The sequence below is a fragment of the Haloarcula sp. Atlit-120R genome (assembly GCF_003665885.1).
GTDB lineage: Archaea > Halobacteriota > Halobacteria > Halobacteriales > Haloarculaceae > Haloarcula > Haloarcula taiwanensis.
Genome location: NZ_QPLN01000001.1, coordinates 556,597 through 612,545, shown reverse-complemented (window position 1 = coordinate 612,545; position 55,949 = coordinate 556,597). Strand labels below are relative to the sequence as shown.

Genomic DNA, 55,949 nt, shown 5'->3' with positions numbered 1-55,949 from the left:
ATTGCCTTCTACGAACAGTTCGGCTTCGAGGAGTCTTGGCAGTTCACGACGCCGGACGGCGAGACGACGAACTACTACGTGGCCGACGACAGCGGCGTCGAACTACAGCTCTCGGAGACGGACGGCGAGACGAGCTTCGAGATGGGAGACGGCTGGGACCACCTCGCGCTCGGCGTCGACGACGTCGACGCGACGGTCGAGCGCATTGACCACCACGGAGTCGTCAAGGAGCCGGGGCCACAGCCGGAAGCCGGCGCGTACACGGCCTTCGTGGCCGACCCCGACGGCCATCACGTCGAACTCATCGAACCGCTAGAAGACTGAACCGCGCCCGCGGCGTTTCGAATGGCGAAACGGAACGGCCCCGTCAGTTCCCGACGGCGGTCGCCCGCTCGACCACGTCGGCTCCGTACATCTCCTCTAGTTCTTCGTGTTGGTCCGGCCGGTGCTCGTAGACATCTTGAAACAGCGTGATGGGCGTCTGGGCGGCCTGATAGGTCGCTTCGTCCCACATCCGGTCCTTGCTGACCTCGACTTCGACGCCGTCGATGACCAGTGTCGCGGCCTGTGTCATCGCGATGGCCCCCTTGCCGGCTTCCTTTGCGGCCTCGAACTCCTCCATAGAGTCGACGATGTCGTTCATGCTGGGGATGTATGCGGTCCGGTCGAGCAGTTCCTCGGTGAGTTCATCCTCGTCCAGTTCCAGCCACTCACCGCCTGCCCGAAGGACGTAGCCGCCGTCGCCGTCCGGCTCCAGCGAGAGGTCGTCGCCGTCGTACACCTGCCTGCCGTCCTCATGTTCGAGTTCGACCTCCTGACCGCCGGCTTCGAGCAGCCAGCTGCCGGTCTTGGGCGGGAGCGGGGCCGTGTTCGCCTCCACGACTTGACCCGGCGTCAGCGACCAGATGCCGGTCATCCCCTTCGCGCGGTTGTCCTTCATTCGCTCGCGGTAGCCTTCGACGTCGCGGATGTCGTCGTAGGGACCGTCGACGGCGATGAGGCCCGCGGCACTGGCACCCCGGGAGGTGTTGTGGCGCAGTTCCGGCCACGGCGGCAGTTCGCCGGTGGGCGTCATCGCGCGCATGTCCTTCGTGTAGTCGACCTCGCCGTCGACCAGCAGGAACATGCGTTCGAGGTTGTTCGAGGGCTTGCCCATCTCGTCCCGTAGGTCGCCCATCGCCAACTCGGCCTCGCCGCTCTCGACGATGACCGACATCGAGAGACTCCCCTCTTCGAGCCCGTGCTCGTTCTCGATGATGGTGAAGAACTCGTCGGCCTTTTTCCAGTCGTCGATATCGCCGACCTCCGGAATGACGAAGCCGTCGATGTGCTCGACGGCACCGTTTTCGGGGTCTGTTATCTCCAGCATCTGCTGGAAGCCCTGATAGCGGGTCGTCGGCGACTCGCGGTGCCAGACGACACGCGGGTGTATCTCGCCGGGGAAGTCGGCTCCCTGTTCGGAGACCACGTCGATGATGTTCTGGACGCCCTCCTCGCGCATGTTCGGGGCCGTCGCGTCCTCGTTGTCCGGGACCCAGACGTCCGGGGCCTGCAGGCCACGGAGCTGGCCCGCGCTTCGGAGCATCTTGGCTGAATCGCTCTCGCCGTCCACCGCTGTCGGCGAGGTAAAGAACGTTCTGACGAACTCGCGCTCGTAGTGTCGGGTCACACTCATAACTCGTCTCAAAGAACCAAACGGACCGTGTTAAATCTACCGTCCGTTGTCGACCGAGACATCAACGAGCGCAGTTATTCCACCGTCTTCCGCCGTATTCGGATTTACGAAATATGTCTCTCTGGTAACTATTGGTGCGCTGTCTGCCCGGACGACACAACAGTCGGCGGCACACACTGATCTGTCGGTATCTCGTGGCCGTTCGGTCTCCACGTCGCGGAGTCCTGGCAACTTCGGCCGCTGGAATCGCGCCATCGCGCCCGACTTTTCGTTTCGTCTTTTCGAATCACTCTGCCGGTCGAAACACGCGGTGAGCCTCTCTCGCCAGATATGTCGCCCCGGAAGCTAGCGCAGAGCGGTTGTCACAGCCGATACGGCAATTTTATTCGAGCGGCCCAAGAACTGGTGACTAATGACACGGGCAAAAACGGACTCGGTCCGGGCGACGCAGACCTCGCTTGCGGTACTTTCGGCTATCAAAGACCTCGGTGGGAGTGCCACGCTAGCCGAACTCGCCGACTCGCTGGAGTCGGCCAAGAGCACGATATACAAGCACCTGCTGACGCTGGAAGACGAGGGTCTGGTGGTGGAACGGGACGGCGAGTACCGCATCGGGCTCCGGTGGCTGGAGTTTGGCGGCATCGCACAGCGTTACGACGGCATCTACGAGGTGGCAAAGCCCGAAGTCAGACGGATGGCCGTCGAGACCGGCGAACTGGCGAACCTGATGATAGAAGAGCAGGGCTACGGCATCTACATCCACACGACCAGCGGCGACCAGGCGGTCGCGCTCGATACGCGCCTCGGGAAGCGCATCCACCTGCATAAGACCGCTATCGGCAAAGCGCTTCTGTCGAGTTTCGACGACGACCGCGTCGCGGAAATCATCGACACCCGCGGGCTGCCCGCAGAGACGGACAACACCATCACCGACCGCGAGACGCTGTTCGCCGAACTCGAAACCATCCGCGAAACCGGCGTCGCCGACGACACCGAGGAACGGGTCGACGGCACCGGCTGTGTCGGGGTCCCAATCGACACCGGCGACCGCCGGGAAGCCGCCATCAGCATCACCGCCCCAATCAACCGACTGCAGTCCCCGGGCCGCAAAGCCCAGCTCGTCGACACGGTGAAACAGGCCGCCAACGTCATCGAGGTCAACCTGGCCCACGGGTAACGGCCGTTCGTTCTGCCGCCGGCTGTCTCGATGGCGACCGGCGCAATCTAATAACAGTACAGTTGTTATTCACTGGTCAGGTCCGGACAGCCGCGGTGGCGCTCGAAGCCGGGACAGTCAGGCGACCGCCCGTCGTTCGTCGAATAAGTATCTCTTTTGCGGCAATTTCTATGCGTACTTGGCCTATACCATTCTATAACTCGGTGATATGGTTGTATTCATTCTTAAATAGAATTTATTAGGTTCAAAACACCCTATCTACTTCTATATACATAGTAAAGCGCAGGATATGGAGTCATTCGTCCAGAGAACCTCTATCGGAATGGGGAATATGCCCGTCGAACGGCCGGGGTGCGCGCCGACTGTTACCGCTTGAGCAGACTCACCGCGAGAACGACGAAGTACGTCGCCAGTCCCCAGCACGCCGCGGCGACGACGACCGGACCCAGCAGCACCGCGAGGCCGGCGGCACACACCAGGAGCGCGACCGCCGACGCCGTCCGCACGCCGCGGCGCTCCCACAGCGACGCGGCGGGTGTGTCCAGAAGAAACAGCGCCTCGACGCCCAGTGCACCGGCCACGCCGACCACGACGGCGACCCCGGACTGGAGCGTCTCGACCGCGGCGGTCCAGCGCAGATACGCGAGGAGCACGAGCCCACAGAGCAGGGCGAACGCGGCGTCGCGTCGGTACTCGGGCACAGGGGCGGTACAGGCCCCACTCGGAAAGCGCTGCTGCCGGGGAACTTCTCGGCGACCCCAACTACAAAGACACTGACAATCGCAGTGCACCTATGCACCATCCTGGACCGCCGCGGTTCGTGTCGACGGGCGACGAGGTCGAACTCGCGCCCCGGGACCCGGACCCGACGGCGGACTACAGTTGGCACGTCGCGCGTGCGCCGGTACAGTCCACTGCCACCCTCGGCGACGACCCGGTCGAACACTTCGTCCCCGACACGCCGGGCAGGTACACCGTCCGCCTCACCGCGCCGGACGGCAAGCACGACCTCACCGTCCGCGCGTTTCCGGGGGGGCTCGAATCCAGCGGGTCACACACTTCGGGGCGCTCCGGTCGTTCCGGTGGGGAACGCGGGGGCGTCTCCAGCGGGCAAAGCGGCTCCGGCGGCGACGACGAGTACACGCTGGCAGATGACAGTAGCGACGGCGGCGGTGGCGGCGGCCGCCCGCGCCTGACCCTGCGGCCGGCCATCGAGGGTGACGAGGCCGTCGTCCGCGCGGACCGAAGCCCCCACCCGGAGGGGAGCGAGGCGGCCGCCGACCTCGCCGTCGAGTATCTGTTCGACGACCGCGACGACATCGACGCCGACGCGGTGACCCGGGACGGGACAGCCCTCCGGATCCCGCTGGACGCGCTCCCGGAGCGTGCCCGCATCCACGCCGTCGCGGTCGGGGACCACGGCTACAGCGTGCCCGACGCCGTCGAATTTACGCGCACCGCTGACGGCGTCGAGACGGTGGCCAGCGGGGCCGGCGTCGCCGCCACGCGCCCGTACGACGCGCCCGAGTGGGCCGAGGACGCGGTCATCTACGAGATTTACGTCCGCACGTTCGCCGGGGACAGCGACGACTCGCCGTTCGATGCCATCGTCGACCGACTGGACTACCTCGACTCCCTGGGCGTCGACGTGCTCTGGCTCACGCCGGTCCTGCAGAACGACCACGCGCCCCACGGCTACAACATCACGGACTTCTTCGCTATCGCGTCGGACCTCGGCACCCGCGCGGACTACGAGCGGTTCGTCGAGGCGGCCCATGACCGCGGGTTCAAGATACTGTTCGACCTCGTCTGTAACCACTCGGCGCGGACTCACCCCTACTTCGAGGCCGCCCGCGACGACCCAGACAGCGAGTACCGCGACTGGTACGAGTGGCGCACCGACACCGAACCGGAGACGTACTTCGAGTGGGAACACATCGCGAACTTCAACTTCGATCACCTGCCGGTCCGCCGGCACCTGCTCGATGCGGTCGCCCAGTGGGCCGACCTGGTCGACGGGTTCCGCTGTGACATGGCCTGGGCCGTCCCGAACAGCTTCTGGCGCGAGATCCACGACTACTGCAAGGACCGCGACAGCGAGTTCCTGCTACTGGACGAGACAATCCCGTACATCCCCGACTTCCAGGCCGGGCTGTTCGATATGCACTTCGACTCGACGACATACGCCGCGCTCCGGCAAGTCGGGGGCGGCGGCGACGCCGAGGCCGTCCTCGGTGCCATCGAGGGGCGGGCGGAGATCGGCTTCCCGGAGCACGCGTCGTTCATGCTGTACGCTGAGAACCACGACGAGACGCGCTACGTCGTCGACTACGGGCGCGACGCCGCCGAGGCCGCCGCGGGCGCGCTGTTCACGCTTCCGGGCGCGCCGCTACTCTACGCCGGTCAGGAGTTCGGCCAGCGCGGCCGTCGCGACGACCTCGCGTGGGACCACGCCGACGAGGCGCTCCAGTCGTTCGTCAGCGACCTTGCGGCAGCCAGACACGACCAGCCAGCACTGTCGGCCGACGCGGACCTGCTCCGCATCCCGTACGAGGTCCGAGACGGGCCGTCTGACCGTGTCGTCGCGTACGCACGGGCGACTGCCGAGGACGCAGCCGTTGTGGTACTCAACTTCAGCAGCGAGCCGACGACGGTTGAGCTGCCGGCCGTGACCGCCGACACCGACCTTGTGTCCGGGGAGCACCGCGGCGGTGCTGGTGACGGGAACGCGACCGTTACAGTCGATAGCGTGGGTGTGTTCCCGGCCGCCGGGAGCGACCTGCGCCAGTAATTCGCGCGGTCGGGTCCGTTCAACGATAGCGGCTCCGCCCTCCCGGGATATGCGGTCGTGGCCTCGAAGTATCACTAATTTGTCCGAACCACAGGAGTTTATAGAGATTGGTCTGCTTTGATGTGTATGCGGCTTTCGACAGCGCTCAACGAATACAAGCGGACTCGTCACGAGCGCTTTCCAGAGGAGCGCAGGACTGTTTCAGGCTCTTTCTCGGGGCACGGTGATCGACTCGTACACGTCGGCGAAGACGGAACACTGCAGGACTACTCCGATTCGCTCTCCGGGCTCTCCGGCATCGATCGCTCCCGACTCGGGGTTATGCTTGGAGACGAAACACGGTGGTTCAGCGACCTAGAGACCATCAGACAGCACTACTACCGCGAGACGCGGCTCGTCGAGACCGAGTACGACGCGGGGTCGTTCACCGTCCACCAGTACGACCTGACGCTTGGACGGGCACACGTCACACACGTCGCGATGCGCGGGGCGGTTCCACAGAACGCCAAGCTCGTGGCGTTCGTCACACTGGCCCCCGAAAACAGCGACAGCGGCGTCGGCTCGCTGATTCACGAAGACGCCGGGCCCGACAACTCGCGGGTACTGGAAGTGTACCACCGGCGGGAGCACGATTACCTTGCTTCGTCGACCGGGCTAGACGCCGTCGCCGGACAGCGACCGGAACGGCTCGCAGAGATACTTTCGGATAGCCCGGTCGAGTTCCCGCGGTCGGAGCCGGTCGAACGGCGCGACCAGACCCGGCTCACCGGCGATTTCCTCGTGACCGCGCCGCTTGACCGGTCCGGGCGCAGCAAGGACACGACGCTCGTCAGTCAACTCTCGAACCACGACGAGGTCGACCGGGAAACGGCGCTTCTGGACCTCGCCGACTGCGTGACAGCGCACACGACCTCCGACGACCTCCGGCAGGCCGGGCGGGAGCGAACACGCATCGACGTGTCCGAATCAATGACACGCTCAGACTCGATACGCATGGACCTGCGGGTGCTCGACCTGCTGTCCTCGCCGACCGGCGGTCGCATCGCCGCCCCGGAGTTCGACCCCTTCTACTCGAACTCCGGCGGCTACGGCTACGTCTGGTTCCGCGACGACGCCTCCGTCTCCCGGCATCTGCTCGAAGCCGGGTCCCGACTCGAAATAGACACTGTCGAGATGTTGCTTGAGAGCGCTGAGTTCCTCTGTAACAGCCAGCTCCCTGACGGCCGGTGGCCCCACCGCGTCTGGGCCGACACGGGGGATATCGCCCCGGGCTGGGCCAACGCTCGGGTCGAACACAACGCCGAATCGCCGGAGTATCAGGCCGACCAGACCGCGACCGTCACCGCCTTCCTCGCGACGTTGCTGCGAACGCATCGCAGCAAGATGGACGCCGAGTTGACAGCGACAGTTCGAGGGACTATCGAGGCGGCCGTTGACACGCTCATCGAAGACATCGCGGCCAACGGCCTCCCCGAGCCGTGTCAGAACGTCTGGGAGGACTCCATCGGCCAGTTCACACATACTACTGCGACGTTCATCGAGGCCTTCGCCGCGGTGGGCCGCGCTCCGATGCCCGAGTCGGTTTGCGAGCGGAGCTTGGCGGCAGCCGACAGGCTGCTGGATGGGCTCGATACGCTCTGGGACAGTGATCTGGGCGTGTACGTGATCGGGCTGACAAACGGGACCCCGGACCACCGTATCGACGCTGCGGGACTCCACCTCGCGGACGCGCTGCAGGAGTACGACAACGTCGAGTCGACGACGCTCTCCGACCAGCACCTCACCCGTCTGGCGGACCACGTGAGCACGACGCTCGACACGCTCTTCCGGAACCCCACCGAGAGCCGGGTCGCGGGACTGGCCCGCTACGAGGGTGACCGCTGGCGGACCGGCCATCAGGACAGCGAGAAGATCTGGACGGTTACGACGGCGATGGGGGCACTCGCTGCCGCTCGCGTGGGCGATATGCTGAACGACCGCGACGAGCGTGGCGACGCGTACCTCGACCGCGCGAGCGACCTGTACGAGCTACTCGAAGAGGACGGGCCGCTCACGACCGACGCCGGCTACCTCGCCGAGCAGGCCTTCGACGACGGCGACCTCGACAGCGCGACGCCGCTTGGCTGGTCGCATGCGTTGCGGCTTCACGCGACTGCACGCCTGGGTGAACTGAACGCACTCCCGACGACCTCAGCCGGAACTGAGGGGCCGAGCGAGCGACCGACCTGGACGACCGGGGAGAAGTACGGCGTCGGCACCGTCGCCGACCACGACGAGCAGGACCCCTCGCGCGTCTGGTTCACGCTCACCGAGGGCGCGCTGACGGAGGCCCGCTACCCGCAGGTCGACCTCATGAATCTGCGGACGCTCGATTTCCTGGTTCGGTGTACGGACGAGACGGACTACGCCGTCCGGACCCACCGGGAGAACCGCCGGACCGACGACAGCGTCAGGCGGCGCGTCGAGCCCGTCGACGACGAGGCGCTCCTCTATCGCCACGTCTTCACCGAGACCGGTGACGGCCGGGGCCACGAGTGGACGCTGACCGTCGACTACGCGACTGACCCCGAGCACGACGCCATCGTCGCCGACGTGTCCTTCAGCGCCGAGGACGGCAAATCATACGACGTGTTCTCGGTCGCGGACATCGCGCTCACCAGCACGGTCACCGAGGACCGCGCTATCAGATACGGCCAGCCCGGGAGCTACCACCTCGTCGGCCGGAACCCCCGCGCATACACCGACCAGACGGACAACGACCTGCTCGTCGACGAGAACGGCGACGCCTACTCCATCGCCGTGGCGATGGCTGCGGCCGGACGCTTCGACTGGGCCACCGTCGGTGCGGCCGGCAGCGACCGTCTCGACGGGCTGTACTCGGACGGCGACCTCCCGGACCCGGTCGAGTCGATCGACGGGACGAACCTCGTCCTCATCGGTCGGCTGGATTCGGGAACGAGAGTCAGCGACACGGTCGCGCTCGGCTTCGCGCGACAGGCTGACACCGCTGCCGCGCTGGGCGAAGCCGACGGCGCGCTCGACCGCGGCTACGAGACGGTCCGTGCCGAGTATGCCGACAGCTGGGCCGATTTCCTCTCGGACAAGCAACTCCCGGACTCGGTTGCTGACGACGAAGCGCTGGCGAACCAGTACAGAACCGCGCTGATGACGCTGCTGGCCGTCGAGGACAAGACCTACCACGGGGCCTCTATCGCCTCGCCGTCCGTGCCGTGGGGCGAGGCCGTCCACGCCGAGGAGCCCAAGGGCTACGGCTACAACTTCGTCTGGTCGCGGGACCTCTATCAGGTGTTCAGCGTCTTCGACGCCATCGGGTCGCTGGACATCGCCACCGACCAACTGGAGTACATCTACGAGTACCAGCAGGACGAGGCTGGCTTCATCCCGCAGAACACCTACGTCAACGGGACGACCCGCTGGGGCGGCGAGCAGATGGACAACATCTCGTTCCCGCAGGTGATGGCCTATCGGCTCGCCGAGAGCGGCGTCGACTTCGAGGACGTTGAGTACAGCTACGAGAACGTCCGGCGGTCGGCTGAGTACGTCGTCCGCCACGGCCCCGAGACCGCACAGGAGCGCTGGGAGGAGGAGGCCGGCTTCTCGCCGTCCTCGATTGCGGCCGAAATCGCGGGGCTTGCGTGTGCGGCGAAGCTCGCGCTCGACACCGGCCACGAGGCCGACGCGCTCGTCTGGCTGGCGCTGGCCGACCAGTGGGCGAACAACGTCGAGGCCTGGACCGCGACCGAGACCGGGACCGAGCGCCACACCAACACGCCCTACTACACGCGAATAACGCTCGATGGCAACCCCGAGATGGGGCACCTCCGCACGCTCGCCAACGACGGTCCGACGCTGGACGAACGCAACATCATCGACGGTGGCTTCCTCGAACTCGTCCGGCTGGGTATCAAGCCCGACGACGACGAGACCATCCGGAACTCGCTCGTCGAGGTCGACGACACCATCAGCGTCGACACGGAGCACGCACCCGGGTTCTACCGGTACAACGGCGACGGCTACGGCGAGCGTGGTCGGGACGACCAGGGCGCACCGTGGACGGTCGAACACAAGGGGAAGGGCCGCCTCTGGCCGCTGCTCACCGGCGAGCGCGCCGAGTACGAACTCCACCGCGACGACCCGGACATCCCGCCCGAGAACTGTCTTCGGATGATGCAGGACGTGGCGAACTCGGGCCGGATGATCGCCGAGCAGATATGGGACCGTGGCCACGCGACCGAGTACGACTGGGAGTTCGCCGAAGGGACCGGCTCGGCGACGCCGTTGGCGTGGTCGATGGCCCAGTACGTGCGGTTAGCCCACGGCATCAGCGCCGGTAAACCGGTCGAGACGCCCGCGTTCGTTGACGACCGCTACCGGGAGCGACGGGCCCACACTCCTGATCGCAGCCCCGCGCTCCGCGTCGATACGCAGTTCCGCGGGAACGAACTGGTCGTCTCCGGCGAGACCACTGGTGTCTGTGTCGTCGTCAAAACGCCCGCCGACATCACGTACATCTCCGTCGATGACCGCGAATTCGAGGTTGCAGTCGATGTCGACCCCGGTGAGAATCAAGTGATTGTTGCCGCCGCAGACGACGAAGACCTGGTCACTGCCGGGACAACTGTCTGGCAGCTTAACCTGTAGAATCCCTCATAAGTGAGAACCACTTTATAATTCGCCTCTGACTGTGGGATATGGACGCGATTGTTCTAGCTGGCGGCTACGCCACACGGCTGTGGCCGATCACGCGGCGTCGACCGAAGATGCTACTCCCGGTTGGTGAGACGACCGTCATCGACGGTGTCTTGCAGTCGCTCGAAGCTGACGACCGTATCGGGACGACGTATCTGAGTACGAATGAGGCCTTCGCCGACGAGTTCGAAGCCCACATCGACGAGAGGGGCTACGAAAAGGTCCAACTCTCCGTCGAGAGCACGGAAGACGAAGACGAGAAGTTCGGCGTCGTCGGCGCGCTCGCGCAACTGATCGAGCGCGAGGGCATCGACGACGACCTGTTCATCATCGGCGGCGACAACCTCATCGGCTTCGACCCCTCGGAGTTCCTCGACTTCTTCGAGGACCGCGACGGGCCGGCACTCGCTGCTTACGACGTGGGTTCGCGGGAGAAAGCCAAGTCATACGGGCTCGTCGAACTCGACGGCGAACGCGTCGTCGACTTCCAGGAGAAGCCTGACAACCCCAAGAGCACGCTTGTATCGATTGCCTGCTACGCCTTCCCGGCCGACTCGCTCCGCTTCGAGGAGTACCTCTCTGGCGACAACAACCCCGACGAACCGGGCTGGTACATCGACTGGCTGCAACAGCAGGAACCGGTGTCCGCGTTCACGTTTGACGATGTCTGGTTCGACATCGGGACACCTGAGTCGTATTTCGAGACCGTCGAGTGGAAACTCGACGGCGGGTCGCTCATCCACCCCGACGCGACCGTCGAGAACTCTGAGATTGGGACCACTGTCCACGTGATGGCCGGGGCGGAAGTGACTGACAGCAGCCTCGACCGGACCATCGTCTTCCCCGACGCCGAGGTCAACGACTGCGACCTCGACGAGACGATTCTCGGTGAGGATGTCACCGTTGAGGGGTACAACATGTCGGGGTCGCTCATCATCAACCGCTGATGGCTCGCGACGACGGGTCCACTGTTCGAATGCAGGACTCACGACGGGCCACCGCCAGTCACTGTACCGCTGGCGAAGGACTAAGTGACAGAGCATCATTTACTCGCGGTAGGCGAGCTATCTGATAACATGGCACAAACAGAAACGGAGCCAGTCTCGTTTGAGATGACAATCGACGATGGCCGGACCAGAATCGACGTCTCGGGCGACCGCGACACGGCCGTCGTGGTCCGCTCGAAATCGGGCGAAAAAATATACCTGCCGCCGGAGGATTTCGACCGCCCCCCGGAGGACAGGCAGACACCGTACGACAGTCCCTACCAGTCGGCTGACGGGACCGCCGATAGTCCGTACCGGACGCAAACGGACACAACGTCCGTGACAGGGTTGGAGCCGACCGCCGACGGCTACCTGATCGTCCACCCGGAACCGGTCACGGACGTTCGCTTTCTCCGGTGAGCGCGGCCGGTCAGGCCTCGTTTAGAACCTCGTGGTAGAACTCGACGTGTTCGTCAGCGACTTCGCCCCAGGTTCGGACGTCGTACTCGATGGGCGTCGACAGCGATAGGGCGTGTTCGATCCCCTCGGCGATGGAGTCCGAATCGGGTTCGACCTCGATGACACAGTCCTCGTTGAGGAGCTCTGCGGCTCCGCTCTCGCAGGCGACGACGCGCGTCCCGACCGACAGCGCTTCGACGATGGTGATTCCGAACGGCTCTGCAAGTGACGGTGAGACGAACAGGTCCGCGCTGTTGTAGTAGTCCCCGAGCTCTGACTGTGGGAGATACCCCGGGAAGTAGACACGGTCTTCGATTCCCAGTAGCTCCGCGAACCGTTCGAGCTGTTCGGTGAGGTGCCCTGAGCCGCCGAGTACGAGGCTCACGTCGTCCCGGCCGAGCTTCGAGAGCGCGTACAGCAGGTACGACAGCCCCTTCTGGTCGGTGTGTCGCCCGACGAAAAACAGCATCTTCCCGTCGATACCGAGTTCCGCCTTGATGTCCCGGCCCGTCGGCTCTACCGACGAGAACCCGTTGTAGATGACTGTCGAGTCGGCGTCGTACTGCTCACGGATCCGGCGTTGCGTGAACTTACTCACCGCGAGTAGGTGGTCCGTTCGGTTCGCGACCCGCTGTTCCGTCTCGACTTCCCGCTGTGGCGGCGTCACGTTACGGTCCGCTGACAGCGAGTGGAACGTCGAGATCCACTCGACATCGTGGGCCGATTTGGCCCGCGACCCGGGATTGTAACCGAACCAGTCGTTCGTGTGGATGATGTCCGCGTCGGCCGCTTCGTCGGCGAACTCTCCAGCTAGCCGGCCAATACGGGTGATGATGTCGCCGCTGCCTGTCGGCACGCCGTGGATGCCGTCGCGGTCCGGCGGCGCGTACTCCGCGGGCAACACCAGCTCGAACTCGATGTCGTCTCTCGGTTCGAGCTGTTCGAACAGCTCCCCGATAGCGGTATCAAGCCCGCCGGTGATGTTGGGTGGGAACCCCCAGCCAAGCATCAGAACGTTCGGTGGCATCTCTGTAACTGACTCTCTCGTCATAGCATCAAATGGATACAATATATATGTTTGCGTGCGCCCCGTTTCCGCGTCTGTAAGCAGACACGCTGGCAGTCAACAACCCCGCCCATTGAAATGCCTGTCAGGGCAACAGGTGCGTATGCAATTCGAACGGCAGAGTGGCGTGTTTCTCCATCTGACGTCGCTCCCGGGGCCACACGGTATCGGTGACCTCGGTTCCGGCGCGCGGGCGTTCGTCGACTTCCTCGACCGGGCGGACCAGTCGCTGTGGCAGTTCTGCCCCCTCGGTCCCACGGCGAGCATCCACGGGAACTCCCCGTACCAGTCGTCGTCCGCCTTCGCCGGCAACCCGCTGCTCATCGACCTCCGTGACCTCGTCGACCGCGGCTATCTCACCGCGGACGAGGTCGAACCGCCGGGTGACTTCTCGCAACAGCAGGTCAACTACGACCGCGTGACCGAGTTTACGGAGCGCCGGCTCCGGACCGCCTACGAGAACTTCGACGAGAGCGCGGCCGAAGCCGACCGGAACGCTTTCGCCGAGTTCTGTGACCGCGAGGCCGGCTGGGTCGACGACTATGCGCTGTTTACGGCGCTGAAAACCGAGTTCGACGATGCCGGCTGGATGGACTGGCCGGACGACATCAGAACGCGCGAGCCAGCGGCCATGGAGCGATATCAGGAGGAACTGGCCGACGACATCCGCTACCACAAGTTCGTTCAGTGGTGCTTCGACAGCCAGTGGGAGGCGCTGGCCGAGTACGCGGCCGAGCGGGACATCGGTCTGGTTGGCGACCTCCCCATCTACGTGGGCCTCGACTCGGCGGATGTCTGGGCATATCCCGAGGTGTTCCGACTCGACGACGACCACTACCCCGCGGAGGTGGCCGGCGTCCCGCCGAACCCGGGCGACGACGGCCAGCGGTGGGGGAACCCGGTGTACGACTGGGAGACACTCCGTGCGAACGACTACGGCTGGTGGGTTGACCGGTTCGAGCGGCTGTTCGACCTTGTCGACATCGCCCGCATCGACCACTTCAAAGGCTTCGACGAGTTCTGGTCGATTCCGGCCGAGGCGGACGACCCGGCCGCCGGCCAGTGGCGCGACGGCCCCGGGGCGCACTTCTTCGAGACGGTCAGAGACCGACTCGGCGAACTCCCGTTTTTCGTCGAGGACCTGGGCTTTCTCGACGAGAGCATCGTCGCGCTCCGGGACCAGTTCGGCTTCCCCGGGATGCGCGTGCCGCAGTACGCCGACTGGTGCGAGGAGGGGCATATGTACCAGCCGATGCACTACCCGGAGTCGGCCGTCGGCTACACGTCGACCCACGACACCGACACTATCGTCGGCTACTACCGCGGGCTTTCCGACCGCCAGCGCGACTGCCTCCACTACAACCTCGGCACTGATGGAGACGAAATCAACTGGGATCTCATCGAGGCGGTGTGGAACTCGAACGCGGTTGTCGCGATGACGACCATGCAGGACCTGCTCGGTCTCGGTAGTGACGCCCGATTCAACGTCCCCGGCACGGCAACCGGGAACTGGCAGTGGCGGGTGACCGATGCGGCGCTCGACGCTGATGTTGCTGAGCGACTTCGCAGGGTCACCGACAGGACGATCCGTTGAACAGCTTCAGAACTGCAGGATACCGTCTTCAGTGACGACCGTATCGAGCAGGCGGGTCGGCGTCGCGTCGTAGCCCGGATTGCCGATATCGAACCCCTCCGGCGGTTCGAGCATCACGTCCGACCCCTGCCGGAACGTGTTCCGGAAGCTGAAGCCGCTCCCGATGAACTTCGACGATGTCCCGACGACGGTCACGGGAACGTCAAGCTCGTTGGCCGTCGCGGCCAGCGGCAACGTCCCGATACGGTTGTACACCACGTCGTCGATGAGGCAGTTCATGCCGACGAAGACGCGGTCGGCCTCCGAGAGGTAGTGGCCCGTCGCACCGTCGACGATAAGCGTCACGTCGGCCCCGTCCCGGTCGGCCAGCTGACGGGCGGTTCGACGGCCCAGGAAATGCGGCCGGGACTCGCCCGCGTACAGGTGGAACTCCTTGCCGTCGTCCAGCGCTGTCATGAGCGTCGCCATCACTGTCGAGGAGTTCTCGTGTGTCACCAGCACGTCGCCGTCGTCGATGAGCGTCGCCGCCCGTTCTGCCGCACGGTCCTTGCTGGTCTCGATTTCCGTGACGACATCGTCGATTGTGTCACGCAGTCGTTCCTTGGCCGCCGGGACCGAGTCGAGGTCGGCGTCTTTCAGATCCGTCACGATGCGTTGCTGTGTCGTGTACAGCGGTGCATGCGAGCGGTTCGCCCGCTGGAGTGCGCTGCTGTTGCGCTCGACGACACGGAGAAAGTCCTCGACCGTGTGGCACTCGCGGTCTGTCAGTTCCCGGAGCGCGTTGGCAGCTTTCACGGCGGCAATCGAGGAGCTCTGTGTCTCCATCTCCTTGATCTGCCGCACGGTCTCGTTTATCATGAGTGCACGTGCGGCTGCCACCCTTATAACGGTACAGTCGGCTGACACCCCTCGCTTCCGGTTTGAATCAGGGCATGATGGACGGTTACGTCGACCCGACCACGTCTTGGTCAGTCGGGCCCTGACCGTCGAACTCGGCCACGAGCGCGTCCAGTTGTTTCGGGTCGTCGACGCCCGGGAGCGTCTGGTCCGCAGTCCGACAGGCAGCGTCAACGCCGAGGTTGTCACAGACGCGGTCGGCGGTCACCTCGGCCATCTGCCGATAGGTGGTCAGCTTGCCGCCGACGATACTCGCCATGTTGTCGACGCCGTCGTCGGCATGGTCGAGCAGGAAGAAGCCCCGCGAGATACCGCGGCCGCGCTCCGCCTCGTCTGGCGCGTACAGCGGTCGGACGCCCCACCAGGTCCGGACCTCGGGTGCGTCTGCAACTGGCGGCAGCATCGCCGCACACTCTTCGATGCTCTCCTCGATCTCCCACTGCTCCGTCTCGTACTCGTCCGGGTCGCGGACGGGCACGCTCGTCGTTCCGAGGACGGCCTCGTTCTCGTGTGGCACGACGATGTCGCCGTCGTCGGGGTCCCGACAGCGGTTGAGTACCGGCCCGAGGGCGTCGTACTCGACTGAGACCATCACCCCTCGCGTCGGTTGCATCTCGACGTTGAGGCCGGCCATCGCGGCAAACTCGCCAGCCCAGGCCCCGGTCGCATTGACGACGTAGTCGGCCTCGATACTGTCGTCGGCTGTCCCGCCGACCTGCACGCCGACCACGTGCCCGTTCTCGACGAGGACGTCTTCGACGGGTGCGTGTGGGTGTATCGTTGCACCGTGGTCGCGCGCGTCTGCGGCGTTTGCGGCGACGAGCCGCGACGGATAAATGACGGCGTCCGGGACTTCGAACGCGCGCTCAACGTCGGGCGCGAGGTCAGGCACTCGCTCGCGGGCCGCATCGGCGTCCAGCGTCTCGACGGGGATACCGACCTCCGCACAGGCCGCCCGCTTGGCCTCGAAGTAGTCGGGGTCGTCCGCGGCGAGCTGGACGAACAACCCGCCGGTGTCACGGATGCAGGCTCCGGCGATCTCCTTGAGTATCCGGTTTTCGGCGATGCACTCCTCGGCACCGACCCGGTCGGCCTCGGCGTAGCGGGCTCCGCTGTGTAACAGTCCGTGCGAGCGCCCGGAGGTACCGCTTGTCAGCCCGTTGCGCTCGACGAGCGTCACGTCGACGCCACGGAGTGCGAGGTCACGAGCGACGCCAGCGCCGGTCGCGCCACCACCGACGACGAGGACATCCGTCTCAATTGCCATGTGTGTGGTTAGGGAGGGCGACGTAAGGTTCCTCCGACACCGGGCGTTTCGGCGACTGTACGTCCCGTTTCAGCACGCGGAAATCGCACAGACGACGGCAACGAACGCGATGTGGTAGTGCGGTCAGTTAGCACCTGACAGCTGGCTTCGGCGGCCAGTACTGCGTGTGTCAACTACACCGGAGGCGGCGTTTCGATCCGACCGTCGCGACATCGTTCGACAAGTGCGGTGGCCGTCTCAGATATCCTGGCCGGTCGGCCTGATCAGGAGTTCGTTCACGTCCACGCGGGCGGGCTGGCTCGTCGCGTACACGATGCCGCGAGCGATATCGTCGGGGTGGAGCATCGGAAGATCCATCTCCGCGAACCGCTCAAGCACCTGCTCGTCCGGGACGTGTGTCGCGAGTTCCGTATCGACGGCACCCGGTTCGATAACCGTCGTCCGGATGCCCTGTGTCGTCACTTCCTGCCGGACTGCCTCAGTGAACGCGTTCACCCCGAACTTCGTCGCGTTGTAGCCGCTCGAATCGGCCGACGCACGGCGTCCCGCGACGGAGGAGACGTTGACGATGTGGCCGCTTTCCTGCTCTTGCATGACCGGGAGCACCGCGTGGGTGAGGTTCATCAGCCCGAGCAGGTTCACCTCGACCATCTGCCTGAGGTTCGCCCGGTCTGCCCGTTCCAGCGGTTCGAGCAGCATCACGCCGGCGTTGTTGACGAGGATGTCGATGCGACCGTACTCGTCGGTCGTCGCCTCGACCAGCGAGTCGATGTCGTCTTCCTCGGTAACGTCCGTCGGTACAACAAGCGCCTCCCCACCGGATGACTCGATCCGGTCCGCGAGCGCTTCCAGTTCGTCAGCGCGTCGAGCGGCGAGTGCGACACTCGCGCCCGCATCAGCGAGCGCCTCGGCAGTTGCCTCACCGATTCCCGATGAAGCCCCGGTGACAATCGCAACGTCGCCTGCAAGTCGCTGTGTGTTCTGGTCGTCTGTCTCAGATTTATCTGTCATCGTCGTCCCGTAGGTGCGACGGCCACGAGCGTGCTTCGCTTACTGATAAGCCCGTTTATGTGGCGACAGGGGCGGTGCGGTCGAACAGGGGAACGGCTACTGCGTGAGCGCGTTCCGGAACTGGTCGGGGCCGACCGTCGAACTGATGAGCTGTTTTTCGGCTCGGCGCAAGAGATCAGACGCCGCGGCGGCTGACACATCGAGTTTGTCGGCGAGTTCCGCCGTCGAGCACCGACGTGGCGAATCGTAATACCCCGCAGAGAGGGCGACGGATATCGCTCGATACTGCCTGTCAGTGAGTCCAAACTGGTCGCGCTCGCCGGGGTTCTCGGGGTCTGAAGCGATGTTCAGCAGTTCGAGCGGGATGTCGTTGACCGCACACCGGTCCTGTAGCGCACTGAACGCGTCGTAGTCGGAGAACACCTTCTGTTCACGTATCCCCTCGCCGGTGACCGTCGCGTCCATCGCAACGCCCTCGAACTCCGCCGGGTCGTGAGATGCAACAAGACTCGACGCGTTGTCGACGACAATCTTGTAGAACCAGCCGTTGGCCGTCTGTCCAATCTCCGCCGCATCAGTGATCTGTGGCTGGGCGTCCAGTTCTCGTTCAAACGCGTCGCGGGAGTCAGCGTCGACGCTAACCGTCAGCAGCAGCTTTCCGTCTTCGAGGCCGACGGCGTTCGAAATCGAAAGTTCGCCGCTCGGAACCGAGTCCGCCACGCCGACCAGCGGAAGGGTTTCGTCGGCGAGGAGGATTTCAGCAACGATAGCCATAGCGTCCCATCGGATTCGACGTATATAGTCGCCAGCATCGCGAGTACAGGCACGCGCTGCCAGCACTGCTCCGGGTTCACAGGCCCTCAGTCAGAACTGGATGCCGCCTCACCTCCCAGCAACTGTCGTAGCTGTTCGATCAGGCCGCTCCCACTGGAGTATCCGCGGTATACCCGCACGGAATCGAAGCCGGCGTAGCCGTGGTGCCCGGATTCGTCCCGCTCCCAGTACAACCACGCTGTCTCCTCTCCGCCGTCGAGCCCCATCTCATCGACCGGGAACGTGAGAACGAGCGACGACTGGTCGTCCGTAGCCTCGTCTTCTGGTTCCGTGATCTCGCCATCATCGATGGGTCGAGCACCCCCGCCGTCTTCCAGTGCGAGACGCGAGCCGAACCGATAGCGCACAGCCCGCTCAGTGGGATCGAACGTCTCACTGTCTCCATCGCTGTTGATAAACTCCGACTGCTTGACCGCGACGGTGACGGCTTCGTGGTCCGATAGGTCGATGAAGTTCTCCGCGTTCTCGGGCTGAATCTCGATTGCGATCTCGACCGGGAAATGGGCCGCCGCGACGCCGCTCAGGCTCGGAACCGCTGCTGCGGTCGCCCCCGCACCAAGTGTGCCTTTGAGTATCCGTCGTCGTGTGGCGGTTGTCGACTCTGTGCTCTCACCGTTCGGTGCCGGCTGCGTTTGTTTCATACAAATGACCTGATCCGTGGGCACGGTTATGATAATTCTGGTGCATATCACGAAAATACACATTCAAATCGACAGCACGCCTGCAAGACTGCGTCTATCACCCAACACCAACGATTATTCGACAGTATCAGACGGCCCTACCCTGTCGAGATTATGTAATGTTGAGAAACCACTCTCCTCGGATCTCCGCTACCCCTCATATACTCTTTTCTAGCCTTTATATTTTAATTAAATTCCGAAAAAGCAAGTCTACAAGTTTAAGTACAATAGCTGGGCTAAAACTGCGTATGACCGCACAGGCTGCCGCGGAGACCGCGCCGGAGGTCCCCGCACCGACGCCACCGGATGACGCCGACGCCTGGTACGCGCCGGACGTTCGTGAGCAAGACGAGGTGTATCCGGGCGTCGTCGTGACCGTTCGACGGGGAGCAAATGGGTTCCGGTACGACGTCCGTGATCCCGTGCTCTCAGCGTCAGAAGCTGACGCACTGTCGACTGTCGAGGCGCACTTCGCAGGTGCGAATATCGAGCGGCCACGGACGCGTGAGGGGGCGGTAGAGCGAATGAACGGAGGGTTCGATGCGAAACACCGCCGGGTCATCGACCGATTGATCGACGCGTCCCCAGCAAGTCGTCGCCGAATCGAGTACCACGCGCTCTCGTCGCTGGCGTGTTTCGACGAGCTGACTCCGTACGCGCTGGATTCCCGTATCGACGTCGCTGACGTGACTGACGACGGTGTCGTCGTCCATACCGATGATTACGCCCCGGCCGAGACCGACCTCGGAGCGGACCCGGCGTATCTCAATCGGTTCGCGAGCGAGCGTGTCGAGCGCCACACTGTCCGATTCCAAGGGTTCGAGATTCCTGTCGTCGTCTATCGCGAGCACCTCCTCGGCGCGGACCCGTTCACGACGAAGTACGCGGTTAGAGAGCCGGACCTGCTCCCCGGCGACGAACAACTCATCGAGGTGTGCAAGGAGCGCGTCTGGGAGACCGGCGTCGACGGCGTCGTTCAGGACCGTGTCGAGTTCGTGCGGGAGCGTGCCCGCTCGCTCTTGGCCCGGCAGCTAACCGTCCGCAACACGACCGAGTGGGTCGACGCCGCCCGCTACCGGCTGCGGTCGGCGCTGGCCGAACTCGACCTCGCCGTGCCGCCGGTCGACCACCGGTTCGCCGACGACCGCCTCGACGACCTGCTGTACTACGTGCTTCGGGACCTCGTCGGCTACGGCAAGCTCACCGTTCCCATCCGGGACCATACGCTGGAGGATATCGAGGCCAACCGGGTCGACGAGCGCGTGAAGGTCCTCCCACGCGCCGATCTCGGCCACGACGGCCGGGTACCGACCAATCTCGCCTTCGACTCCGAGGCGGCCTTCGTCAACGTCGTCACGCAGTTGGCCGCTGATGACGGTGTTGAACTCAACGCCTCGAATCCGAGCGCGAAAGTCAATATCGACCCTGATGGGGACGGTCTCCACGACACCGACGACACCATCCGCTGTGCCGTGGCTCTGCCGACTATCAGCGAAGGCGGTCCCCACATCTCTATTCGAAAACAGTCGGGCGATGCGATGACCCCGGTCGATCTGGTCCAGCGTGATTCGCTGCCGACGGAACTGGTCGCGCTGCTGTGGCTCCTGTATGAATCCCACGGCGTCGTCCTCTTCTCGGGGCCAACCGGGGCCGGCAAAACGACCCTCATGAACGCCCATATGCCCTTTATCCCGTATCGGGACCGCCCCATCAGTATCGACGAAGGGTCGCGTGAGGTCCGGATTCCCCACGAGACAGGCGTTTCGCTCACCACTCGGGACCACGAGCGGGACCACCGCCGCGTGACGATGGCCGATCTGATGACACAGTGCAATTATCTGAACCCAGATGTCGAGGTCATCGCCGAAATCAACACGGCCGCGTCGTTCGAGACCTTCGCTGAGACGCTCAACACAGGTCACGGCGTTATCGGGACGACCCACGCTGACGACATTGAGTCGCTGGTCAACCGCGTTATCGAGAAGGGCGTGCCGACCTATCTGCTCGAAGAGATAGATCTCGTCGTATTCCCTCGGCACGTCGATGGGGAGCGCTACGTCGGTGACGTCGTCGAGTTCGTTGACGACCCGTCCGTCGCCGAAGGTGGGAACGACCGGAGTGGGACGATACACAAGGACGGGACGACAATCCACTGGAACAGCGTCTGCTGGCGGCGGCCCGACGGGACCTTCGAATTCGGCTATGACCACCCGCAATTCGGCGATGACCGGCGGCAGGTCGACACTGGTATCTTCGACCGGCTCTCGGACCTCCGTGACAAACCGGTCTCAGCCGTCGAGGACGCGTTTCACCGTCGTCACCGGTACGTCCAGTACCTCGTTCAGGAGGGCCTGACTGACTTCGACGACCTGTTCAGCGTGCTAGCCGACCTAGAGACGAACGAGGCAGCGACCGTCGAGCGACTGCGGCGACAGACTGGTACCCCAAACAATCCGCACCTGGAGGTCGGTACGGGTGACGACTGAGGGCGGCGAGACACTCGGTTTGCTCGACCGGGGTCTGTACGCCCTGTTCGCCCACCACGCCGAGGATGACAGCCACGCAAGCACGCGTGACCGCTACCGGGCCGCCTATCCAAGTGCTGGCTTCGGCGTCTACGTTGCCAGGGTGTACGGACTCTCGTGGCTGGCACTCGTTGTGGGCGTTATCGGCACCGCCACGGTAGCGATGCTCGTGCCGCCGGGGACTTTCGATTCGTTCGTCGCGGTGCTCCAGCAGAGCCTCCCGGTCATCAACCGGCTGGCGCTACCAGAAGTCCCTCGGCTTCTCGTGGCCACTATCCTCGGAGCGGTCGCTGGCCTCACGCTCAAACGGGGCGTGTTCGTCGCCGGCAACCGGTATCTCTCGTGGGTCGCAAACGCGCGGCGTGCGGACATCGCAGCCACGCTCCCCGGCGCCGTCCGATACCTCAGAGTCCTCGCGTCCGGAACCCACGACCGGCGAGAGATGCTCCGCGCCGTTGCCGAACAGGACGCCTACGGCGAGACAGCGGTCGCCTTCCGACGTGCGCTTAACCAAGGCATCCTCACCGGGAGTCTCGACACTGGTATTGAGCGGGTCGCCAGCGAGACACCTTCGCGAGACCTGCTGGCCCCGTTTCTGCTCAAATTCCGCGAACATGCGAATCAGAGCGCCGAGGCGCTGGAGGGATATCTGGAGATGGAGGGGCGCTTGCTCTCGCACGAGCAGAGTCGACAACACGAGCGGGCGACTGGTTATCTCGAACTGCTCGCGGAACTGTTCGTAGTGTTGCTGGTGTTGCCTGCGCTCGTGGTGCTCATCGTCACTGTGATGGGTATTCTCGCGCCCGGCCTCTCCGAGCCTGTTGCGACGCCGCTGGGCGAAACGACCGTTCGCGCGATCGTCGTCTACGGGAGCGCGGCGTTCGTGATGGCTGCCGGGTTGCTGGCGGCGTTTGTCGTTACGACGCTCCGTCCGCGGAACACGGCCGCTCCGAGCTATGGCCTGCCGGATGGCCCTGTCGCAATCCTCATGACGATTCCCTCGAACCCAGCAAGTGCACTCCTCGCCTGCGTGCCGTTGGGCGTGGTCGTCGCCGCGGGTCTCTGGTCACTGGGCTACCGTCCGGTCAACGTCGCGCTCCTTTCGTATACCACCGTCGGCGTCCCCGTCGGTTTGGTAACGGTCCGTCGGGCCAGAGCGGACGACGCGAAGGACCGGGAGATACAGGACTTTGTTCACGCCGTCGCCGGCCACGTCGCGCTGGGCCGCCCGTTCCCAGAGGCGGTCCGACGTGTCGCCGACGACGTGGAACTCGGCGCGCTCGCCAGCGATGTCCAGTCGCTCGCGTTCACACTGTCGCTGGGTGATAGCCCCGGCGACGCCGCGGCCGACCGCCGGGCCGCGGCGCTGGACCACTTCGTCGATCGCGTCGGTACGCCGATGGCCGAACAGACCATCGGGCTGGTCGTCGGTGCGCTGGATACGGGAAGCGATGCGGAGGACGTGTTCGAGACGCTCCAGACAGAGATCGGTCAACTCTACCATCTGCGGAAATCCATCCGATCAGCCCTGCTCGTCTACGTTGCGGTCGGTTGGACGACGGCGCTGCTCGTCATCGGCATTACCGTCGCTGTCAACGTCTACGTCCTCGATAGCTTCGCACAACTGTCGTCGGTCTCTGGCGGTGCGAACATCGCCTTCGACCCGAGCGCGATCAAACCCGTCCGGGAGCAACACCGGTTCTACGTCGTCACGCAGGCGACGATGCTGGCCTGTGGTTGGTTCGCCGGCACGGCGAGCCGCGGCGCCTACGAAGCGCTGTTGCACTCCTCGGGGCTGGTGCTCGTCGCATACGTTGTCTTCGCGGGGGCTGGTCTGATTTGAAGCGCGATACCGACGCCCAGTCACACGTTGTCGGCGTGGTGTTGCTGCTGGGGCTGACCGTCGTCGCGCTCGGTGGGCTGACGGCCGTCGTCGGGACTGTCGTCGACGGCCACACCGCAACCGCCAACGAGGCCCGCGTCGCTAACATGTTCGAAACGTCGTTCCGACCAGTGGAGCAGACGGGCCACCAGACGGCCCGTGTTCGGTTTACTGAAGGGCGGCTGACTACAGTCGAACGAGAGCTCCGAGTCCGCAACGACTCCGGCGTCCAGCGAACGGTCCCCGTCGACGCAGTGATCTACGATTCCGGCGACGACCGTGTCCGTTTTCTCGCCGGGAGTGTTGTTCGCGGGACCGCGGGGAACGCGTGGCTCGAAACGGACCCGCCGGTGACGGCGACGCGGGACGACACAGCGGTCATCGTCGGCGCACCGATTGTCAACGCCAGCGGTGGCACGGTGTCTGGCACCGGCGGTGTGTCCGCTGGTATCCGCCAGAACGTCAGCCACGAACGCGAACAACTCCCGCCTGACAACTACAGCGTGGCTATCGAGACGGCGACTCCACGGCCGTTCACCGACTACTTCCAGCGTGTCGGTGCAACCACGCGAGTCAGGGACATCGACGGCGATGGCGTCCAGAGCGTCGTAGCGACGTTCCCAGGCCGCCGGACGCTGTATCTTGTCCGTCACGATATGCGGACGGAGGTGAGCCATGGATAATCGCGCGCTCAGCACGGTCGTCGAGAAACTGCTGAGCATGGGGATTGTGCTGCTGTACATCGGAGTAGTGACGACCACGCTGTACGGCGGCACTGTCCCGGCGTATCAATCCGCCGTCGGGGCGGAACTCGGCGATCGAACGCTCGCCGAAGCGACGGCCCGCGTCGAGCAGGCCATTCCGCCGGAGGCCCGGGCCGTCTCGGCGACTGTTCGGGTATCGCTCCCGAAGACTATCGATGGGGCAGGATACAGTATTCGGACTGATGGAGATACTCTCGTCCTCGACCATCCTAACCCCGAAATCGGCGGCCGAGCACAGCCGGTGTTGCCCGACAGAGTCGATACCCTCGAAGGTGAATGGCAGGCGGGCAGTCCGACTGTGGTCGTTGTCTCTGGAACCACGGGGAGCGTGACGGTGACACTGGAGGCGGAGCGATGACCGTGTCGAACCATCGTTCTGACGCCACCATGCGTGCCCAGACGTCGCTCCCAGCGCTTGGTATCGCGCTCGTGCTCCTGACTGTTGTCACTGGTCTGGGTGTCGCGATGGCCGATACCGCGATTACCGGTGCGGATAGGACCCCCGACGAGCGACGGGTCGCTGCCGCAATTGCTGACCGACTCGTCGCGGTGGACGGGCCGCTGGCCGCCCGGAGCAACGTCCTCAATCAATCTCGGGTAGACGACTTCGACCAGGCGGCGCTGGAGCGGAGCGCACCGCCGGCCAGTGAGTATGCGGTCAGCGTCGAGTTGGCTGACGAGGAAATCGTACGCAGTGGCACAGTTTACAGCGGGACACAAATCACCCGTCTCGTCGTGGTCGAGTCTCGGGAACCACGGACACTCTCACCCGACTTGGCGACGACCGACGCGGTGACGCTCCCTCGCCGGAGCGCACAGGCCACCGTAACTATCGACCCGCCGGCGGGCACGACTGTCTGGACGGTCCGCGCTAACGACCGGGTCGTCCTGCACAACCGGAGCGGGCTGGACGGCAGCTACGCGGTCCCGCTGGTGCCCTACGAGACGACGGCGCTGCGCTTCCAGCGGGCCGGCCAGCTCGAACCAGGCAACGTGACCATAGAGTACGACGCCCCGCGGTCGACGAAAGAGACGCTGGTGGTGACCGTCGATGTCTAGAGCGCAACTGCCGCTGTCGCTCGTGGAAGTTGCCCTCGGCACAGTGTTGATTCTCAGCGTCGCGCTCGGGTTCGCCCTGGGGACGCCAGCGCCGGACCGACAGGGGCCGCAACTTGATGCGTACGCTTCGGACACGGCGGCCATTCTTGCTACTGACCCGCCGCGACACGGCGGTGCGACGCGACTGCAGGAGGTCGTGTCTAGTCCGACTGCGTTCGACCGCGAACGGAGCGCGCTTTCGAACCGGGTCACACGCATCCTGCCCGACAACGTCCTCTTCCGGGTCGAAACACCGCACGGTGCGGTCGGAACACCGACGCCTCAGGGCGTCAGCACCGGGACTGCAACTGTGCCGACGGGACACGGGAGTGTCCGGATCACCGTGTGGTACGCGTGACCCGGCGCGGACAGCTCGTGCTCGTTGCGGCCACGGTCATCGCCGTAGCGCTCGTCCCAATTGTGCTCGCCTCGCTCCAACTGAGCTATCACGATGACGTTCGGGCGACGGCCGACTACGATGACGACCCGTCTGCTGACGCGCTTCGAGTCCTTGAGCGAGCCGTGGCAACTGAGAGCACGTCCATCCCGAGCCAATACGCCTGGACCGCGAACGAGTCGGCGGTGACGGCCGTTCGAACCGGACTGGGTCCTCGGCTTGACCGCCTCCAGACATCCCGCATTGAGGACGGTGTCCATTACAATATAACCTACAACGGTACTGCCGCACAGCAGTGGAAAGACGAAAACTGTCCGTCGGGACCGGCCCGCCAGTTCGGGGACTGTACCGCCGACCGCGGCGTCGTCGGGCAGGACCGCGTGGGTCGCACACATGTTCTCGCCGTCAGCTTCGATGTGACGACAACAACCGAGCGTGGCGAAACCACCGTCACCGTGGTCTTGGAAACCAGTGGGAAGTCCTCCCGGTGAGTGCAAATCACACACCGTCGCTCGGCGCGAGCTGGCAGTCGGCCAGTGGCGTGTGAGTTACTCCGCTGCGCCCGGCGTTTCAGTTCGAACCTGCGACCGGATCTGTTCGAACGTCGATTGCGGGAAGAGTCCAGTAACACTGTCGACTGAGAGGGTAGCGATGAGGCCGGTCGGCGGGCCAGTGACCAGCAGCGCACCCGCCTGTGAAACGGAATCGTCGATAGTGAGGCCAAGCTCAGATGTGGCACGCTCCTCGAAGGAACTGATTGCGCCTTCTGCAAGGTTCTCCTGTGCGGTGCGGTACTCTGCCTGTGCCTCGCTCTGTGTGAGGTTCCCCGCCTGAAGCTCCGACTGGATCTCCTGCTGTCGGTCCCGCAACTGCGTCTGGTCAGGTTCGACTCCGACCGTTACCGTTGCAGGCTCCCCGCCCGCGCTCTGGTTTTGCGGCTCTGTCCCCGTGTTCATTCCGTCGCTGGTGCCTCCCTGGAGGGCGTTACAGCCAGCGAGGGAGACTGTCGCGCTCGTTCCGGCGAGTTGCATGAAGCGGCGGCGCGTGGACTCGAATTCCATTGTCGGCTAGCGCGGGTCTCGAGGGGTAACCCTTCTGATACGACTGCGGACACCACTCGGCCACCGGGGACTCCTGGTTCGGCCGGAGCTTCGAGAGTCGAAAGACAGTGGTAGCTGCGGGCCAACGATGACCCAACGACGGGATGCCAAGACTGGACTCAGGGGACACGCCGGAGCGGGACGCGATTCCGACGCTCGCCGACGACGAATCAGGGACGGTCGTCTGGCATCGTGAACACCTTCGGATCCGTGACCAGGCTGCAGTCGCGAGGGCTGGGACGTCCGAGTACGTGCTCCCGCTGTTCGTGTTCGACCCGGCGTTCTACGGTGCGGACGGCCTCGCCTGTGACAGCCGGGTTCGGTTCCTGCACGACTGCCTGGCCGACCTCTCGGACCAGTACCACACCGCGACTGGTCGCGGACTCACCTACGCCCACGGGGACCCGGTGGACGTGCTGGGGCGGTTCCGCGGGGCCGGCTGGGACATCGTGACGATGGCCGTTCCGACCGGACGCTACGGTCGGGAACGGGACCGCCGCGTGCAGGAACAGTGTGATGTAACATGCATTGACGGCGACGGCTTGGTCCGTGACCGAGCGGAGACTCGCGATGGATGGCAGGACGACGTATCGGCGTGGTTCTCCGCCGACCAGTACAACTGGGACCCGAGCACGGTCACCTCACGGAGCTTCGACAGCGGTATCGACATCGACGCGGTCGAAGAACACTACGCAGTCACACCGTCGAAATCCGACGTGCCTCGCGGTGGGACCGGCCCGGCGCGTGAGCGGCTGTCGGCGTTCGTCGAGCGGATCGACGACTATCCGGGGAACATCTCTGCGCCGACAGACGCACGAAACGGGACCAGCGGACTCTCGCCGTATCTCGCGTTTGGCTGTCTCTCCGTGCGGCAGGTCTTCCAGTACGTCGACGAACACGCGCCCGACGGCCGCGGGAAAGAGATGTTCATTTCGCGGCTGTTCTGGAACAAACACTACGAGCAGAAGCTCGAAGACTGGCCCGGCTGGCTCGATGCGGCGGTGAATCCGGTGTTGGTGGGGTTCAACGCGGAGCGGTACGATCCCGAGCTGGTTGCCGCCTGGAAGCACGGCCAGACCGGGTTCCCGATGGTCGACGCGTCGATGCGGTGTCTCAAACAGACGGGCTGGCTCAACTTCCGGATGCGGGCAATGTGTGTATCGGTGTATTACCATCTGCTCCAGCAGCCCTGGCGGCTCGGCGCGGACTGGTTCTACCACCATCTCGTCGACGCCTCGGCGGCCATCAACTACACCCAGTGGCAGTCCCAGTGCGGACTGGTTGGCAAGCCGGCCCTCCGGCTGTATAACCCGCGCAAGCAGGTCCGCGACCAGGACCCGGACGGCGAGTTCATCCGTCGGTGGGTGCCCGAACTCGACGCGCTCCCCGACGAGTATCTCGACCGGCCCGAGCAAACGCCGGTCCACGTGCAGGCGTCCTGTGGCGTCGATATCGGCGAGGACTACCCACACCCGGTCGTCGACTACGACGCGGCCCGACAGGCGTTCCAAAGGCGATACGAGGCAGTACGTGCCGATGCGGCCGATGCCCTGAGCGACTCGACTATCGCACGCCGCGCATCGTTCTCCGGGGGCCGCGAGGCCGCTGCACGTATCGCCGCCGAACACGGAACGGATGCATCGAACGGCACCGGAAACGACGGGACCCAGACAAGCCTCGACTCGTTCGGTGACGAATAGGTTACAGACCTGTCCAGTGTTGCCAAAGGCCAAAGAGGCTAAGATGGTCGCCCACTCAGACATGGCCAATGGCGGAAGGTCCGGCTGACACCGTCTTCGAGGATTGCAGGTACCTTACTGGGTCACCACAGCGGTTCGCGGTGCTGTCCCAGCTCCGGGAGCGTCCGGCACGGCCCACTGACCTGTGTGACTCGGTGGATGCGACGCGGACTACGATTCAGCGGATACTCGCGGGCTTCTCCGAGCGCCAATGGGTCGTCAAACGGGACGGTGAGTATCGACTTACTGTGACAGGACAGCGGGTGTTCGACCGGTACAGGGCGCTCGTCGACGAGGTTGAGCGGGCGCGGGCGGCCGGGCCGCTGGCCGCACACCTCGGCTCCATCGCCGGTGAACTCCCGGCGGATCTGCTGGACCCAGCCTGTCTCACGACGACCTCAGAGCAGAACCCCCTCGCCGCTATCAACCGGTTCACAGACTGGATGCACGAAGTCGAGGGTGACGTTCGGGCCATCTCACCGATCGTAACGTCAGTGTTCAACGACGCCGCAGTGGAACTCCTCGAAACAGGGACACATATCGAGTTCATCATCGACCACAGCGTGCTCGAACGGTCCGTGTCCGATTTCTCAGACGCACTAGAGCGCGGCCTCGAACACGAGAACATCAACACGTATGTCCACGACACCGCGCTTGATATCGGCCTCGCGCTGGACCGGTCGCGAGTCTGTCTGGCGGCCTACGACGACCGGAACAACGTCCGGGCGATAGCGGAGTCCGACGCGACAGCGGTGTATTGCTGGGCCGAGACGGTGTTCGACCAGTATAAAGAGCGATCACAGCCGCTCGCAGCAGTCCTGCCTGTACAGGAAAACAATCCGTGACGGGCTGTATGAGGGCCGAAGGGAGCACTGGTCGGCGTTCCAGCACTCACTGGAGGGCGGGATAGCATATCCCCCGATATAGAGTTTGGTCGGTAGGTGTCTATACTTATTCGCTGTAACTGTTTTGGGACCCAATACATGTTACAGGGTATGTAACACCCGAGAAAGCTCATGCCGTTCTGATCCGGCGCCCGGGACCGTTTTGCGACAACGACCGCCTGCGTTTCTATATTTTCACGCAGAATGAAATAATAGCCGACAGTATAAGTGTGTGGCAATCGTTGACAGAAATATGTCTCCGCCTGGACGGGAAATCCAGTACACTGAATCGGACGTTATCGAGGTGTTCAAACACCGAAACGATTACGCGGAGCCACTCACGGCGTCAGAGGTAGCGGACAGACTCGGCTGTTCGCGCCGGACAGCACTGAACAAACTCCACGACCTCGAATCAGAGACGGATATCACGAGCAAGAAAGTCGGGGGACGGTCGCGAGTGTGGTGGATCCCGGTTCGGGCAGACTGATATCGACTGGTGTCGGTTGTGGCCGGACAGTATCGGCCTCGGAGTCGACACGCACCGGTGCACCGGCTACGAAAGGGAAGGACCGTCATACCGGTTCGGTTTCGGAGTGACGCCGGAGTCGCGTCGCGACGTACGTACTGCAGACCTGTCATGATACAGACCGATAGCGCCGGTGCTGTAGCGAGCCTATTTACGCGAGACTGTCAGAAATCCCATTGTTGGGCGCGCTCGCGGGCCTCTGAACGTGCCTGCTGCTTGATCGCCTCGATTTTCTCGGTATCGTCAAGGAACGCTTCGACGGCACTCTGCTCGGCGACTTCGTCCTCGACTGCTGTCGCATCGTCGTCCGTTACCGACAGTCGCTCGTCGGGGGCCGCCCGTCGGGTACTGTCGGCCAGCGCCGGGTCGCCGCCCAACCGTTCGGCGGGCATCCCGGGTGGGACTCGGAGGTCGGCAGCCTCGTGGGCCGATTCGAGGTCGGCGGCGTCGAGTGCGTATAACGAGACGTGGTACGGCCCGGGGATAGCGAGGTCAGCAAGCGCCGGCGGGCCACCGCGGTCTGTCCCGGTGTGGTAGACCAGCACGGGGACACCGTCGGTAAACGTGATGACACCCCGCCCCTTGCCGTCAAGCAAGAGTGTCTCCTGAGATTCAAAGACGGCGTAGCCGGTCAGTTCGCGGTTGAGCACGTCAGCGAGCGTGTCTCGCGGGTCCGTGACGACGCGGGACTTGTCGAGTCGGCCGCAGGGGAGTTTCATAGCGACTCAGGGATGACGGCGCTCTGGAACCGGTCGGCGGCGTCGGCGGCTGTCCCGTTCTGTACTGTGAGCGCCTCGGCGGCCGCTCGATAGGCCGTTGCGGCCTCGCACTCGGGAGCGTGTGCAAGGAGCGGCCGTCCAGCGCGACGTGCTTCGCGGGCTCGCTCGCTTTCGGGAACCGATGCGAGCGTCGGCCCGTCGAAGTACCGCTCAGTCTTCTCCGAGACCTGCTCGATAGACTCGGACTCACGAACCTTGTTGAACAGGAGCCCCGCTACGTCCGTGTCGTAGGTCGTCGCGTACTCCTGGACCTTTAGCCCGTCCGAAATAGCGGGAATCGTCGGCTGGAGGACGACCACGATACGGTCGGCCAGCACGACTGGAAGGACGGCGGTTCGACTGTCGAGTGCCGGCGGCGAGTCCAGCAGGATGATGTCTGTGTCTGCTGCGAGTGTCGCAACCACGTCTCGAAGCCGGGCCGGGTCGGCGTCCCTGAAGCCGTCGAGGCTCGTGCCGCAGGGAACGACCGTCAGCCCGAACCGGTTGTAGGTGGCTGCCTCGACCGGCGCGTCAGCAGCTAGTACGTCGTGCAGCGTCGTCTCGGCGTCGGAGAGCCCGGCGTGAAAGAGGAGATTCGCCATTCCTGTGTCGGCGTCGACCACCGTCACGTCGTAGCGGTCGGACAGCGCCATCCCGAGGGCGACGGTGCTCGTCGTCTTGCCAGTCCCGCCCTTCCCACTGGCGACCGCGAACACTTCGACCATTAAGGGAATATTGCGAGCTAGCTGTATATAAATTTCCGGAAGTTAGCGCAGTATCAAACACTCATCGGTCGGGTAGTCCGAGCGGTCCTAGGTCAACGTGGTCGCGGATGAGCCCAGCCGCTCGTTCGTACGGGTCGCTGTCGGCTCGTTCGGGTGCCTCTGGCAGGGCGATACCAGCGCTTTCGAAGGTGTTTCGCACAAAGGCATCTCTGGCAGTGTCGTTGACGAAGAGGTCGTGGAGGTATGTTCCCAGAACACTGTCGGTCGCCGCCCCGTCACTGTCGAAGGGACGGGCGGCCCCGCCTGTCAGTTTTGAGTCGCCCATATGAATCTCGTAACCCTCGACGGTCCCGCTCGCTCCGGAGAGCGGGCCGACACCATTGAGTGTCCGCTCGACGTGTTCGACCGTCTTCGCCTCGCTGAATGCTGTCATCACCGGGAGCAACCCAAGCCCCTCGATGTGGTCCGCGTCGCCAGTCCCCTCAACCGCGGCGTTCGTGATCGCCTCACCGAGCATCTGGTAGCCGCCACAGAGGCCGACGACAGGGCCGTCGAACGCCCGTAGTCGGTCCCCGAATCCAGCGTCGGTAAGCGCTCGCAGATCATCGACCGTGTTCTTACTCCCCGGCAGGACCACCGCGTCGGCGTCATCGAGGGTGGCACCGAGTGGCACGTACGCGACTCTGACGCCGGGTTCGCGGGCGAGCGGCTGGAGGTCGGTGAAATTCGAGATACGCGGGAGCCGCGGAACCGCGACGGTAACGCTCTCGTCGTCGGCAACGCCGTCACCGTCACCGACGACGGCTCGCTCGCCGACCGGCGGCAGCGCGACGCTGTCTTCCTCGGGGAGGCCCGGGTCGTCGTAGGGAACCACGCCGAGGACGGGGACGCCGGTCCGGTCCTCGAACTCTTCGATGCCCGGGTCGAGCAGCGAGCGGTCGCCGCGGAACTTCGTGATGACCGCGCCGGCCACCCGTTCGCGAACGTCCTCGGGGACGAGTTCGAGCGTCCCGACGAGCGAGGCGAAGACGCCGCCGCGCTCAATGTCGGCGACGAGCAGGATATCGGCGTCGGCGAAGCGCGCCGTCTCGACGTTCGCCAGGTCGCGGTCGTGCAGATTGATTTCGGCAATCGACCCCGCCCCTTCGGCGACAATCACGTCGTGGGACCGGGTGAGTCGGTCGTGGGCCGCGCGGGCGGTGTCCAGCGCGTCCTCCCAGTGCTCGTCGTAGTATCCACGGGCCTCGAAATGCCCGACCACCTCGCCGTCCAGAATGAGCTGGGATTCGCCGTCCCCTCGCGGTTTCAGGAGTACCGGATTGTGGTCAGTCGACGGCGCGACGCCGGCCGCGCGGGCCTGAACGTACTGGGAGACGCCGACTTCGCCGCCCGGTGTCGCCCGGGCGTTGTTGCTCATGTTCTGGGCCTTGAACGGCGCGACCGAAACAGCACGGTCGGCCAGATAGCGACAGAGTCCGGCCGCGACGGTCGACTTGCCGACGTGGCTGGCCGTCCCGGCGACCAGCAGCGTGTGAGCCATCGGGCAGTGCTGAGGCCGCCGCGAACATCAGTGATTCGGCAGGGGTTCTTTGTCCCGACCCGCCGAGTTCTATCTATGACTGACGAACGCCTTCAGGCGCTGCATAGACACCTCGCGGAAACCGGGGAGCGGCCGGTCGAACGCACGGCCAGCCGCTGGCTCGGAGAGGCGGAGGCCGTCGCCGCCGACATCGCTGCGGGTGAACTCTCCGAAGACGTGCTAGCTGAGCGGCTGATAACCGTCGACCACATTCTGTCACACGTCGAGAGCACTGCCGATGCCGTTGCCGACGACCACGTCGACGCGGCTCGCGAGATCGTCGATACCATGCTGGACGAACTGTAACTCCGTCCGAGGAGAACGTACTCAGAACTCCGTGCCCTTCCGCGCGCCCTGACCGGCGTCGATTGGGTGTTTCTCCTTGCTGACTTCGGTAACGAGGTCCGCGTGGTCAGACAGGAACTCCGGCCGCTCGTGGCCGCCTGTGAGGACAAGTTCGAGGTCGTCCGGCTTGGCTTCGATGAGCCCAATCACGTCTTCGGGGTCGACGAGGGCGCGGTTCGCGGCGTATAGTATTTCGTCGAGGACGAGCATGTTGACGCCCTCTTCTGGCGGCCCGTCGGCGTCCAGCGGCTCCGAGAGGTCGGTGTCGGCGCTGGCCTGAACGAGGTCCCGTGCCCGGTCGAGTGCGCCTTTCGCCCGGGCCTCGTGCTCGTCGTCCTCGCTGCCGTCGAGGAAGCCGTGCCAGCCGTAGTGCCCCGCGTTCTCGTATGAGAAGCCCGGGAGCGCGGCAATGGCGTTGTACTCGCCGCGCACGTCTTCGACAGTGCTGGTCCCACCTTTCATGAACTGCAGGAGGTGGACGCGGTAGCCGTGACCGACGGCGCGGGTCGCCATCCCCAGCGCCGCTGTCGTCTTGCCCTTGCCGTCGCCCCACCAGACCTGCACCAGCCCGAACTCCTCGGGCGCGCTCGGCTCGATTGGTTCGGCGGTCGGGCCGGCCGTATTGTTGGTCATGCCTGCCTGTTCGACGGGATTCTGTTTAGCCGTTTGGAATGAAGGACCGTCGTGTGATACACTCCGCTTTCACGGCTCGAAGACCTCGGTGCCCCGGTCGGTAACGACGCCGTACTCCGCGCCGTCGACGGTCGGCAGGGCGTCGCCCCCGTAGCGGGCGGCCAGACTCGCCCTGATAGCGTCGCGGACACAGACGCGGGCCGCGGCCCCGATTTCGGTCGCACTCCCGGCGAACGACGCACGCTCAGCGCCCGGGACACAGCCGACGATGGCCGCGTCCGAGGTGGTTCCGGGCGCATCCGCCGCGTCCAGCAGCGTCGCGGCCTTCGCCTCGACAGCGCTGGCGAGCAGCGTCGCCAGCGCGCCATCGTCCAGTTCGCGCTCAACCCCGACGACGAGATTCACCGTCCCGGGCCGCCAGTCGGGGCGGTCCGCCGGATCGGACGCGCGCCCGTCGAAGCCGTCCGCTGGCCCCGCTGCCGACATCGGCAACGCGGCGGGGTTCGAGAGGCCCGCTGTCGCCAGCACCGACACCGGCCCGCTCCGGGCACAGCGGGCGTGCTCCATGTGGACGCCGGTGAGCAGTGTCGGGCCGATGGCGAAGCCGGCCCCCGACAGCCGCTCGGCGCGGTAGGCGGCGAGGTCGGTTCGCTCGAACCCCTCGGGGACGGTGACGTTGTAGACGGCGTCTGCGGTCCGGTAGCCGCCGTCCCACGCTGTCGAAAGCCAGCGGGCACCCTTGCGGCGAATCTGACAGACGCCATCCCGAACGGTCGTTTCAAACATCCAGCGCATCCAGCAGCCGGTCGTTTTCTTCGGGCGCTCTGACAGCGACCCGAATGTGCGAGTCCAGCCCGCGAAACGTCCGGGCGTCCCGGAGTGCGATGCCAGCCTCACGGGCCGAGGCAAGGATACCATCGACGGACGTGTCGGCGTCACTGACCGACAGCAGCAGGAACGGCGCATCAGAACGGAACACGTCGAACCGCGTCACGAGCCGCTCCCGCATCCGCGCTCGCTCCTCAGCGACGCGGGCTTTCGTCTCCGTGACGAACCCCGTTTGTCCGTAGCAGTGTGCCCCGACCGCGGCTGCCGCAGCGCTCATCGACCAGGCGCGCCGGGCCGTCGCGAGGCGGTCGCGCTCCTGTCCGGTCCCGACGGCGTAGCCCATCCGAATCCCGGGCAGGCCGAACAGTTTCGTCAGCGACCGCGCGACGATGACGCCCTCGCGACCGGCCAGCGACGGCTCGCCGGTGAATCCGAGGAACGCCTCGTCGACGAGCAGCGTCGTCCCGGCCGCTCGACAGCGGTCGGCGAAGTCCCGGAGCGCCCCGGGTTCGGCGGTCTCGCCGGTCGGATTGTTCGGATTGCAGACGACGACGAGCGCGTGGCCCGCCGGGTCGGCGGCAAGCAGTTGGTCGTGCGGGATGAACTCCGGAGTTCCGCCCTGGAGCCGCACTTCCCGGGCGTACTCGCCGAAGCTCGGATACGGGAGCAGGACGCTATCGTCCGTCTGAATCGTCGTCTGGATCGATAGGCGAATAGCCTCAAGGCCGCCGGCCGTCGGTATCACCTGCGACGGTTCGCAGCCGACGAACGCCGCCGCGGCCTCGCGAAACTCCGGGTAGCCGTCAGCTGGGTACGAGCGGGCCGTCTCGAACGCCGCCAGGTACGCCTTCTCTGCGCCCGGTGGGACCTGGGGGTTCGTGTTCGCGCTGAAATCCAGCACGTCCGGGTCGTCGCTGCTGCCGTGTGGCACGCGCCCGTCCGGACCGATGGCATCCTCGGGTCCGTCCCCGCCACTCGTCCGCACGCCCTCAACCGAGTCAGGGTCCATTGACAGAGGTTACGGCAGGCGGTGTGGAGAAAGTTTCGCGGTGCCACCCCGGTCAGTCCGGGCCGTCGACGCCGCGGAACTCGAACCGCGCGCCCCCGCTCGCGCTTTCGGCCACGGCGACCGCCCAGTCGTGGGCCTCGGCGATCTCCCGGACGATAGCGAGGCCGAACCCGGTCCCGCTCTCGGAGGTCGAGTAGCCGCTCCGGAACACCTTCTCCCGCTCGTCGTCGGGGATTCCCTCCCCGTCGTCTTCGACATAGAACCCCGTCCCGTCGTCGAGCGCCCCGACCGTTACAGTGATTCCACCCGCGGCGGTTTGGGAGGTGTCGGAGACCATCGATCCGTTCGAGTCCGGCGTCACGTCGCCGTCCCCCGGCTCCGGCGGCGGGGCCGTCGACCCGCGCTCGACGCTGGTGTCGGACTCTGTCCGACTGCTCGCAGAGCCATGCTCCACACTGTTCCGGACGAGGTTCTCGAACAGTTGCTGGAGGCGGGTCGGGTCCGCCATGACCGTCCCCTCGATGTCGGTTTCGAGCGTCGCCGCCCCGGTCCGGACGCTCCGCCAGGCCTGCTCGACCGCGTTCTCGACGGCGACCGGTTGGATGTCGGTAACGGCCTCGCCCTGCCGGGCCAGCGCCAGGAGGTCGTCGATAAGCTCCTGCATGCGGTCCAGCGACCGCTCGATGGCCGCAAGGTGCTCTGCCGACGGGTCCGCCTCCGCGAGCTGTAGCCGCCCCCGCGCCACGTCGAGTGGGTTCCGGAGGTCGTGGGAGACGATGCTGGCGAACTCGTCGAGGCGCTCCTTCTGGCGCTCGACGTGGGCCTTGTACTCGGCGCGTTCGGTGATGTCGGTGGCGACGCCACAGATGCCGGCGACGTTCCCCTCGGCGTCGTATATCGGGTTCTTGAGCGTGAGGAAGGTCCGTGTCCCGTGGGGCGTCGGGACCTCCTCCTCCCGCTCGATGGACTCACCGGTCTCGATTACCTGCCGGTCGTCGGCGCGTATCTGCTGGGCGATTTCGTCCGGAAACAGCTCCGCGTCGGTCTTCCCGACCACGTCCATCGGCCCGTCGACGAGCACCTCGCGGAACCGGTCGTTTATCCGCTGGTACCGACCGTCGCTGTCTTTCAGGAACACGAGCGCGGTCGTGGTCTCCAGAATCGTCTGGAGCTGTCGGTTCGTCCTCGCCAGAGCCTCCTCGCGCTCCTTGCGGGCGGAGATGTCCCGGCCGATGGCGGCCGTCCGTCGCTCCCCTTCGGGCGTTTCGACCCGATCGAAGACGAACTCGTAGGGGACCGGCTCCCCGTCGTCGGCCACCAGCGGCAGCTCTATCGTGGTGTCGCCCGCCCGGCACGCTTCCCTGACGGTCTCGCGGTCCTCGGGCCTGAAGAACGCGACGCCGTCCATCGAGGCCAGGTCGTCGCCGTCGTGGCCGGTCACCCGTTCGAGCGACTCGTTCCAGCGCCGGACCCGGCCGTGCTCGTCCAGCAGGAAGAACACGTCGTCGACGGCGTCGAAGATGTCGTCGGTGAACTCCTTGTACTGACTGAGCGTTCGCTCCCGCTCTCTGAGCGCCTGCGTCGTCTGCTTCTGCTCGGTGATGTCCAGCGTCGCCCCACGGATGATGTCCGCTCGGTCGTCGGGCTGTTCCGAAATGACGCGGAGCCAGCGCTCCTCGCCCTCCCCGGTCACGATGCGGTACTCCTGTGTAAGGCCCTCGCCCTCCTCGATGAGCCGTTCCGTCTCGGCGGCGACGCGGTCGTGGTCGTCCGGGTGGACGAAACTGAGCACCTCGTCCGGCGTCACGGCGTCCCGGGGCGGTATCCCGAATATCTCGAAGAGCTGGTCGGTCCACGTCGCCTCGTAGGGCGGCTCCGCGATGTCGAGTTCCCACCCGCCCACGTCCGCGATCTGCTGGGCGTGCCGGAGCAGGTCCGCCTTCCGTTCGAGCTCCGCTTCCTGTCGTTTCAGGTCGGTGATGTCGACTATTGCGCCGCGGCACTTGTCGAACTCGCCGTCCTCCTCGACGGGGACGCCGATGGAGCGAACCCACCGCGTCTCGCCATCCGGCGTGACGATTCTGGCTTCGAGGTCGAACGGCTCGCCCTCCGTCAACAGCGTCGACAGGGCATCCTCGACGCGCTCGCGGTCCGCCGGGTGGAGCAACTCCCCCGTCTGCTCGACGGGGACGTGTTCGTCGGGGTCGAGGCCGTGGAGGCGGTAGAACCCCTCGGTCGGGTTCCCCTCGTAGGGCGGACCGTCGGAGACGTCGATTTCCCAGCCGCCGACGGACGCGAGTTGTTCGGTCTGTGCGAGCAGGTCGCGCGTCCGTTCGAGGGTTTCGGCGCGCTCTCGTTTCTCCGTCACGTCGTGGCCGGACGCGATGAGTGAGACGATGTCGCCGTCGTCGTCTCTGACCGGTCGGATGTAGCCGTGGTAGCTGAACTGCGCCGACCCGGCGGTGGTGTGGTCGATGTCGACCTCGACGTATTCGCCGTCGGCGGCGCGCTCGACCCACTCCTCGACTTCGGCCGCGTGGCCCTCGGGCCACCACGACAGCTCCCAGAAGGGCTGTCCGACGACCTCTTCAAGCGGTGCGCCGACCGCCTCTAGGGCTGTCTGGTTGGCCTTGCGGACCGTCCCGTCGGGGTTGAGGACGCCGACCAGCGTCTGCGGGTCCTCGAAGACCGCCTCGAACCGCCGTTCGCTCCGCTCGCGCTCCCGGCGGGCGCGTCGGCGCTCGACGGCGTTCCGGACGCGGTTCGCCAGAATCGTGTACTGGTCCGTGCCCCCGTCTTTCTGCAGGTAGTCCGTGACACCCGCCGTGATGGCCTCGCTGGCGACGGCCTCGTTCCCTTTCCCGGTGAAGAGAATGAACGGGAGGTCGGGATAGCGGTCCCGGACGGCGTCAAAAAGCTCTAGGCCGTTCTGTCCGGGCATCTCGTAATCGCTGACGACGCAGTCGATGCCCCCGTCAAGACGGTCCAGACCGTCGTCGGGGCTCGTTGCCGTCACGACCGTCAGGTCGTCGGCGATCCGTTCGAGATACTCGGCCGTCATCTCTGCGAACCCCTGTGCGTCGTCGACGTGGAGTACACGGATGTTGTCGGCCATCACCACACACAATGTTCCCCGCCGTCATATTTGCTTGCCAACACGACGCCGCGGGTGGCTCATCTCGCCGCCATTCACAGCCACTGTTCCGCGACGCGGGCATCGGCGATCGTGTTGACGTTGACCGCGACGCGCCGGTCCTGCGTGAGCCAGGCGTCGTCGGGGCCGTCGCCGACGACGTTGACGCCCGTCGGCGCGACTTCCCGGCCACCGTCTTCGAAGGTCGTGTCGTCGCTCACGCCGAGTCCGCGTTTCAGTGAGGCCGGGACCAGGACCGTCAGCGAGCCCCCCTCGTGTGAGTCGAGCACGCGGTCAACGACCTCGCCGTTGAGCAGCGGCAGGTCGGCGGCGACGGTCAGGACCGGCCGCGAGAGCCGGTCGTCGGCCAGCGCCGCGTCGAGGTCCGTGACGTACCCTTCGCCCGGCGTCTCGATGCAGGGCACGTCCAGATGGGACCGCGTGTTCGGCGCGTTCGGCGACGGCGCGGCGACGATACGGTCGACGGCGCTGTCCCGGAGCGCGCCGACGACCCGGTCGACCATCGGGACGCCGCCGACGCGGAAGAGCGGCTTCTCGGCGTCGGTGGCCAGCCGCGTCCCGCGCCCGCCACACATCACGAGAGCGTCCACGCGAACACCTCCCAGCCGCCGAGCGGCGTTCCGAACAGCGACCACACGGCGACGCCAGCGTGGAGCGCCACGGCGCGCGTGAGTTCGTTAGTCGCGCCGAAGGCGTCGCCGCCGACGCCGCCCAGCCGGCGGTCGGCCCACCCCGAGAGGCCAAGCGCCAGCAGCGGGCCGGCGAGGACCGTGACCGCGGTCGCCGGAGCGGCGACGACGGCGGCCGGCACCGCGACGGCGAGTGAGCCGACGAGGTGGCGTGAGCCGTTCCCGTCGATGACCGTCGACCCGAACCCCTCGTGGCTCGGGCGGCCGACGCAGGCCAGCGTCGCCATCGAGAGCTTCGCCCCCACTTCGGCGGCGAGGACCAGCGCGACGGCGACCAGCGGCGGGAGCCCGGCGACTGCCAGCGCGGCCAGCGCCAGCGCGACGAGGACCGTCCCCAGCGCGAGGACGGCCCCGACGCCGACGGTCGTGTCCCGCATCACGTCGCGGCGCTCGGCGGGGTCGCCGTGGACGACGGCGGCGTCCCCCAGGTCCGCGAGCCCGTCGGCGTGGTTGACGCCGGTGACGAGGACGACGCTCCCGAGGTACGCCGCGGCGACGACCGGGGCCGGAAGCAGACCCGCAGCGAGGAAGGGAACGGCGACGAGGCCGCCGACGACGTAGCCGGCCAGCGGGAACGCTGCCGGCGTCCCAACGAAGGCCTCCCAGGCCCGCTCGCTGTGCCCGACCGGGAGCCGCGAGAGGAACCCCAGCGCCCCCCGGACCGCGGTCAGAACCACGCGTACACCCCCAGCCCGGAAAGCAGGTACGCCGCCGCCCCGGCGACGCCGACCCGGGTCACGCTCCGCTGGGCCGTCGCCGCGTCGGGGAGCTTCCCCGCGGGGTTCAGCACGTACACGCCCGGCTTTTCGAGTCGAACGTCGAGCGCCGCGGCGGCCGTCCCCATCGGCCACCCGGAGTTCGGCGAGGGGACGCCGTCCAGCCAGGCCCGGGCGCGGGCCACCGACCGGGGCGACCCGCAGGCGACGGCGAGCAAGAGAGCGCTCAGCCGCGCCGGCAGCCACATCACGGCGTCGTCGAGGCGCGCCGCGGGCGTACCGACGCGTTTCGAGCGGTAACCCAGCATCGAGTCCATCGTGTTGACGGCCTTGACCCACGCCGCCGCGCCGGCGGCGACCGGGAGCGCCGGCAGGCTGAGGCCCGCGGCGACGAACCCGCCCAGGACGAACGCGGCAAGCGACGCGACGAGCCCGTCGGCGAGGTTCTCGGACGCGCTCTCGACGGCGGCGCTGCGGACCTCGCCCGCGGAGAGGCCGGAAGCGTCCCGGCCAGCGAGCGCGAGCAGGCCGTCCCTGGCGGTCGGGAGGTCTGCCTCGCTGTCGGCGACGATCACCCGCGCGGTCGAAAGCAGATTGCAGAGGCTCGTGGTCAGAAACAGCGCGAGGCCGGCGAGCGCGACGGCTGCCAGCGGCCCGATGCTCGCGGCGAGCGCGACGGCAGCGCCGACGACCGCGGCGGCTCCGAGCGGCAACAGCGCCGCGGCCAGCCCCCCGACCGCGAGCGGGTGGTTCCACTCGCGGTCGACGGTCCCGACGACCCGTCCGAACCACGCGACGGGGTGGACCCGGGTCGGCGGCTCGCCGATTGCGAGTTCCAGCCCGCCGGCGACGGCCACGGCCAGCGCGCTCAGCACAGCTCTCCCTCCCGGAGTTGCTCGGCTATCGCCGGCAGCGGATGTTCGTCCAGCAGCACCGACTCCGCGCCCGCACGGTCCGCGCCGCCGTCCGTCCGGGCGTCGTCGCCGACGTGGACGAGGGCCGCGAGCGTCACGCCGAGCGCGTCGGCCGTCGCCTCGAAGATTCGCTGATGCGGTTTCCGCCACCCACAGCCGACGCTGGTGACGACAGCATCGAACGAGTGCCCGCTCCGTGGTTCGATGTCTGCCCGCGCGAGCGTTCGCTCGACCAGCCCCGGGACGCTGCAGTTCGAGCAGACGGCGACCGGCCCGCGCTGGGCGGCGGCGGCCATCGCCTCGATGGCCCCGTCGCGGACCGTCACCGGGCTGTCGAACGCGTCGAGGACGGCCGCCGTCGCCGTCTCCTCGGTGACCTCGATTCCGCGGCTGGCAAGCGCCAGCCGAACGTGCTCCTCAAGCGGCGCTTCCCGGCCGCGGTCGTACTCGCGGTGGGCCGAGCGGTAGGCCGCCTCCCAGTCGTCCGGCACCCGAACCGACCGGGCGGAGAGCGCCGCGGAGACGGCGTCCCACGGCTCCGACGGCCGGTCTGCCGTAACGAGTGTCCCGAACAGGTCGAACGAGAGTGCCACACTTGTGTGGTTAGTGCAAGCTCACTTGAACGGTGGGGTCGGATGGAAACGGTCACAGGACGTAGTGTTGCTGTCGGGGGGTTCTGGCCGGCCGTTGACCTACGCGATACGCGAACCCAGCTAGCGCGGAAGCCGCGACGGTCTGGCTTGCGCCATTCCAAACCGTTTATACCGAAACAGGGGTAATCCGGCGGTATGGCAAGAGAGCAGACCGAAGTTCGAGAGCTCGACGAAGGAAGCTACGTAATGATCGAGGACACGCCGTGTAAGATCAACTCCTACAGCACGGCCAAGCCGGGCAAGCACGGCAGCGCAAAGGCCCGAATCGACGCCAAGGGCGTCTTCGACGGCAAGAAGCGCTCGCTGTCTCAGCCCGTCGACGCGAAAGTCTGGGTCCCAATTGTCAACCGGAAGCAGGGCCAGGTCGTCTCGACCGACGGCAACGACGCGCAGGTAATGGACCTCGACACCTACGACACGTTCACGATGCGCGTCCCCGAAGACATCGACCTCCAGCCTGACGACGAAATCGAGTACCTCCAGTACGAAGAGCAGCGCAAGATCACACGCTCGTAACGATGCTACCCGGTGCGGGGGCCGACCGCGAGGCGGCCGACTACGCGCTCGTGGGTGCGCCGCTCGACGCCTCGACCTCGTTTCGCCCCGGGGCGCGCTTCGGCCCGCGCCGCGTCCGCCAGTTCTGCCAGGGGTTCGACGATTACGACCACCACACCGACCAGCACTTCACTGACTGTTCCGTCTACGACCACGGCGACATCGGTCCCACGGCCGACATCGCCGAGTACCTCACCTTCCTCCAGGGAACCCTCTCGGATTTCGACAGCGAGGGGGACGTCCCGCTCGTCATCGGCGGCGAACACACCGTCTCAGTCGCCGGTGTGCGTGCGCTCGATCCGGACGTGTTCGTCTGTCTGGATGCGCATCTGGACCTGCGCGAGTCCTACGCCGGTGACGAGCACTCCCACGCGACGGTGACCCGCCACGCGCTCTCGGTGGCCGACGAGGCAATTGTGCTGGGCGCACGCACTGGCTCGGAAGCCGAATGGGAGCGCGCGAACGAAGACGATGTGACCGTGGTGCCGCCGGAAGACGTGGCCAACTGGTCGCCTGCATTCGACGACGAGCGGGTGTATCTCTCCGTCGACATCGACGCCGCCGACCCCGGGTTCGCACCCGGAACCGGGACGCCGGAGCCGTTCGGCCTCGAACCACGCGAGATGCACGGCGTGGTCCGGGCCGTCGCACCGCAGGCCGTCGGCTTCGACGTGGTTGAGGTCAACGACCGCGACGACGGCCAGACAGCGACGCTGGCCGCGAAACTCCTTCGGGCGTTCGTGTTTGCTCACGCGGACCAGCGCTAACCCGGAGTGTACCCGGCTCCATGCCCGCTGTCCATTCAGCAGATAACTCGGTCGATATCTAGCGGAGACGCCCGCCGGACAACTGCGTCGACTGGGTCGGCGACGGCCGAGAGATTGTCCGAGTCGCCATCGAGGACCAGTAGCGCGGCCCGGCGGCCGGGTTCGATGACACCGCAGTCGAGGCCGACTGCTTCGGCTCCGGCGGTCGTCGCCATCTGGAGCACCGTCTGCGAGGGGAGGTCGAACGTCTTCGCGGTGTACTCCATCTCACGGAACATGGATGGGGCATTCAGCATCACATTATCCGTCCCGAGCGCAACGTCTGTGTACTCAAGCAGCGTCTCAATCGGGGGTCGGCCGACTCCGAGGACGCGGTTCGCACGGGGACAGACCGCGATGGGGACGCTCTGGTCGGCCACACGTTCGAGGTGCTCCGTCTCGGCATGGACCATGTGGACCAGCAGGTCCGGCTCTAGGTCTAGCGCCGGGTGGATATCGGTCGCGTCCGGTTCGCCGGCGTGGATCGCGAACGGGACTGACCGCTCCGAAGCAGCAGCCCGGTGAGCGGTGAAATCGTCGTCGTTCGCGCCACTGGCACCGAATCCGTCGGCCAAATCCAGCACCGCGGAGTCGTCGCTCCCGAAGATGAACGGCTCGATATCGAGTCCCTCGGCGGCCTTGCGGAGCGCACGTGCCCCGTCGACGCCGAACTCCCGGAAGTCGAGAAACGCCGCGCTGCCGGTTCGCTGCATGAACCGAAGGGTGCGGTGCATCGCGGCAATCAGCGTCTCGTCGTCGGCCGCTGCGATCTGCTGGTGTTTCAGGCTGTCGGGCGGTACTACTGCCTCCTCCAGTCCAAGACCGACAGCTGCCTCTTTCGCAACGGAGTCGCCAACGTGGGTGTGGGCGTTTACGAATGCTGGCAGGACAATTCGGTCGTGGTCGCTTTCGCGGGCCGGCGTCTCCTCGACGGCTGTTATGTAGCCTTCTTCGACGACAACGCTGCCGTGGACCGGTTCGAACGACCGCCCGGCAAGGATGGTGCCTTCGATTCGCTCCATGCGATAGCGAAGTGGCGGAGCTATATGTGTCTCATGGAGGCGCAATCTTGCCATGTAGCACTGGCCGCGGTAGACTGATGCGGACGGCGCCGGACAGTTCGAGTATGAGTGGTGGTACCACAGTTCCCGAGGGCCGTGCGCTGTCGCCAGACGACTGGCCTCATCCGGCCGAGCGACGCTACGCGGACGCCCAGGCCCGCCTCACCGATCACTACGACCTCGGCGTCGAGTCCAGAATAACCGAGACGGAGGCGGCGGGTCGCGTTCACTATCTCGTCGGCGGGGACCCGGACGGCGATTCCGTGCTGCTCCTTCACGGCGTCGGAACGCCGGCGGCGACGTGGCTGCCGCTGTTCCCTTCGCTCACTGACGAGTACCGCGTGTACGCTCCCGACCGACCCGGGCTCGGCCTTTCGGCCGCTCCGAGCTACCGGAACCGGAACCTCCGGTCGTTTCTTGTGGCGTACCTGCTGGAACTGCTCGATGCGCTCGCTATCGACCGACCACACGTAGTCGGCAACTCCCACGGCGGCCTCCAGGCGTTCCTGCTGGCTATCGACCACGACCGCGTGGACCGCCTGCAGTTGGTCGGCGCACCGGGCGGCGTCTCGCGGGCCTTTCCGCTCCTGTTTCGACTGCTGACGGTTCGCGGTCTCAACAGAGTCCTGCTGTGGCTGCTTACCCGCGGCGACCCGGTGGAAAACGCGAGGCAGTCGATGAAGCGAGTCAACGTTGTCGACACCGTAGCGATACCCGGCGTGTTCTACGAACTGCTTGCCGCCGGCCAAGACCTACCCGGGCGGCAGGAAAGCCAGCGGTCGCTGGCGACTGCACAGGGGTCGTACGGCCGCGCACACCCCCTCTTTGACATCCGGAACGAAATCAGGCGAATAGACCGTCCGACGCAGTTCGTCTGGGGTACGGAGGATGCTTTCTGGTCACCAACTGTCGGCCGTCCCGTCGCCGAAAAGATGGCAAACGCCGCGTTCCACGAACTTCCGGGACACGGCCATACGCCGTGGCTGGAGCCCGGTTCCGAAGTCGCAGAACTGGTTCGCGCGTTCTTCGATGGACAAGAGTATGCAAAGTAGCACAATGTATACAACGACCCAGCCCCAGTCCTGTTTCGATTGTCATGCCCGTCTCTAGTAGCCCGGGTGTCGATACACCAAGGAGTCTTTTAGTAAACAGGCCATCTCTTTTGCGAGCATGGACCAGCTATCGTCGTGTTACTTCTGTGGCGGTGCCCTCGACGTTTCGCTCTCCGAATATCCGATTATCCCGAAATCGCTGGACCCGGGCACTGAGGAGCAGGGCACTGTCGTTCTCTGTTCGACTTGCCGGGAGAAGCTCGCAACTATCGTCGAACCGGCCGTCGAGGCAGCGAAGGCAGATGCCCGCGAGACAGCGGAACCGGCTGGCGATGCTGGGACCGACGAGCAGCCGGGACTGCTGGACGAGTCTGGAACACCGACGACCGACGAACCGAAGCCCACTGACGGCGCGGTTGAGCCGACCGATGACGGCTCGCTGCTGGGTGCCGACAGCGCGAGTTCGGCAGGGCAGGAACAGTCGTCGCAGTCGGCTGAGACGGCGGACACGGCGACGAAGTCGGATGCGACGGACACGGTCGCGCCGAACACCACGGACACGCAAACGGCGGAGTCGGCTGAGACCGATGACGCACCGGCTACCACTGAAACCAGAGACACTGATCGCGGTGCGGACAGCGACGACAGCCCCTCGCTGACGAAACTGGAGTACAACAAAGTGATGCGCTTGCTCCAGAACCGTGAGATGCCGGTCGACAGAGGGGAAATCCGAGAAGTCGCGGTCAACGCCTACGACATCGACGGTGAGCAGTTCGACGCCATCATCGATGCCGCGGTTGACCGGGACCTCATCGGGCAGGACAAGGGCCGGTTGGTCGAATCGGACGGATAGCCAGACACCGGTAGAGAAAAGCATACCACCGGCCATCTCGAAGCCGGCGGTATGAACGCAGGCAACATCGCGACGCGTCTCGACGACCGACTCGACACCGAGGCTTACGCCGACATCGACGCCAGTCCGAACGGCCTGCAGGTCGGGCCGGCGAGCCAGCCGGTCGAGCACGTCGCCTTCGCAGTCGATGCGGCCGTCGAGACCATCGACCGCGCCGCCGACGCGGGTGCTGACCTGCTCGTGACCCACCACGGCATCGTCTGGGGCGGGATGGAGCGCGTGACGGACACCAACTACCGCCGGGTCGCACCGCTGGTCGACAACGACCTCGCGCTGTACGTCGCGCATCTCCCGCTGGACGGCCATCAGTCGCTCGGCAACGCCGCCGGCGTCGCGGACCTGCTGGACCTCGACAACCGCGCGCCGTTCGGGTCGATGGGCGGCGAGCACATCGGCCAGCGTGGCTCCCTGCAAGAACCACAGACGATCTCCGAACTCGCCGAAACCCTCGAAGGAAATGTCGATACCGGCGGGCAATCAGTGCAGGTACTGGACTTCGGGCCGTCGACTGTCGAGGATGTCGCCATCGTCACCGGCAGCGGCGTCGACTGGCTGCAGGAGGCAGTCGAGACGGACGCTGACGTGCTCATCACCGGCGAGGGGAAACAGAAGGCCTTCCACGAGGCGCGCGAGCAGGGAATCCACGTCATTCTCGCCGGCCATTACGCGACGGAGACGTTCGGCGTCCAGTCGCTCCAGACTGTCGCCGAGGACTGGGGGCTTGAGACAACCTATATCGACTGCCCGACTGGCCTCTGAGGCGATGGCCGAGACTGTTTCGTACGAAGGTATCAAATCCGATTCGGACCTTATCGCCTGGTCACGGGGGTACTGTCAGCGAGTCCGCAGTGAGTATGGTGTTTCCGTTCGGTTCGACCTCGTTGACTGGGAGGTGTCACACCGGGCCAAGCGCCGAGCCGCTGCGGTCAAGCGGCCAAAGCTAGACGACGCCGTCGTTGGCGAGCGATACGACTGGAGCAGTATCGACGGGAGCGACGGCCGCCCGCTCCGGTGTACGGTGTCGCTGACCCGGGACGCGTTCTCGACCTTTGACAGGGACACCTGGGAGATGACGCTGCGCCACGAACTCATCCACGTCGAGCAGTACCAGCGCGACGGGACGACTGACCACGGCCGAGCCTTTCGAGAGCGCGCTGACCGGCTTGCTGCTGATGTCCACTGTCCAGTCTTCACCGACCCGAAGTACGTCCTCTCCTGCGGGGCGTGTGGCGGCCTCGTCGCCCGCCGCTATCAAGACTGCAAGCTTGTCGAGCAACGCCAGCAGTACCGCTCTGACTGCTGTGGTGCCTCGCTGAAATTGGGCTGATTACAGCAGGAACCTGATGGCCCAGAGAACGCCCATTCCGGTCACCATTGTCGCGAACACGTCCTCGGTCTGCCAGGCGACACCGGCCGCGAGCGCGCCGGCGACGAACTTGTCCGCGGCGAAACTGCTGGCATCGAGGGTCACGAACGACGGGAGGACAAGTGCCGCGAGAACGGCAGCGGGGACGAACCGTAACACTCGCTCGACGGCTGGCGGAATCTCGTCGAGCCGACCGAACAGCGCGATAAAGGAGAGCCGACAGGCGTACGTCAGTACGCCGATGACGGCGATTACGCCAGCGATCTCAACCGGGCCGTAGTTAGTCGCCATCGGTTCCTCCCGTGACGGATTCTGTGAGTACGCCAGCAGTGATACCAACGCCGGACGCGACGAGCAGTCCGAGATTGAGTGGGAGCCCAGCGCCTACGACGGCGACGACGCCACCGACGACAGCGGCGATGCCGGTCGCCGCGTCTTCGATTGCCGGAACCAGTATCGCAAGGAAGACAAGCGGGATGGCGAATTCGAGGCCCCAGGCGTCGGGGACGCCAGTGCCGAGCAGCGCCCCCGCAATGGTCGTGACTTGCCATACGGCCCAGAGCGTCACGGCGACGCCGAGGTAGTACCACTTCCGGTCCGTCTCCCTGTCGGACCGGTAGCTGGCAACCGACAGCGCGTACGCCTGGTCGGTCAGCACGTAGGCGAGCACCGCTTTCCACCGGCTGGTGAAATCGCGAAAGTACGGCGCGATGGATGCCGAGTACATCAGCAATCGGAGGTTGATAACGACGGCCGTCGCGACAACAACCGTCAGCGGCGCGTTCTGTCCCAGCAGTTCAAGCGCCGCGAGCTGTGATGCGCCGGCAAAGACGACCACCGACAGCCCGACTGCGGCTGGCAGTCCGAGTCCGGCGTTGACTGTCGCGATGCCGGCAACGAGACCAAACGGAATAATACCCAGTAGAAGCGGCGCAACATCCCGAACACCGCGCCTGAACGCAGCAGTATCCATAGCGTGCTATCCAACACAGGGGTGTCTAAGCCCTCCGTTTCAGCTGCGGCATGTGACGACAAATCAACACATAATCCGCACTAACCGTGACGAACCACGACGTTGAAACCCACCCGCACTCGACTGCACAGCAATGAGCGACCACACCGACGAGCGAGAGACGTTCCATCACGACCCCATCGGGCACGCAGAGGCCCGGGCCGGAATGACCGTCGGCGAACTGGCTGACAGCTACGGCGAAGCCGGCATCGGCGCGAGCGACATCCACGAGGCCGTCGACATCTACAGCGAGATGCTCAACGATGATGTGACGACCTTTTTCGGACTGGCCGGCGCGATGGTCCCCACCGGAATGCGGGCCATCGTCAGCGAACTCATCCGCGACGGGCACATCGACGTGCTGGTCACGACGGGCGCAAACTGCACCCACGACACCATCGAGGCCATCGGCGGCAAGCACCATCACGGCGAGGTCACGCCTGAGGGCCGAACTGAGCGCGAACACGACGAGACGCTCCGGGACGAAGGTGTCGACCGCATCTACAACGTCTACCTCCCACAGGAGCATTTCGCCCTGTTCGAGAATCACCTCCGGGACGAGGTGTTCTCGACGCTGGAAGACGAAGGTGCGGTTTCGATCCAGCACATGACCGAGGAGCTCGGCCGGGCAAACGCCGCGGTCAACGAGCGCGAGGACGTGCCCGAGGACGCTGGCGTGCTGGCGGCGGCCTACGAGAACGACGTGCCGGTGTACTGTCCGGCGTTTCAGGACTCAGTGCTGGGCCTGCAAGCGTGGATGTACTCCCAGACCAGCGAGTTCACGGTCGACGCACTCGCGGACATGACACAGATTACGGATATCGCGTACGAGGCTGACAGTGCCGGCGCGATGGTCGTCGGCGGCGGTGTCCCGAAGAACTACGTCCTCCAGACGATGCTCGTCTCGCCCGACGCTTACGACTACGCCGTCCAGCTGACGATGGACCCCTCGAACACCGGCGGTCTCTCCGGTGCCACGCTCGATGAGGCCCGCTCGTGGGGGAAACTTGAAAAGGACGCCCGGAATGTCTCGGTGTATGCTGACGCGACGATTACACTTCCACTGGTCGTGGCCGCGGCCCGTGAGCGCCACAGTACGGACGCGTGATCGCTATGACGGGGGCGGCTACAGCCCTGATTGCCGCTGGATACGTCTACTGAGAGACATATATATCTCATATAAACGGTCTTTCACGACCGGTCGCCAGCCGTACGTACCATGTCACAGTACATCGGTCGGCGGACGTTTGTCGGCGGGACAGCAGCGACACTGGCAAGCGCGGGGCTCGTGGGGAGCGCAACGTCTCAGGAATCGGATGGTACTGAAACAGCCACCAGTGACGCGGACGACAGCGAGCACGAAGCGATGACTGACGAGCCGACTCTCATCGCCCACCGCGGGTTTGCCGGTGTTTACCCGGAGAACACGAAACTGGCGGTCGAGGCGGCCTCGTTCGGCGGGCCGGGAACGCAGACGGCCCACCGGCGCGCCGACATGATTGAGGTTGATGTCGTGCCGACGGCCGACGGCACGCTGGTCACCTTCCACGACAACGGGCTTGCCGAACGCGACGGCGGCGAACGCGGTCTGACAGACACTGAGGGACTCGTCTTCGAGACCGACACCGATACCGTGACCAGCGCGACCGTTCTCGGCACTGGGGAGACGGTTCCGACGCTCGAAACCGTCATGGACTCGATTCCGCCGAGTGTTGCCGTCAATCTGGAGTTCAAGAACCCCGGCAGCAGTGACCTCCGCTTTGCCGAGTCGTTGCCGGACCAGACGCTGTCGACACAGAAAGAGCTGTGGCGACCCTACACCGAGCGCGCGCTTGACCTCGCCAGCGAGTACGACAACGATATCCTCGTCTCGTCGTTTTACGAGGCCGCAGTTGCGACTGTCCGCGACTACGATGACTCGGTCCCCGTCGCCTTCCTGTTCTGGGATAGCATCGAGGAGGGGCTTGAGGTCACCCGCCGCTACGACTGCGACGCGATGAACGTCCCCCGGAACATGGTTCAGGGCACGCCTTCCTTCAACGACGACAGCTACATCGAATCCGACTTAGGCGACATCGACCTCGTCGACATCGCTGCCGACGAAGACCGGGACCTGAACGTCTGGACAGTTAGTACGTGGTATCAGGCCCGGGAGCTGGTGCGGGCCGGCGTGGACGGGCTCATCTCTGACTACCCCAGCGTGCTCTCGGTTCAGGACTGACGAACGCCGATGCCGAATGTTGAAGAGGCGACCGGCCGACATCGCTAGTATGGAAGCACCGACCGGGGACGCAGGAATCTACGCCCGCGAGTCGTCGTATCTCGACCGGTACGTCCAGCTCGGAGAAGCCGGTGACCGGATCATCTCGCTGTCGTTTCCGTCGCAGCCGGAGGCCGACGCTGGCAAGGACCACGCCCTGCTCGACCGTATCGACGAGTATCTTCAGGGGACCGAAGACGACTTCGCAGATGTCACCGTCGGCCTCACGGTCCCGACGGACCAGCGCACAGTGCTCGAAGCCATTCGAGAGATTCCTTACGGCGAGGACGCCTCCGTCGCACAGGTCGCTCGCATGACACCGGATCTGGACGCTGACGACGAGGCCGACCTCACACAGGTACGGGAGGCACTGGCCGCGAACCCCGTGCCACTGCTGATTCCGGACCATCGGGTTCGCGACGGGCCGAGTGCCGCGCCGCCGCCCGTCGAGCAGAAGCTCCGCGCTATCGAGGGGCTCTAGACCCAGAGCCGGTCGACGCCAAGCCCCTCGTGGACAATCAATTCGAGGGCATTGACGAGATAGTGGGCGAGGACGACTGCGAGGAAGCTGTTTGTCGCGATAAACAGGCCGGCGAGTCCCAGCCCCAGCGTGCCGGTGACGACGATTCCCACACGACCCTGTGCGCCGTGGCCCAGCGCGAAGGCGACGGAGGCGACGATAGCCATCGCCCACGCCGGTGCGTTGAGGCCAGCTACGGGGACGCCGATAGCCGCCGCCCGGAACAGCAGTTCCTCGACGATAGCGATGACCGGCAGGACACCGCCCAGCAGTACAATCCAGCCGCCGGCCGAGTCCGGGGCGAGCAGTTCTCGCAGCGACTCGTCGAAGGCGACCCCGAAGCCGTCGGCGAGCGCGGCGGCGAGTTCGTTGCCCATCCAGAACCCGACTCCCGCGCCGATACCGACAGCTAGCGCCGGCAGTCCAGTCGAGAGCGCGTCCGCAGTAATACCGAACGCACTGGCCGGGATTTCGAAGTAGAACGCCCCGGCGACTAGCAGGACACCGAACAGCCCCTGCGTGAATGCGACGTTGGCGAGCAACGCCCCGGTCGAGAGGTCACTCGGCGCGAGCGTGTCGCGCATCTGCCGCCGCTGGGCCGCGGCCCGCTGGGTTTCGAAGCGTGGGATGGTCGGATCTCCGTCGGGCATCGAAACGCTGTCGACTGTGGACGAGACGCCGCCGTCGGGCCGTACGGCTCCCTGTGAGAGTCGTGCGAGACCGAGCAGTGCGGTTAAAAGAAACCCCGTCAGGCCGACGAACGCGGCCCACTCGGGCATTTATTGGGGACTTGGACTGCCGCTCTGCCGGCCGACCTCGTGATCGAGGGCCTTGCCCGTGATGGACTTGAGGCGGTCGACCAGCGAGTCCTTCTCCGCTTCGCCGGCCAGCGCGACCTCCAGCACTTCGGAGATGTGCGAGACGGGGATGATTTCGATCATGTCCTCGTACTCGTCTTCGATCATCACGTCCTGCGTGTTCGCCTCGGGGATGATGACCGTATCGAGGCCGGACTTCGCGGCCGCCTCGATCTTGTGCGTGACACCGCCGACCGGGAGCACGTCGCCCCGGACCGACAGCGAGCCGGTCATGGCGAGGTTCTGCTTGATCGGAACGTCCTCTATCGCGGAGATAACCGCGGTTGCGACGGTGATAGATGCGGAGTCGCCGTCGACGCCGCCTTCACCGGCCTGCACGAACTGGATGTGAACGTCCTTTTCGGAGATGTCCTCGTCGGAGAACTTCTTGATAATCGCGGAGACGTTCTGGACGGCCTCTTCGGCCATCTCCTTGAGCTGTCCGGTGGCGATGACCTGGCCGGGGCCCTGTGACGGGCTGACCTCGGCCATCACGGGGAGGACGATACCGCTGTCCTCGCCCATGACGGCGAGTCCGTTGACGCGCCCGACAACGTCGCCCTGGTTGACGGTGAGTTCGTAGTCCTTGCGGCGCTCGATGTAGTTGTCCGCGAGCTGTTGCTCGATGGACCGGGAGCGTCGTTTGGCCTGCAGGACATCGGCACGCTCGGTGCGTTCGCGGTCCTCGGCACGGGCGATGTCGCCGGCGACGCGGACCAGTCCGCCCAGATCACGGAACTTCAGACTGAGGTGGCCTTTACGGCCGGCACGACGCCGAGCCTCCAGAATGACCTCCTGAACGGCCTCCTCGGTGAAGTGCGGGAGCCGCCCGTCGTTTTCGACCTCCTGGGCGACGAAGCGTGCGTACTTCCGTCGCATTTCGGGGTCGTCCTCGATGGTGTCGTCCATGTACACTTCGTACCCGTATCCCTTGATACGGGAGCGAAGCGCGGGGTGCATGTTCTCCATCGCGTCGAGGTTCCCCGCGGCGATCATGATGAAGTCACAGGGAACGGGTTCGGTCTGGACCATCGCGCCAGAGGAGCGCTCGGACTGGCCCGTGATGGAGAACTCGCCCTCCTGAATGGCCGTCATCAGCTTCTGCTGGCTGCGGATGTCGAGCGTGTTGATCTCGTCGACGAACAGCACGCCTTTGTTGGCCTGGTGGATCGCGCCGGGTTCGACGCGGTCGTGGCTCGGCGTCTCCATCCCACCGGACTGGAACGGGTCGTGACGCACGTCGCCAAGCAGTGCGCCAGCGTGGGCACCGGTCGCGTCCTCGAAGGGCGCGGTCTTCTGGTTGGCGTTGTTGACCAGCAGGTTCGGAATCATCGCGTCGCTGCCACGCGAGCCGTAGCGGAACGCGAGATAGATGACACCGGCCGCGAGAATCCCCAGCAGGACTTGCTGGACGAGGATCAGGGCGTAGCCGATGACGATAGCGATGATGATCCACATGAGGAAGGTCCGCATCTGATTGCGCTTGCGGGCCTCCTCCTTGTGGGCCTCGACGATCTGTTCCCCTTTGCCGCCGGGGACGGTGCGAACTTTCGGCTCGTTGCCGTCGTCGGGATTGTGGTAGACAAGAACGTCCTGCAGTTCCTCCCGCGGAAGCAGTTGGGACATCGCCTTTGCCAGCATCGACTTCCCCGTCCCGGGGGAGCCGATCATCATCACGTGGCGGCGCTGTTTGGCCGCCTTCTTGATCACGTCACGGGCGTGGTCCTGCCCGATGACCTGGTCGACGAGTCGGTCCGGGACTTCGATGTCGGCGGTCGACTCGATGTCGAGACCGCCGAGGAGGTTCTCCTCGTCTCCCTCCAGATCGGACTCGCCGTCAACTTGGACATCGCTTCCGAGTGTCGTTTCGGACGTTTCTCCCTCGCCGCCCCATCGGTCCTCGGACGGGTCGGATGGCTCGTCGGCTGAGGGGTCAGAGGCAGGTTCGTCGGGGTCCTGTTTGGCCCCGTTAGTCGACGCCTCTTCCTCCCCAGCGTCGGATGCCTCCCGATCAGGGTCGGGAGTCGCGTCGGTGTCGGTGTTGTCGCTCATACAAACGTTGCTAACATACTCACGGAAGGCCTGTCGACTGATATACTTTCTCCCCGTGTCGGTTGTTGCAACACCCCTGAAAACGCAGTACAGCGCCCGAATTGGGCGGGGCTGTATTCCGGCAGTACCGCGTCGTCGGGTTTATCAAACCACCACACCCACTGAGGAATATGCGTGGGTTCTACATCGGTCGCTTCCAGCCCTACCACAACGGCCATCACTCGATGGTTGAGCGGATCTCGGAGGAGGTCGACGAACTCGTTTTGGGTATCGGAAGCGCCGACGATTCACATACCACACACGACCCCTTTACGGCCGGTGAGCGGATCATGATGATCACAAAGGCCGTCGCGGAGTACGACCTGACGACCTACGTTGTCCCACTTGAGGATATCAACCGCAACGCCGTCTGGGTGAGCCACGTCGAGAGCATGTGTCCGGACTTCGACGTGGCCTACTCGAACAACCCGCTTGTCGTCCGCCTGTTCGAGGAGGCCGGCATCGAGGTCCGCCAGTCACCGATGTTCGACCGCGACCGGCTGGAGGGCAGCGAAATCCGCCAGCGCATGATAGACGACGAGTCATGGCGCGACCGCGTCCCGCCGTCGGTTGTCGAGGTCATCGAGGAGATTCACGGCATCAAGCGCCTCCAGCACGTCTCCGACACCGACTCGCTCGAACGGTACGCCGCCGCCGGCGAGTCGGTCGAGAAGTCCATCGAGGACCTCGACGACTGATGATTACGCTGAGTTCCGACTTCGGCTCGCCGTACCCCGCAGCGATGAGAGGAGTCATTTGCCGGGCCACCGACGCCCGTATCGAGGACATTGCCCACGATTTTCCACGGCAGGATGTCAGGGCGACGGCCTTCTGGCTCACGCAGACGCTCCCGTACTTCCCGCCGGCAGTCCACTGTGTCGTCGTTGACCCGGGTGTCGGGACCGACCGGGACGCCCTCGTCGTTCGCGCAGGCGAGCACGCGCTTGTCGGTCCGGATAACGGCGTTCTCCTGCCGGTCGCCCGTGAACTGGCCGACGACAAGACCGACGGGACGGACGACTTGGAGGTGTTCACCTGGGACTACGACGACCCGGCGAGTACGACATTCCACGGGCGGGACGTGTTCGCGCCTGCCGCGGCGTCCGTCCACGACACCGGCGTCGACAACCTCGAAGCGCGGCCAGAAACTGCCCCGACTGACGACTACGTCGACCTCCGGTTTCCGGAGGCCGCTGTCGAGAGCGACGGGGCGACCGGCGAGGTGCTCGTCGTCGATGACTTCGGGAACGCCGTGACGAACATTCCCGGCGAGCTCCTCGCAAAGCGGTTCGGCGGGACGGCCGCAGTCGACGGCGGTGAGGCTCCTGTCCGCCGAGCCTACGCCGCCGTCGACCGTGGGCAGCGACTCGTCACCGTCGGCAGCCACGGGA

Annotated in this window: 54 protein-coding genes (2 of these 54 only partly in view); 29 read left to right on the top strand and 25 right to left on the bottom strand. The window is 65.4% G+C overall.

All coding sequences use genetic code 11. From position 1 onward, the window contains the following. Positions 1-324: the 3' portion of a VOC family protein gene (locus DVK01_RS03160; RefSeq protein ID WP_101350857.1), read on the top strand. It extends 57 nt beyond the left edge of the window; the window shows 324 of its 381 coding nt (coding positions 58-381); its start codon lies beyond the left edge, outside the window; the stop codon is at positions 322-324. Between the two features lie 43 nt (positions 325-367). Here DVK01_RS03160 and aceB read toward each other — a convergent pair whose 3' ends face one another. Next, on the bottom strand, positions 368-1,675 hold the full coding sequence (aceB, locus tag DVK01_RS03155) for a malate synthase AceB (protein ID WP_121535367.1): 1,308 nt from the start codon (positions 1,673-1,675) through the stop codon (positions 368-370). Between the two features lie 412 nt (positions 1,676-2,087). On the opposite strand from aceB, the gene DVK01_RS03150 reads away from it, so the two are divergent. Next, entirely contained in the window at positions 2,088-2,852 is a 765-nt protein-coding gene (locus DVK01_RS03150; RefSeq protein ID WP_101350855.1) for an IclR family transcriptional regulator, read from the top strand. A 365-nt stretch (positions 2,853-3,217) separates the two neighbouring features. Here the strand turns inward: DVK01_RS03150 and DVK01_RS03145 are convergent, their stop codons facing one another. Beyond that, on the bottom strand, positions 3,218-3,553 hold the full coding sequence (locus tag DVK01_RS03145) for a hypothetical protein (protein ID WP_101350854.1): 336 nt from the start codon (positions 3,551-3,553) through the stop codon (positions 3,218-3,220). Positions 3,554-3,645: 92 nt separating this feature from the next. On the opposite strand from DVK01_RS03145, the gene malA reads away from it, so the two are divergent. The 4 genes from malA (at position 3,646) to DVK01_RS03125 (ending at position 11,759) form a co-directional block, all read left to right on the top strand. Beyond that, on the top strand, positions 3,646-5,643 hold the full coding sequence (gene malA / locus DVK01_RS03140) for an alpha-amylase MalA (RefSeq protein WP_121535365.1): 1,998 nt from the start codon (positions 3,646-3,648) through the stop codon (positions 5,641-5,643). Positions 5,644-5,769: 126 nt separating this feature from the next. Further along, the gene (locus DVK01_RS03135; protein WP_121535363.1) at positions 5,770-10,305 is read left to right on the top strand and encodes a glycoside hydrolase family 15 protein; all 4,536 of its coding nucleotides are present in this window, start codon (positions 5,770-5,772) and stop codon (positions 10,303-10,305) included. A gap of 50 nt (positions 10,306-10,355) precedes the next feature. Next, the gene (locus tag DVK01_RS03130; protein ID WP_101350851.1) at positions 10,356-11,300 is read left to right on the top strand and encodes a sugar phosphate nucleotidyltransferase; all 945 of its coding nucleotides are present in this window, start codon (positions 10,356-10,358) and stop codon (positions 11,298-11,300) included. A gap of 129 nt (positions 11,301-11,429) precedes the next feature. After that, the gene (locus tag DVK01_RS03125) at positions 11,430-11,759 is read left to right on the top strand and encodes a hypothetical protein (RefSeq protein ID WP_101350850.1); all 330 of its coding nucleotides are present in this window, start codon (positions 11,430-11,432) and stop codon (positions 11,757-11,759) included. A gap of 10 nt (positions 11,760-11,769) precedes the next feature. Here the strand turns inward: DVK01_RS03125 and DVK01_RS03120 are convergent, their stop codons facing one another. After that, positions 11,770-12,825, bottom strand: a complete 1,056-nt coding sequence (locus DVK01_RS03120) for a glycosyltransferase family 4 protein (protein ID WP_101350849.1) — start codon at positions 12,823-12,825, stop codon at positions 11,770-11,772. Positions 12,826-12,967: 142 nt separating this feature from the next. Here DVK01_RS03120 and malQ point away from each other — a divergent pair, with 142 nt between their 5' ends. Next, positions 12,968-14,458: a 4-alpha-glucanotransferase gene (malQ, locus tag DVK01_RS03115; RefSeq protein ID WP_121535361.1), complete on the top strand. Its 1,491-nt coding sequence runs from the start codon at positions 12,968-12,970 to the stop codon at positions 14,456-14,458. Positions 14,459-14,464: 6 nt separating this feature from the next. Here malQ and DVK01_RS03110 read toward each other — a convergent pair whose 3' ends face one another. From DVK01_RS03110 to DVK01_RS03090, 5 genes are all read right to left on the bottom strand, one after another. Beyond that, positions 14,465-15,316, bottom strand: coding sequence for a translation initiation factor eIF-2B (locus DVK01_RS03110; protein WP_101350847.1), 852 nt, complete (start codon positions 15,314-15,316; stop codon positions 14,465-14,467). Positions 15,317-15,401: 85 nt separating this feature from the next. Continuing rightward, entirely contained in the window at positions 15,402-16,622 is a 1,221-nt protein-coding gene (locus DVK01_RS03105; RefSeq protein ID WP_121535359.1) for an FAD-dependent oxidoreductase, read from the bottom strand. 237 nt (positions 16,623-16,859) lie between these two features. Beyond that, a complete protein-coding gene (locus DVK01_RS03100; protein ID WP_121535357.1) occupies positions 16,860-17,633 on the bottom strand; it encodes an SDR family oxidoreductase in 774 nt (257 codons plus the stop codon). 96 nt (positions 17,634-17,729) lie between these two features. Further along, complete coding sequence (locus tag DVK01_RS03095) at positions 17,730-18,407, bottom strand: helix-turn-helix domain-containing protein (RefSeq protein ID WP_121535355.1); 678 nt, start codon at positions 18,405-18,407, stop codon at positions 17,730-17,732. Between the two features lie 86 nt (positions 18,408-18,493). Continuing rightward, on the bottom strand, positions 18,494-19,108 hold the full coding sequence (locus DVK01_RS03090; RefSeq protein ID WP_233562746.1) for a hypothetical protein: 615 nt from the start codon (positions 19,106-19,108) through the stop codon (positions 18,494-18,496). Positions 19,109-19,395: 287 nt separating this feature from the next. Between DVK01_RS03090 and DVK01_RS03085 the strand changes: the two genes are divergently transcribed. The 7 genes from DVK01_RS03085 to DVK01_RS03055 are packed head-to-tail and all read left to right on the top strand — an operon-like array spanning position 19,396 to position 26,304. Next, entirely contained in the window at positions 19,396-21,633 is a 2,238-nt protein-coding gene (locus tag DVK01_RS03085) for a type II/IV secretion system ATPase subunit (RefSeq protein ID WP_121535353.1), read from the top strand. Further along, positions 21,623-23,515, top strand: coding sequence for a type II secretion system F family protein (locus DVK01_RS03080; protein ID WP_121535351.1), 1,893 nt, complete (start codon positions 21,623-21,625; stop codon positions 23,513-23,515). Before DVK01_RS03085 ends, DVK01_RS03080 begins: the two co-directional genes overlap by 11 nt. Continuing rightward, positions 23,512-24,237: a type IV pilin gene (locus DVK01_RS03075; protein WP_101350841.1), complete on the top strand. Its 726-nt coding sequence runs from the start codon at positions 23,512-23,514 to the stop codon at positions 24,235-24,237. The genes DVK01_RS03080 and DVK01_RS03075 overlap by 4 nt, the downstream gene beginning before the upstream one ends. Then, the gene (locus DVK01_RS03070; protein WP_101350840.1) at positions 24,230-24,676 is read left to right on the top strand and encodes a hypothetical protein; all 447 of its coding nucleotides are present in this window, start codon (positions 24,230-24,232) and stop codon (positions 24,674-24,676) included. Before DVK01_RS03075 ends, DVK01_RS03070 begins: the two co-directional genes overlap by 8 nt. Further along, positions 24,673-25,377: a hypothetical protein gene (locus DVK01_RS03065; RefSeq protein ID WP_121535349.1), complete on the top strand. Its 705-nt coding sequence runs from the start codon at positions 24,673-24,675 to the stop codon at positions 25,375-25,377. Before DVK01_RS03070 ends, DVK01_RS03065 begins: the two co-directional genes overlap by 4 nt. Then, the gene (locus tag DVK01_RS03060; protein ID WP_101350838.1) at positions 25,370-25,774 is read left to right on the top strand and encodes a hypothetical protein; all 405 of its coding nucleotides are present in this window, start codon (positions 25,370-25,372) and stop codon (positions 25,772-25,774) included. Before DVK01_RS03065 ends, DVK01_RS03060 begins: the two co-directional genes overlap by 8 nt. Then, entirely contained in the window at positions 25,771-26,304 is a 534-nt protein-coding gene (locus DVK01_RS03055; protein WP_121535347.1) for a hypothetical protein, read from the top strand. Before DVK01_RS03060 ends, DVK01_RS03055 begins: the two co-directional genes overlap by 4 nt. Before the next feature lie 57 nt (positions 26,305-26,361). On the opposite strand, the gene DVK01_RS03050 is transcribed toward DVK01_RS03055, so the two are convergent. Further along, complete coding sequence (locus DVK01_RS03050; protein ID WP_101350836.1) at positions 26,362-26,874, bottom strand: hypothetical protein; 513 nt, start codon at positions 26,872-26,874, stop codon at positions 26,362-26,364. A gap of 143 nt (positions 26,875-27,017) precedes the next feature. Here DVK01_RS03050 and DVK01_RS03045 point away from each other — a divergent pair, with 143 nt between their 5' ends. From DVK01_RS03045 to DVK01_RS03035, 3 genes are all read left to right on the top strand, one after another. Beyond that, positions 27,018-28,613: an FAD-binding domain-containing protein gene (locus DVK01_RS03045; protein ID WP_121535345.1), complete on the top strand. Its 1,596-nt coding sequence runs from the start codon at positions 27,018-27,020 to the stop codon at positions 28,611-28,613. 68 nt (positions 28,614-28,681) lie between these two features. Next, a complete protein-coding gene (locus DVK01_RS03040) occupies positions 28,682-29,497 on the top strand; it encodes a winged helix-turn-helix domain-containing protein (protein WP_101350834.1) in 816 nt (271 codons plus the stop codon). Between the two features lie 292 nt (positions 29,498-29,789). Next, complete coding sequence (locus DVK01_RS03035; RefSeq protein ID WP_004515058.1) at positions 29,790-30,023, top strand: HTH domain-containing protein; 234 nt, start codon at positions 29,790-29,792, stop codon at positions 30,021-30,023. 203 nt (positions 30,024-30,226) lie between these two features. Here DVK01_RS03035 and DVK01_RS03030 read toward each other — a convergent pair whose 3' ends face one another. From DVK01_RS03030 to DVK01_RS03020, 3 genes are all read right to left on the bottom strand, one after another. After that, positions 30,227-30,781, bottom strand: coding sequence for a hypothetical protein (locus DVK01_RS03030; RefSeq protein ID WP_101350833.1), 555 nt, complete (start codon positions 30,779-30,781; stop codon positions 30,227-30,229). Beyond that, positions 30,778-31,545 (bottom strand): P-loop NTPase, encoded by a 768-nt coding sequence (locus tag DVK01_RS03025; protein WP_101350832.1) that lies wholly within the window; start codon positions 31,543-31,545, stop codon positions 30,778-30,780. Before DVK01_RS03025 ends, DVK01_RS03030 begins: the two co-directional genes overlap by 4 nt. 61 nt (positions 31,546-31,606) lie before the next feature. Then, positions 31,607-33,085 carry a cobyric acid synthase gene (locus tag DVK01_RS03020; RefSeq protein ID WP_121535343.1) on the bottom strand — a complete coding sequence of 493 codons (1,479 nt, stop codon included), beginning with the start codon at positions 33,083-33,085 and terminating at the stop codon, positions 31,607-31,609. 75 nt (positions 33,086-33,160) lie between these two features. On the opposite strand from DVK01_RS03020, the gene DVK01_RS03015 reads away from it, so the two are divergent. Beyond that, positions 33,161-33,430, top strand: a complete 270-nt coding sequence (locus tag DVK01_RS03015) for a hypothetical protein (protein WP_101350830.1) — start codon at positions 33,161-33,163, stop codon at positions 33,428-33,430. 21 nt (positions 33,431-33,451) lie between these two features. Here the strand turns inward: DVK01_RS03015 and DVK01_RS03010 are convergent, their stop codons facing one another. The 8 genes from DVK01_RS03010 to DVK01_RS02975 all read right to left on the bottom strand — a co-directional run bounded on the left by DVK01_RS03010 (position 33,452) and on the right by DVK01_RS02975 (position 42,005). Then, the gene (locus tag DVK01_RS03010; protein ID WP_121511528.1) at positions 33,452-34,102 is read right to left on the bottom strand and encodes a cob(I)yrinic acid a,c-diamide adenosyltransferase; all 651 of its coding nucleotides are present in this window, start codon (positions 34,100-34,102) and stop codon (positions 33,452-33,454) included. Between the two features lie 69 nt (positions 34,103-34,171). After that, on the bottom strand, positions 34,172-34,888 hold the full coding sequence (locus DVK01_RS03005) for an adenosylcobinamide amidohydrolase (RefSeq protein ID WP_121536142.1): 717 nt from the start codon (positions 34,886-34,888) through the stop codon (positions 34,172-34,174). Next, the gene (locus DVK01_RS03000) at positions 34,881-35,939 is read right to left on the bottom strand and encodes a threonine-phosphate decarboxylase (protein ID WP_101350828.1); all 1,059 of its coding nucleotides are present in this window, start codon (positions 35,937-35,939) and stop codon (positions 34,881-34,883) included. The genes DVK01_RS03005 and DVK01_RS03000 overlap by 8 nt, the downstream gene beginning before the upstream one ends. Positions 35,940-35,991: 52 nt before the next feature. Continuing rightward, entirely contained in the window at positions 35,992-39,054 is a 3,063-nt protein-coding gene (locus tag DVK01_RS02995; protein WP_121511531.1) for a PAS domain-containing protein, read from the bottom strand. A 74-nt stretch (positions 39,055-39,128) separates the two neighbouring features. Next, a complete protein-coding gene (locus DVK01_RS02990) occupies positions 39,129-39,668 on the bottom strand; it encodes an NTP transferase domain-containing protein (protein ID WP_121535341.1) in 540 nt (179 codons plus the stop codon). Further along, positions 39,668-40,459 (bottom strand): adenosylcobinamide-GDP ribazoletransferase, encoded by a 792-nt coding sequence (cobS, locus tag DVK01_RS02985; protein WP_101350825.1) that lies wholly within the window; start codon positions 40,457-40,459, stop codon positions 39,668-39,670. The genes DVK01_RS02990 and cobS overlap by 1 nt, the downstream gene beginning before the upstream one ends. Beyond that, entirely contained in the window at positions 40,450-41,373 is a 924-nt protein-coding gene (locus DVK01_RS02980) for a CobD/CbiB family cobalamin biosynthesis protein (protein ID WP_101350824.1), read from the bottom strand. The genes cobS and DVK01_RS02980 overlap by 10 nt, the downstream gene beginning before the upstream one ends. Beyond that, complete coding sequence (locus tag DVK01_RS02975) at positions 41,367-42,005, bottom strand: HAD family hydrolase (RefSeq protein ID WP_121535339.1); 639 nt, start codon at positions 42,003-42,005, stop codon at positions 41,367-41,369. The genes DVK01_RS02980 and DVK01_RS02975 overlap by 7 nt, the downstream gene beginning before the upstream one ends. 195 nt (positions 42,006-42,200) lie before the next feature. Here DVK01_RS02975 and DVK01_RS02970 point away from each other — a divergent pair, with 195 nt between their 5' ends. Together DVK01_RS02970 and speB are read left to right on the top strand one after the other, a co-directional pair. Then, positions 42,201-42,581, top strand: coding sequence for a translation initiation factor IF-5A (locus DVK01_RS02970; RefSeq protein WP_004515075.1), 381 nt, complete (start codon positions 42,201-42,203; stop codon positions 42,579-42,581). A gap of 2 nt (positions 42,582-42,583) precedes the next feature. Further along, the gene (gene speB, locus DVK01_RS02965) at positions 42,584-43,387 is read left to right on the top strand and encodes an agmatinase (RefSeq protein ID WP_121511532.1); all 804 of its coding nucleotides are present in this window, start codon (positions 42,584-42,586) and stop codon (positions 43,385-43,387) included. A 35-nt stretch (positions 43,388-43,422) separates the two neighbouring features. Here speB and DVK01_RS02960 read toward each other — a convergent pair whose 3' ends face one another. Beyond that, positions 43,423-44,448 (bottom strand): amidohydrolase family protein, encoded by a 1,026-nt coding sequence (locus DVK01_RS02960; RefSeq protein ID WP_121535337.1) that lies wholly within the window; start codon positions 44,446-44,448, stop codon positions 43,423-43,425. Positions 44,449-44,552: 104 nt separating this feature from the next. On the opposite strand from DVK01_RS02960, the gene DVK01_RS02955 reads away from it, so the two are divergent. The 4 genes from DVK01_RS02955 to DVK01_RS02940 all read left to right on the top strand — a co-directional run bounded on the left by DVK01_RS02955 (position 44,553) and on the right by DVK01_RS02940 (position 47,779). Then, the gene (locus DVK01_RS02955) at positions 44,553-45,539 is read left to right on the top strand and encodes an alpha/beta fold hydrolase (protein ID WP_121535335.1); all 987 of its coding nucleotides are present in this window, start codon (positions 44,553-44,555) and stop codon (positions 45,537-45,539) included. Between the two features lie 118 nt (positions 45,540-45,657). After that, positions 45,658-46,392 carry a hypothetical protein gene (locus DVK01_RS02950; RefSeq protein ID WP_121535333.1) on the top strand — a complete coding sequence of 245 codons (735 nt, stop codon included), beginning with the start codon at positions 45,658-45,660 and terminating at the stop codon, positions 46,390-46,392. 51 nt (positions 46,393-46,443) lie between these two features. After that, complete coding sequence (locus DVK01_RS02945; protein WP_101350818.1) at positions 46,444-47,211, top strand: Nif3-like dinuclear metal center hexameric protein; 768 nt, start codon at positions 46,444-46,446, stop codon at positions 47,209-47,211. A 4-nt stretch (positions 47,212-47,215) separates the two neighbouring features. After that, on the top strand, positions 47,216-47,779 hold the full coding sequence (locus DVK01_RS02940) for a SprT-like domain-containing protein (RefSeq protein WP_101350817.1): 564 nt from the start codon (positions 47,216-47,218) through the stop codon (positions 47,777-47,779). Here the strand turns inward: DVK01_RS02940 and DVK01_RS02935 are convergent, their stop codons facing one another. Beyond that, the gene (locus DVK01_RS02935; protein WP_101350816.1) at positions 47,780-48,109 is read right to left on the bottom strand and encodes an AzlD domain-containing protein; all 330 of its coding nucleotides are present in this window, start codon (positions 48,107-48,109) and stop codon (positions 47,780-47,782) included. Beyond that, the gene (locus tag DVK01_RS02930; protein WP_101350815.1) at positions 48,099-48,791 is read right to left on the bottom strand and encodes an AzlC family ABC transporter permease; all 693 of its coding nucleotides are present in this window, start codon (positions 48,789-48,791) and stop codon (positions 48,099-48,101) included. Before DVK01_RS02930 ends, DVK01_RS02935 begins: the two co-directional genes overlap by 11 nt. A gap of 133 nt (positions 48,792-48,924) precedes the next feature. Here DVK01_RS02930 and DVK01_RS02925 point away from each other — a divergent pair, with 133 nt between their 5' ends. The 3 genes from DVK01_RS02925 to DVK01_RS02915 all read left to right on the top strand — a co-directional run bounded on the left by DVK01_RS02925 (position 48,925) and on the right by DVK01_RS02915 (position 51,571). After that, positions 48,925-49,938, top strand: coding sequence for a deoxyhypusine synthase (locus tag DVK01_RS02925; RefSeq protein ID WP_121535331.1), 1,014 nt, complete (start codon positions 48,925-48,927; stop codon positions 49,936-49,938). Positions 49,939-50,049: 111 nt separating this feature from the next. After that, positions 50,050-51,051, top strand: a complete 1,002-nt coding sequence (locus DVK01_RS02920; protein ID WP_101350813.1) for a glycerophosphodiester phosphodiesterase — start codon at positions 50,050-50,052, stop codon at positions 51,049-51,051. 16 nt (positions 51,052-51,067) lie between these two features. After that, positions 51,068-51,571, top strand: coding sequence for an MGMT family protein (locus tag DVK01_RS02915; protein ID WP_121535329.1), 504 nt, complete (start codon positions 51,068-51,070; stop codon positions 51,569-51,571). Here the strand turns inward: DVK01_RS02915 and DVK01_RS02910 are convergent. Together DVK01_RS02910 and lonB are read right to left on the bottom strand one after the other, a co-directional pair. After that, entirely contained in the window at positions 51,568-52,389 is an 822-nt protein-coding gene (locus DVK01_RS02910; protein WP_101350811.1) for a CPBP family intramembrane glutamic endopeptidase, read from the bottom strand. The two genes, DVK01_RS02915 and DVK01_RS02910, sit on opposite strands and share 4 nt — an antisense overlap. After that, the gene (gene lonB / locus DVK01_RS02905; protein WP_101350810.1) at positions 52,390-54,519 is read right to left on the bottom strand and encodes an ATP-dependent protease LonB; all 2,130 of its coding nucleotides are present in this window, start codon (positions 54,517-54,519) and stop codon (positions 52,390-52,392) included. A 170-nt stretch (positions 54,520-54,689) separates the two neighbouring features. Between lonB and DVK01_RS02900 the strand changes: the two genes are divergently transcribed. After that, the gene (locus tag DVK01_RS02900) at positions 54,690-55,256 is read left to right on the top strand and encodes a nicotinamide-nucleotide adenylyltransferase (protein WP_121535327.1); all 567 of its coding nucleotides are present in this window, start codon (positions 54,690-54,692) and stop codon (positions 55,254-55,256) included. Then, a protein-coding gene (locus tag DVK01_RS02895; protein WP_101350808.1) for an S-adenosyl-l-methionine hydroxide adenosyltransferase family protein crosses the window boundary here: on the top strand, positions 55,256-55,949 show its 5' portion. 83 nt of this gene lie beyond the right edge of the window; the window shows 694 of its 777 coding nt (coding positions 1-694); the start codon lies at positions 55,256-55,258; its stop codon lies beyond the right edge, outside the window. Before DVK01_RS02900 ends, DVK01_RS02895 begins: the two co-directional genes overlap by 1 nt.

What these genes read in the sequence shown, in the direction of transcription:
- aceB (WP_121535367.1), bottom strand. Translation starts at nt 1,675, where the DNA reads ATGAGTGTGACCCGACACTACGAGCGCGAGTTCGTCAGAACGTTCTTT.
- DVK01_RS03150 (WP_101350855.1), top strand. Translation starts at nt 2,088, where the DNA reads ATGACACGGGCAAAAACGGACTCGGTCCGGGCGACGCAGACCTCGCTT.
- malA (WP_121535365.1), top strand. Translation starts at nt 3,646, where the DNA reads ATGCACCATCCTGGACCGCCGCGGTTCGTGTCGACGGGCGACGAGGTC.
- DVK01_RS03135 (WP_121535363.1), top strand. Translation starts at nt 5,770, where the DNA reads ATGCGGCTTTCGACAGCGCTCAACGAATACAAGCGGACTCGTCACGAG.
- DVK01_RS03130 (WP_101350851.1), top strand. Translation starts at nt 10,356, where the DNA reads ATGGACGCGATTGTTCTAGCTGGCGGCTACGCCACACGGCTGTGGCCG.
- DVK01_RS03125 (WP_101350850.1), top strand. Translation starts at nt 11,430, where the DNA reads ATGGCACAAACAGAAACGGAGCCAGTCTCGTTTGAGATGACAATCGAC.
- DVK01_RS03120 (WP_101350849.1), bottom strand. Translation starts at nt 12,825, where the DNA reads ATGCCACCGAACGTTCTGATGCTTGGCTGGGGGTTCCCACCCAACATC.
- malQ (WP_121535361.1), top strand. Translation starts at nt 12,968, where the DNA reads ATGCAATTCGAACGGCAGAGTGGCGTGTTTCTCCATCTGACGTCGCTC.
- DVK01_RS03110 (WP_101350847.1), bottom strand. Translation starts at nt 15,316, where the DNA reads ATGATAAACGAGACCGTGCGGCAGATCAAGGAGATGGAGACACAGAGC.
- DVK01_RS03105 (WP_121535359.1), bottom strand. Translation starts at nt 16,622, where the DNA reads ATGGCAATTGAGACGGATGTCCTCGTCGTCGGTGGTGGCGCGACCGGC.
- DVK01_RS03100 (WP_121535357.1), bottom strand. Translation starts at nt 17,633, where the DNA reads ATGACAGATAAATCTGAGACAGACGACCAGAACACACAGCGACTTGCA.
- DVK01_RS03095 (WP_121535355.1), bottom strand. Translation starts at nt 18,407, where the DNA reads ATGGCTATCGTTGCTGAAATCCTCCTCGCCGACGAAACCCTTCCGCTG.
- DVK01_RS03090 (WP_233562746.1), bottom strand. Translation starts at nt 19,108, where the DNA reads ATGAAACAAACGCAGCCGGCACCGAACGGTGAGAGCACAGAGTCGACA.
- DVK01_RS03085 (WP_121535353.1), top strand. Translation starts at nt 19,396, where the DNA reads ATGACCGCACAGGCTGCCGCGGAGACCGCGCCGGAGGTCCCCGCACCG.
- DVK01_RS03070 (WP_101350840.1), top strand. Translation starts at nt 24,230, where the DNA reads ATGGATAATCGCGCGCTCAGCACGGTCGTCGAGAAACTGCTGAGCATG.
- DVK01_RS03065 (WP_121535349.1), top strand. Translation starts at nt 24,673, where the DNA reads ATGACCGTGTCGAACCATCGTTCTGACGCCACCATGCGTGCCCAGACG.
- DVK01_RS03060 (WP_101350838.1), top strand. Translation starts at nt 25,370, where the DNA reads ATGTCTAGAGCGCAACTGCCGCTGTCGCTCGTGGAAGTTGCCCTCGGC.
- DVK01_RS03050 (WP_101350836.1), bottom strand. Translation starts at nt 26,874, where the DNA reads ATGGAATTCGAGTCCACGCGCCGCCGCTTCATGCAACTCGCCGGAACG.
- DVK01_RS03045 (WP_121535345.1), top strand. Translation starts at nt 27,018, where the DNA reads ATGCCAAGACTGGACTCAGGGGACACGCCGGAGCGGGACGCGATTCCG.
- DVK01_RS03040 (WP_101350834.1), top strand. Translation starts at nt 28,682, where the DNA reads ATGGCGGAAGGTCCGGCTGACACCGTCTTCGAGGATTGCAGGTACCTT.
- DVK01_RS03035 (WP_004515058.1), top strand. Translation starts at nt 29,790, where the DNA reads ATGTCTCCGCCTGGACGGGAAATCCAGTACACTGAATCGGACGTTATC.
- DVK01_RS03030 (WP_101350833.1), bottom strand. Translation starts at nt 30,781, where the DNA reads ATGAAACTCCCCTGCGGCCGACTCGACAAGTCCCGCGTCGTCACGGAC.
- DVK01_RS03025 (WP_101350832.1), bottom strand. Translation starts at nt 31,545, where the DNA reads ATGGTCGAAGTGTTCGCGGTCGCCAGTGGGAAGGGCGGGACTGGCAAG.
- DVK01_RS03020 (WP_121535343.1), bottom strand. Translation starts at nt 33,085, where the DNA reads ATGGCTCACACGCTGCTGGTCGCCGGGACGGCCAGCCACGTCGGCAAG.
- DVK01_RS03015 (WP_101350830.1), top strand. Translation starts at nt 33,161, where the DNA reads ATGACTGACGAACGCCTTCAGGCGCTGCATAGACACCTCGCGGAAACC.
- DVK01_RS03010 (WP_121511528.1), bottom strand. Translation starts at nt 34,102, where the DNA reads ATGACCAACAATACGGCCGGCCCGACCGCCGAACCAATCGAGCCGAGC.
- DVK01_RS03005 (WP_121536142.1), bottom strand. Translation starts at nt 34,888, where the DNA reads ATGTTTGAAACGACCGTTCGGGATGGCGTCTGTCAGATTCGCCGCAAG.
- DVK01_RS03000 (WP_101350828.1), bottom strand. Translation starts at nt 35,939, where the DNA reads ATGGACCCTGACTCGGTTGAGGGCGTGCGGACGAGTGGCGGGGACGGA.
- DVK01_RS02995 (WP_121511531.1), bottom strand. Translation starts at nt 39,054, where the DNA reads ATGGCCGACAACATCCGTGTACTCCACGTCGACGACGCACAGGGGTTC.
- DVK01_RS02990 (WP_121535341.1), bottom strand. Translation starts at nt 39,668, where the DNA reads ATGTGTGGCGGGCGCGGGACGCGGCTGGCCACCGACGCCGAGAAGCCG.
- DVK01_RS02970 (WP_004515075.1), top strand. Translation starts at nt 42,201, where the DNA reads ATGGCAAGAGAGCAGACCGAAGTTCGAGAGCTCGACGAAGGAAGCTAC.
- speB (WP_121511532.1), top strand. Translation starts at nt 42,584, where the DNA reads ATGCTACCCGGTGCGGGGGCCGACCGCGAGGCGGCCGACTACGCGCTC.
- DVK01_RS02960 (WP_121535337.1), bottom strand. Translation starts at nt 44,448, where the DNA reads ATGGAGCGAATCGAAGGCACCATCCTTGCCGGGCGGTCGTTCGAACCG.
- DVK01_RS02955 (WP_121535335.1), top strand. Translation starts at nt 44,553, where the DNA reads ATGAGTGGTGGTACCACAGTTCCCGAGGGCCGTGCGCTGTCGCCAGAC.
- DVK01_RS02950 (WP_121535333.1), top strand. Translation starts at nt 45,658, where the DNA reads ATGGACCAGCTATCGTCGTGTTACTTCTGTGGCGGTGCCCTCGACGTT.
- DVK01_RS02945 (WP_101350818.1), top strand. Translation starts at nt 46,444, where the DNA reads ATGAACGCAGGCAACATCGCGACGCGTCTCGACGACCGACTCGACACC.
- DVK01_RS02940 (WP_101350817.1), top strand. Translation starts at nt 47,216, where the DNA reads ATGGCCGAGACTGTTTCGTACGAAGGTATCAAATCCGATTCGGACCTT.
- DVK01_RS02935 (WP_101350816.1), bottom strand. Translation starts at nt 48,109, where the DNA reads ATGGCGACTAACTACGGCCCGGTTGAGATCGCTGGCGTAATCGCCGTC.
- DVK01_RS02930 (WP_101350815.1), bottom strand. Translation starts at nt 48,791, where the DNA reads ATGGATACTGCTGCGTTCAGGCGCGGTGTTCGGGATGTTGCGCCGCTT.
- DVK01_RS02925 (WP_121535331.1), top strand. Translation starts at nt 48,925, where the DNA reads ATGAGCGACCACACCGACGAGCGAGAGACGTTCCATCACGACCCCATC.
- DVK01_RS02920 (WP_101350813.1), top strand. Translation starts at nt 50,050, where the DNA reads ATGTCACAGTACATCGGTCGGCGGACGTTTGTCGGCGGGACAGCAGCG.
- DVK01_RS02915 (WP_121535329.1), top strand. Translation starts at nt 51,068, where the DNA reads ATGTTGAAGAGGCGACCGGCCGACATCGCTAGTATGGAAGCACCGACC.
- DVK01_RS02910 (WP_101350811.1), bottom strand. Translation starts at nt 52,389, where the DNA reads ATGCCCGAGTGGGCCGCGTTCGTCGGCCTGACGGGGTTTCTTTTAACC.
- lonB (WP_101350810.1), bottom strand. Translation starts at nt 54,519, where the DNA reads ATGAGCGACAACACCGACACCGACGCGACTCCCGACCCTGATCGGGAG.
- DVK01_RS02900 (WP_121535327.1), top strand. Translation starts at nt 54,690, where the DNA reads ATGCGTGGGTTCTACATCGGTCGCTTCCAGCCCTACCACAACGGCCAT.